Source organism: Paracoccaceae bacterium Fryx2, assembly GCA_032334235.1.
Classification (GTDB): domain Bacteria; phylum Pseudomonadota; class Alphaproteobacteria; order Rhodobacterales; family Rhodobacteraceae; genus JAVSGI01.
Window position 1 is genome coordinate 112,329 of record JAVSGI010000003.1, and the last position, 56,579, is coordinate 168,907.

The window sequence follows — 56,579 nt, forward strand, 5'->3', positions numbered from 1 at the left end:
CTGATCCAGCCGCGCCTGAAGAAGAGGAACAGCACCACGCCGACCGCTGCGGCCGCCGCCAGGCTGAGCGCCATTGCACCGGGCGAGAAGCCCGCCAGCGGCGCGAGCACGCCGAAGCCCGCCAGCATCAGGATCGAGATGGTGTTGGGAATTCTGAGCGAACGCGCGTCCGAGAGGGCGGCCCACAGCAGGGCGAAAGCGAAGACCGCGATGCCGAAAAGTGCCGGGATCGGGATCATGGTCTCTTCCTCGCATCCTGTTTTGGGCGGCGTGACGGCGGATCGGGGTTACCCGATCCGCCGGTCGGTGCGGCTGTCAGTTGCCAGCGGGAGTCAGCGAGGTGGTAATCCCGGTGAACACACTTTTCAGCTGCGGCCCCAGCAGGGTCAGCGCGCCGATCATGACCACAGACACCAGGGCGGCGATCAGGCCGTATTCGATGGCGGTGGCACCGGATTCGGAGTTCTTGAAACGAAGAATGACGGACTTCATGGGCTATTCCCTTGGTCTGATGCGGTCATGCCGGTCGGCAGAGCGCAGAAATCGGCATCAATGGTGGGTTCTCTGAGAAATTGAGTCGGCCCCGACAGTGCCGCGTTATCTTTTTGATAAAATCTGGATCAGGAATACACTAGTCCTGATGGTCAGGACCTTCGGCCAGCCAGGCCCTTCCCGGGGACACCCTGAACGGCAGTCCGACTCAACACTCCTGCGGAATGGCAATCCGGAGGGGGTTCGCGTTCTGGTCCGAGTGCCGTCCGCACGAGAGCGGAGGCGTAGAAAGGAGACTTTTCTTGGGTATGGCCAACATGTTGAAGACCTCGGGCTGCGGGAAGCCGGTGCTGATATCGGACGACAACGAATACTTCCCTGTCGCCCTGCATACCATCCTGACCGACCGGCTCGGTGCGTCCGAAGTGCTGGAAACCGCATCCTTCGAAAACGCAGTCGAATGCCTCGCGAACCATCCCGAACTGGCGCTGGCGATCTTCGCGCTCGACATGCCGGGCATGAACAACTGGATCGACCTGCGCACGGTCCGCCACCTTTTCCCGCATGTGCGCGTGGCCGTCGTGTCGGCCTCGCGTGAACGCAATGACATCCTGATGTCCCTGGAAAGCGGTGTGCATGGCTATGTTTCCAAAGCGGTTTCCGTGGACGAGCTGAGTGCCGCATTGCGCCATGTCATCAATGGCCTTGTCTACGTCCCGTCGTTTTTTCCGGACCTGCCCGTTTGCACGAAACCGGAAAAACACCTTGCTTGTGCGGCGGACGAACGGGTTGGCCCGAAGCGCCCCCGGGTCACGCCCCGGCAGAAGGAAATCATCGAGCTGCTGGTGGCGGGCAAGTCAAACAAGGCGATGGCGCGCGCGCTCGACCTCAGCGAAGGCACGATCAAGTTTCACCTGTCATCGGCCTTCCGGCTGCTCAGTGCGACGAACCGGGTCGAAGCCGCAACTGCCGGGGCGCGGCTGCTGGACGAGATTTCAGCCTAATGTGCCCCGGGATGGCGCTGCATGTCAGGTCTTTCCCCCGCCCAGCGCCTCTTTCGCTGGCACCAGCCGTTCGGCCTGCCCGTAAAGTCGGGTGGTCCGCGAAAGGTTTTGGGGCCAGTCTTGCGGAGGGCATAGCCCGGGCGGCACCAGGTCGCCGTTCTGCACGAACGGCGAACCTCTCGCTGCCGTTTCGTGACCGGAACACAGCAGATGAGGCCAAAGTTCCGCACGCCAGGCGGTGCAGGTGCGGCCACAACACACACGGCATGGTTCAGGGGCACGCCGAAAATGGTCACCCCCGATCTCCGGTCGAAGCATGAAGAAAGTCCGGCCGCCAAATAGCGAAAGACCGCCCCGCCGGGACCGTGACGCGGTTCAGGTCGGCTGGCGAGGAGCCACAAGAAGATGCTGAAATTGAACATGTTTTCCCGCCACGGGATCATCGCCTTGGCCACGCTGGCGCTGTTGCCGACCCTGGCCTGCGCCGAGGTCATCGCCGCGGCCTACCCTGAACCGCCGCGATTTGCGCAGCCCGTGGTCGCGTCGAGCCCCGGCAGTGTCTCGCTTGCCGTCGATTTCGTGATCGTGCTGCCCATCGGTGCCGACATAGGCACCATCTTGCTGGGCAATTCCGAAATCGCGGATGCTACCCTGACGGACGGCCAGATGATCGTGCTGAAAGGTGTCTCCCGGGGCCTTACCAACCTGATCGTCCTCGACACGGCGGGCAAGAGGCTGGCTGAAATTGTCGTTCAGGTCAGCGATCGCAAACCGGGCACGGTGACCGTGCGCCGGGCGATGCTCACGCAATCCTATTCCTGCGCGGTCGGAGTCTGCGACAACACAGCCTCGTCCGGTTCCGTCCTTCCGGTGGCGCCGCCCGCATCGAACTGAGCGCGTCCGCCATCCGTTCGGCGGAGCCCGCGAAGCCGCTGCGATCTCAAGATCAGGCATCGGCGCGAAACGGCCCCAGGCCACGGTCAAATGGACAGGCCGTCAAGCCAAATGGCATTCGAAACGCGCGTGTGGCTACTGGGTGGCGGGAAGGTCGCATCCGGCGCCGTCAACATCAGCGCAGCGCGGGCATCGCATGTCACGCCACGTTGCCCCGGAATGTTCGAGCAAAGGGGGGACTCATGGTCAGGTTCGCAACTGCACGCCGTCTTGCAAGCGACTCGCGGGGGGGCGGTGTCGATCGTCGGCGCGCTGATCCTGCCGCTCTTGCTCGGCATGTCCGGTCTGGCCCTCGAGTATGGCAGCGCATTGCTGACCAAGGTCGAGACGCAGCGGGTGGCGGATCTTGCCGCCGTCGCCGGTGCATCGGCTTACGGCCGAAACCAGAGCCTGTCCGATGCAACCAGGGCCGCCGAAAGCGTCGCCGTCCTGAACGGTGTGGCGCGGACCAGGCTCGTGGTGACGCTGGAGCCCTTGCCAGCCGCGCCGGGTGACAAGGCGGCGCGTGCAACGATCACCACGCAGCAGACCCTGCTGCTTGCCCGGGTGCTGAACGCGCAGCAGTATCTGGATGTGACCGTCGCTGCACTGGCCGGCACGATGGCGGGCAAGCCTGCCTGCATTCAGGCCCTTGATCGCGCCGGGAGCGGCGTGACGCTCAGCGGCGGAACCTCGGTGTCGACCGTTGACTGCATCGTGGCATCCAGTGCGAGGGTAACGGCACCCTGCGGAACCATGATCACAACCCCGACGGTGAACTACGACTCGGCGTCCGCACCGGCGCAGTGCAGCAACAACCTGCGCGCACCGGATGGCGGTGCAGCAAACCTTGTGAAGGGGCCGACACCTGACCCGCTGGCAGGGACCGAGTCCGTCGCGCTCGCGGCAGCCCGGATCGCCTCGGCGGCCGCACTGTCGGCGCCAATTGTTCCCGTTGGCGGCGACATGTCTTTCGGTTGGGACCAGGTTGCGACGAAAGCGCAGGCGACGGCGGTCGGATGCAGTGCATCCTTCTCGGGCAGCACCTGGGCGTTCACCTGCCCCGGCAAGACCACGGTCAATCTCGGCAGCATCACCCTCGGCGGTGGCCTGACGCTCGGGTTCGGATACGGGGGGGCAGCCACGACCGTCTACAATGTTTCCGGCCGCATCGAGAACGGCGGTTCCGCCATGCGGTTCGCCCCCGGCGTCTACAACATCGCCAAGGGCATCATCGTGCCGGGCGGCACCAGGACCGAGTTCGGCGGCGGGAGCTTCCGGGTCGGGCCCGCCGCCGGGGGCAATGCCGTCACGGTCAGCGGCGGCGCGACCCTGATCCTCGGGGACCCGCTGGCCGCCGGAGGAACCTTCGAGATCGCCGGAAACGTCGTCACCGAGGGTGGCAGTTGCCTGACATTCGGCGCGGCCCCGAATCACGGCATAATGGGCTTCATCCGGGGGGCCGGGGGCATCGTGTTCGGGGCGGGCGTCTATGAGATCGATGGCTATCTGCATCTCGGGGCGGCCAGCGGCGGCTCTGTCTTCTGCAACGGCGCGACGGTCAGCTTCCGGGCAAGCGACGCGACCATCATCCTGTCAGGGCGGGGCGTGCCTGCCAGCGGCGATTGTGCCGGCCAGGCCTTCTGCGCCACCGCCGGTTACAGCGACATCAGGCTTCAGGCGCCCGGCAGCGGTCCGTTCGCGAAACTGGCGTTGATCGGCCCGACGAATCCCGCTGTCCGCAGCGGGGCATCCTTCCAGTCCGGCGCGTCGGGCGGCCGGATTTCCGGCACCTTCTACTTCCCGAATGGCCTGCTCAACCTGAGTGGCGGTGCCAGCGTCAGTGGTGGAACCGGCACCTGCCTGCAACTGATCGGCGCGTCGGTGAACCTTGCCGGGGGGGCGACCGCCGCCACGATGTGCATCGGACCGGGCGCCGTAGCCGCCGGTGGCGTGCGGTTGCTGGAATGACACAGCTTGCCCGTCTGTGCCCTCGGCCGTTCCGCCGGTTCGCGACCCGCGTGGCCGCGGTGTGGACCGACGAGTCGGGCAGCCCGGTCGTCGAGTTTGCGCTGCTCGCCCCCTTCTTCCTGCTGATCGTGACAGCCGCGTTCGATATCGGCCTGGTCATCCATGCAAGGTTCAATCTGGCCGCTCAGGTTTCGGCGGCCGCCAGCTACAGCCAGATGAAGGGTCTTTCGATCGCGGACGACGATGCTGCCGCTTTTGCGGGCGGGGTCGCAGCCGTCCTGTCGGCCGGCAGCACAAGCATGGAAGGGACGGTCATGCTCAACAACGCATCCCGCGCCACCGTGAAGAACGGAGTCGTGGCAACTGCGGATTCTGGCGGTGACATGGCGCAGTGCTACTGCCCGACACGCGTCGACGGCCGGATTCAGTGGGGCGGGGCGCGGACCTGCCGCGTGCCTTGCAGCGACGGCAGCGCCGCCGGCAGGTTCATCGAAGTGTCTGCAAGCACGCAATACATTTCGCTCTTTGGCGGTTACGGCATGACCGAAGATGGCTCGATCACGGCAAATGCCGTCGTTCGCCTTGAATGACCGCTAGCCGCGCGATAGCCCGAATCTGGCACTGCCGAAGCGGCACTGCGGCAATCGAGTTTGCCTTTGTCATCGGCCCCCTGATGCTGTTGATGTTTGGTGCCATCGAAGTGGCCCGCCTCGTCTGGGTGCGCAAAGCCATTGATGAAAGCGCGATTTCGGGCGCGCGCTGCATGGGGATCAAGGCTGCAGCCTGCGCCACGGCCGATCATGTCGACCCCGTCGCAACCAAGGCGCATATCCGCAAGCAGGCAGGTTCGTGGGGGCTTTCGCTTGCGTCATCGATGATCGAACTGGACGAGGCCGCAGGTTGTGGCGAACCGACCGGCGGGTTTTCCAGCGTGATCATCAGCTACCAGTTCAACAGTGTCCTGACCCTGTTGACCGGCCCCCGGCTGTCGTTCGAAGCTTGCTTCCCCAATCAGGACTGACGACCGGTCGGGCCGGGCAATCACGCTGATCCGCAAAACATCCGGGCCCTTCTCCGCATGGGGGGGGGCAGAACGCGTCGGCCACCGCAAGGCGGCGCGACCGTGCGGGGCGACCGGCGATCCAGTCGATCACGGTTGCCGTTGGCGAAAACCTTGCCTTGCCCGGCCGGCGAAATTGCCCCATCGTCGATGCCCGGGGAAGTTCGGCCTTGTGAGGCCCGGGGCTAGATGTATATTGAATGCATCATGTACTGACGCCAAAAAGGGCCTGACGAGTCTGACATCCCTTTCGGGCATTCCTCTCGCGGCTTGGCTGCTGTAAAGACAGCCATCATCCGCGCCTCCCAAACAGCCAATTCCGGCAAAGCCGGATGTTGGCCTAATGCGCCTTGTAACGAAGGCTGAAACGGAACCTCCTCCTACGTCGTCGCAGATCGACCCCATGTGCGGAACTCCGCGCGTCCCCGCCTGCCGAACACCGTCGCGGCATCCGGATGGCAAATCGGATCCCCTGGCATCGGGCCGTCACCCAGAAAAGCAGCAGAGACAATCGAACACCAAAGACCCAAATGCGGCCGTCCGGCGCGAATTGCATGTCGAGGCACCCGGCACCCGAGCGACCTGCATCCGTCCGGCGAAGCGGCCGCCTTCGTCCGCTCATGTCGGCACGCGAGGTTCGACCCATGATTGCCGACGATGGCGCAGTGCGCGCGGGCCGCGCCTTTCCGACTCCGCTCTCGGGGGAATTGCGGGCGCGGACGGCATCGCTTCACGATCAGGCCGAAGTCCTGCTCGGGTTGCCCGACAGCATCGGCGGCAGGGGCGAGTATGCCGATTGGCTCGGGCATTTCTTGGCCTTCTACCAACCTCTGGAACGCAACCTGGGCGCGTTCGACGAATGGCGCGTTCTGGCCCCCTTCCCCCCCGACTCCGAGCATTCCCGACGGCTGATCCGCGACCTTGAAGCACTGGGCTTCGACAGCCGGGCCATGGCCCGCCTTCCCGATGCCCCATGTCCGACGCTAAAGACCTTCGCGCAGGCCCTGGGCGCGCGCTATGTCCTGGAGGGGGCGACCCTTGGGGGAAAGGTGATCCTGCGGGAACTGCAGGCGCGGATGGGCCCCGAAATTGCCGGAGCCACGGCCTTTTTCGGGGGCGGCGAGCCTGCCAAGTCATCGACCTGGCGCGTGTTCAGGTTGGCCGTCGATCGCTATGGCGCACAGCGCACGGAGTGCCGGGAGGATGTGCTGGCGGGGGCCGAGACGACGTTTCGCGCCTTGCTGGAGTGGTTTGAACCCTTCGTCACGGACAAGAGCCCCCTGCGGCGGAAACAGCCCGAACACGGAAAGGCCGGATCGACCGACGCATCCGGCCCCGAAGGAGCCTTGAAATGATCATTGCAATGCCTCCGGGCAACCCGACGAACCTGGACCGTTGCGAGCGGGAGCCGATTGCTACCCCCGGCGCTATCCAGCCGCACGGGGCTTTGCTCACGGCGGTGTGGGACAGCGGGCTGATCGCCCATGCCAGCGCCAACCTTGACAGGATTCTCGGCGCGTCGCCGGCTTCCGTCCTTGGTCAGCCGATCGACAGGGTGATCGACGGTCTGAACGATCTCCGGCAGCGCGGGATGCTGCCCGGATCGCAGGCCCTGCCATCAACGGGCCATCTCCGCGATCCGCAAGGCAGGCCCTTGCAGATGCACGCCTTCCGGTCGGGCCGCTATCTGTGCGTCGACATCGAAGTGATCCAGGCGACCGCGCAAAGAATGCAGGTCGGCCTTGCGCAGACGATCATCGAGAGCTTCGCCACCGCGCAGACGCAGACCGACCTCTGCGCACTGGCCGTGCGTGGGCTGAAGGCGGTGACGGGTTACCATCGGATCATGGCCTACCGCTTCGGCGCGGACGGTCATGGCGAGGTGATTGCCGAAGCGTGCAATCCCGGAATGGTGCCCTACCTCGGCCTGCGCTACCCGGCCTCGGACATTCCGCAGGTCGCGCGGGCGCTGTACCTGCGCCAGCGCGTCGGCGCGATCGCGGATTCCTCCTACCTGCCCGTTCCCCTGCTCGGGCATCCCGACCTGGACGACGGGGTGCCGCTGGACCTGACGCACAGCGGCCTGCGCAGCGTGTCGCCGGTCCATCTGGAATACATGCGCAACATGCAGACCGCCGCGAGTCTGACCGTCGGGCTTGCCGATGGGGGCAAGCTGTGGGGAATGCTGGTCTGCCACCACATGACCCCCAGGGTGCCCGACCCGGAACAGAGATCCGTGGCAGGCATGATCGGCCAGGTGGTTTCGCTGATGCTGGGCAGCCTGGGCGAGACGGAAACCGCCCTGCAGAAGCTTGGCCGGCAAGCCATCCTCACCGCGCTGGTGGAAAAGCTCGGGGCGCCGGGCACGCTGCCGGAGGCATTCGCAGGTGCGCAGGCCGATCTGCTGGGGCTTGTCGATGCGGCCGGCGCGCTGGTCCGCCTGTCCGGGACCACCCTGCGCCTTGGCGTTCTGCCCCCGCCCTGCGTGGTCGAAAGGGTGCTTCCGACGCCCCTGCCGGGGCCGGCGGCGGACCCTCTCGCCCTGGATGACCTCGGGCTGCGCCATCCCGACCTGGCACCGTCCGTGGCCGACGGGGCGGGTGTGATGGTTCTACCGCTGGCATCCGGCGGCAGCGACCTGATCGCCTGGTTCAGACCGGAACAGCGGCGCACCATCACCTGGGGCGGGAACCCGGCCAACCACGCAAAATGGGATCCGGACCTTGGCCGGATGACCCCCCGCGCCTCCTTCGCCGCGTGGAAGGAAACCGTTTCCGGCCGGTCCAATCCCTGGACGATGGCCGATCTTGCCCAGGCACAGGCCCTTCGGCAAGCGGTTGCAACCGAGATGGCACAGCGCGACAGCGCCGAACTGGCGAAATTGCGTCATTACGATCCGCTGACCGGCCTTGCCAACCGAAGCCTGCTGCAGGAAAGGCTGACCGCCTTGCTGGCGGAATCCGGGGCGGGCGCGGCGCTGCTGTTTCTCGATCTCGATCGCTTCAAGGCCGTCAACGATTCCATGGGGCATGGCGTGGGCGATGCGTTGCTGGTCGAGGTCGCGCAGCGGCTTTCGGCCGCCGTGCGCCCGGATGATCTGGTGGCCCGGCTTGGCGGCGACGAGTTCGTCGTGCTCTGCTCGGGGCTGGACCACGGCGATGTCACCCGGCTTGGCGAGCGCCTGCGGCACATGATCGACCAGCCGTTCGAGATCGCGGGCCGCTGGTGTCATGTGTCCGCCAGCATCGGCGTCGCCAACACGGCCGACCTGGGAAACCTTGATCTGGTGCAGGCGGCCGACATCGCCATGTATGCCGCCAAGCAGGTCGGCGGCAACCGCAGCCAGGTGTTCGAGCCGGAGCTTCATGAAGTGGCAGCGCGGCAGGTGACGTTCGACCGCGATCTGCGCGATGCGACCGGGCGCGACCAGTTCAAGCTGGAATATCAGCCGATCTTCGCCCTGGCCGCGAAGGGAAAGAGGCTGAAGGGGTTCGAGGCGCTCTTGCGCTGGGAACATCCGCAACAGGGCACGCTGCTGCCTGACCAGTTCATTCCTATGGCCGAAAAACTGGGCCACATCCATCCGATCGGAGACTGGGTGATGGCGACGGCGGTCCGGCAGGCGCTGGCCTTGCGCACGGCCTGCCCCGGCCTCGATCTCAAGATCTACGTCAACGTCTCGCCGTTGCAACTCGCCCACCCCGGGTTTCTTTCCGGGCTGCTGGATCTGCTGCAAAGCGTTCCGGCCTTTCCGCCGCAGGCGCTTTGCATCGAGGTCACCGAAAGCGTCGTGGGCGACACGAACGTGGGAGACATTCTCCGCCAGATCTGCGCGATGGGGGTGCGCGTCGCAATCGACGATTTCGGCACCGGCTTTTCCTCGCTTTCGCGCATTCGCTGCCTGCCGGCCCATGAGGTCAAACTCGACCGAAGCTTCCTGAACCAGCTGTCCATGGACGACAAGTCGGGCAAGTTCCTCGGCATCCTGAACGCCCTGATCCACTCCGCGGACATGAGCGTCGTCCAGGAGGGCATCGAGACAGAGGCCCAGCTTGACTTCGTGCGTGCCGCGGGCGCCGATCTGGTTCAGGGCTACTTCCTGTCCCTTCCCCTGTCCATCGACGAGGCGACGCAGCTAGCCCGCCAGCATGGTCAGCAATCGATGGCCGAACGGAAAGCTGCGACCTGACCTCCTGGGCTTGTCGCTGGCGCGGGATTGGCACGGGCCTTCGCTGGAATGCCCTCCGGATGTGAAGGTTTGGCGGCCGAGACCAACCCATCGCAACCGCCGCGGCACCGGTGGCGCCGAGGTCAGGAAGGCGCTGACGTGCCGCACCGGCCCGCTCGTGCTTCACGCCGGCAACGGCAACCCGATGAAGGCGGTGAAGGCGGCGCAAAGTCATTTCCACCGCTCAACCGAAAGTAGCAATATCAATGTGGAGTGCGTCCAGCTAGAACTGGATGACGGGGATCCGCGCTGGACCCGACATTTCAAGCCACTTGCGACAAGCGATTCAATCCAATCTCCCAATTGGAAACCGCCATGCCGACCTGTGACAATCCGCTGACGCGAAAGCTCTCTGCCTTTGTCGCCCTGTCGGGCGAGGAACTGGAGGCTCTTGCGCGCCTTCGACGTTACCCCCGAACCTTTCGGGCCCGGCGCGAGATGATCCATGAAGGGCAGAAACCCCATTCCGCCTTCATTCTGGAATCGGGCTGGGCCTGTTCGTTCAGGGTGCTTCCCGGTGGAGAACGGCAGATCATAGATTTCCATGTTCCCGGCGACATTCTGGGGCTGCGCAGCATCCTGTTCCGCACACTGGACCACAGCGGCGAAGCTGTCACACGCATCAAGGCATCAGAGGTGCTCCTTTCCGATATTCTCGCCAGCTTTTCTCAGACGCCACGCCTTGCAACCGCCGTCTTGTGGGCTGCGGCGCGCGAAGAGGCAATACTGGTCGAACATCTCGTCAATCTTGGTCGCCGCTCGGCGGATGTGCGCGTTGCCCACTTCCTGCTTGAACTGGGCGCACGGCTGGAACTGGTGGGGATCGGTGACGAGAGGGGCTTCGACTGCCCCCTGACACAATACTATCTTGCCGATGCCCTTGGGCTGAGCCCTGTGCATGTGAACCGCACCTTGCGACGCCTGCGCGAAATGGGTCTGGTGACGTTCCAGAAGTCGCGCGTAAGGTTCGACAATCTCGTCGCGCTTCAGGATTTCGCCGGCTTCTCGCCGGATTATCTCGATCATGACCGGCCCCTTCTGCAGAACGCAGCCCCACCCGGCGAGCTCGCGGCCGAAGCAGCCCTGATCGCCGCGCGCGGATCAGGTGCAAGTCGTGGCGGGGGGTTTGCCGAGCATTGACGCACAGGCGGACCGGCGGGCGCTGCCGATGGCAAACCGGCCACGGGCCGAACGCGGGCGCCTGCGCATCCCCGCAATGGCGCGGGTCCGGCAGGCGCCCGATACCATCCGGCCTGCCACCCCCGACGACCGCACAGGCGGCGACGGTCTTTGCGCCCGGATGCCGGGCTTGAGGGGAATCGCCGCAAGCCCCGTCAGGGCAGGGTTCAACATGGCCGCACAGCCGGTCCCCGATCGGGGCTGGACGAGGCGCGCCATTGCGCGTTACTGTTCCAACCGGAGATTCCCGGCGCGATTGCACACCGGAGGTTCGCCACTACCATGTGACTGAAAATTTCGAAGGATACCCAGCGATGGCCAAAGGCACCGTGAAATGGTTCAACAGCACAAAGGGCTTCGGCTTCATTGCCCCGGAAGGCGGCAAGAATGACGTGTTCGTCCACATCTCCGCCCTTGAGCGGTCAGGGATCAGGGAACTCGCAGATGGGCAGGCCATCACGTTCGACATCGAAGCGGGCCGCGATGGCCGTGAATCGGCGGTCAACCTGAAACTGGCCTGATGAGACTGCGGGCGATGATGTCTGTGACTTGTCCTTGTCGCCTGCGATTCTTCCCCGACGCATGAGGCACGGGTCGTCCTGACCAAAGGAAGCGGGCCCGGCCTTGCGTTCACAACTGTGGAACGGATGGGCGGCCCTGCCGCCTGGCCCGCGCGCGGGGGGTGACAGATGGCCGGGTCGGCAGTCACCGATCCGCCGACACGCGCCTGCGCCGGGGAGAGTCGGCGCAGGTACCCTTAGCGGGGCGCGCTGCGTCGGCGCTGCTTGTGACGGTCGTGTCGCCCGCTTCGAACCGGCCCGCACGGCCCTGGCAGGAATGCGATTGCGGCCCGGATGATGAAAGACGGCATTGCGGGCGGTTTCGGACCGGGCAAGCGCCGGGCAGCCTGCATTTTGCGTTGCCACCAGGCGCGCTCGCGTAAAGTCAGATCTCCGCCACGGCCTTTGCCAGAAGGTCTCGCACCTAGGCTGCGACAAGCTGCAGGTCCGGATTGTCGATCGCCTGCATCGAGGCCGCGGGGTCGATTGCGCTGACCTCGATGCCGCCGTCAACCTCGCGCAGGATCACGTTGCAGGGCAGCATGGCGCCGACCCGCGGTTCGATCCCGATCGCCTGGTGGGCCATCCTGGGGTTGCACGCCCCGAGAATGCGATAGGATGGCATATCGACATCCAGCTTTGCCTTCATCGTTGCCTTGACATCGATTTCGGTCAGGATGCCGAAGCCGTTGGCGGCAAGGGCCTTGCGCGTGCGGGCATCGGTGTCTTCAAAGCTTGCTCCGGCGAACAGCCGGTTGATCGTGTAGCCCATGGTCGTCTTTCCCTTTCGTTTGATTGGCTCGGGTTCATGATCGTGGCGAAAGGGATACGGGCGAAAGCCGACATGTTCCGGCGTCAGCCTTCCCTGTTCCGAGCCGCCGCACAAAGCTCCAGGCGTCCACAGGACCAACGCCGGAACCGCCGGGGCGGTTCCGGCGGTCAGGCTCGCCGCTCCGTCACTCCAGCGCATCATGTCCGATCTCCGGGCAGTCGGACAGGTCCGATCCACCGGTTCCGGCCACCCCTTTGGCCAGATCACGCAGGGCGCTGCGCAGGCCTTCTTCCAGCACCGGATGGTAGAACGGCATGGCAAGCATGTCGGCCACCGTCATCTGCCGTTCCACCGCAAGTGCCAAAAGGTGGGCGAGATGTTCGGCCGAAGGCACGCACATCTCGGCTGCCAGAAGCCGGCCGGTCGTGCGCTCGGCATGGATGCGCAGCAGCCCGCCGGCGGTCCGGGCCATGCGCGCCCGCGCCTGCGTCGAGAAATCCGCGCTGCCCGACACAACGTCGCGGTCGCCAAGGCGTGACAGCGGCAATCCCACCCGCGCCACCTGCGGCGATGAAAACACGATCGACAAGGGCGTGCGCCGACAGAACCCGTTCCCTGCCGCATCGGGCGCGGCCATGCGGCCCGCGATATGCCCCTCGTCGGCGGCCTCGTGCAGCAGCGGGCGAAACCCGTTGGCGTCACCGGCAAGAAACACGTTCAGGCCGCCGATCCGCAGCGTTGCCGGGTCGACCTCGGGCATCCCCTTGTCGTCGAGCGGCACGCCCAGCGTCTCCAGCCCCAGACCGTCGGTGTTGGGGCGTCGTCCGATGGCCACCAGAACGGCATCGGCGTCAAAAGTGCCGCCCGCGCCCACGACGCGGATGGCATCGCCCGATGGCTCCAGTTCGGCGGGGGCACCCAGATGAAGTGCCATCTCGGCCCCGATCAGCGGCAGGAAAGCCGCGAGGATCTGTGGGTCGTCGATGCCGGCCACCCCCACGGCCGCGTCGAAACCTGCAATTTCCAGCCCCAGTCGCGCAAGGGCCTGCGCAATCTCGACGCCGATCGCGCCCATGCCGATCACGGCGATGCGGCGCGGCAGATCCGCCTGTTCGAACAGGCTGTCGGTTGTCAGGATGCGGCCGCCGAAACGCGCCCAGGGTCCGGGCACCACGGGGCGGCTGCCGGGGGCAAGGATGATCGCGCGCGCCTCGATCTCTTCCCCGTTCACCGCCAGCCGCCCGGGCCCCAGCAGGCGGGCGCGGCCTGACCGGGCGCGCGCGCCGAGCTTGCCCGGCACGCCCTCCGGCCCCTTCACGAAGCCGTCGCGCATGGCGCGAACCCGCGCGAGGACAGCGGGGATGTCGGGCCGCACCGCATCCGCGCCGCGAATGCCGAATTCGTCGAAGGCAAGCCGCCGGTGAAAGGCATTTGCCGCCTCGATCAGCGCCTTTGAGGGCATACAGCCCACCGCGGCGCAGGTCGTGCCCCAATGCCCGTCATTGACCAGCAGGAAATCATCGGTATGCCGACGCACCTCGCGCAGGGCCGAGAGGCCTGCCGTGCCCGCGCCGACAATGACGGTATCGACCTTCATGGCTTGCGCCTCCTTGTCCGGGCGTGGGTGGTTTCATGTTCGGTGCCGGGCCGAGGGTCGGGTCGGCGGTCAGGCACCGGCTTCCGGCCCCGGTCCCTGACTCCTTGCGGACCCGCGCGAGGGGCAATGACCGGCAGTTCGACCTTTCGCCATGGTAGGCCCTCCCGCCGGGGTTGTCACGCCGCCCGAACAAAGGAACGCCGGACGGGGCGCCAGTTTTCGTCTGTCGAAACCCGTGCCGCGGGGTGAACCTGCGGGTCAGGTCCGCGCGGCCCGGATCGCTTCGTCCAGCACATCCTGCGTCAAGGCCCCGGAGTAAAGTGTCTGGCCGATGATGTAGGCGGGCGTGCCTGCCAGCCCGAAACTGTCGGCCTGGCGCATGTTGCGGGCGAGATAGGCGTTCCACTTGTCGGCGGATCCGGCGAAGGCAGCCGTTGCCGCGGCGATGTCGATCCCTGCGCCGATCAGCGCCTCGTCGACCTGCGCCGCGCTCAGGCGCGCCTTGGTGGCCATCAACGCGGCGTTGGCGGCCTCGAACCGGCCCATTTCGGCTGCCCCCAGCGTCAGCCGGGTCGCGCGCAGGGACTCGCCGCCGAAGATCGGCCAGTCCTTCATCACGAGCCGGATGTTGCCATCGCGGGCGACAGCTTCCATCAGCATCGGATGCCCCGACTTGCAGCAGGGGCATTGATAGTCGAAATATTCGACCAGGGTGACATCGCCTTCCGGATTGCCGAGCACCGGCCCGTCGGGATCGAACAGCACATCTTCCACGGTAAGCTCCGCCTCTTGCGCGAAGGCGGGCAGCGGCATCAGGGCGGCGGCGCTGCCTGTCAGGATCAGGGTTCTGCGGGTTACGTTCATCGGATCGGCTTTCCTTTGGTTGGGGTCATGGCGTTGGCGGCGGACAATGTGGCCGGTGGCGGCGTGGTGCCCTGCCCGGCCTGCATCTCGTCGAGCACGACCACGCGGGTGTTGGGCGGCACGCGTTCGTAAAGATCGAGGATGTCCTGGTTGAACAGCCGGATGCAGCCCGCCGAGGTGGCCTGCCCGATCGACGACGCATCATTGGTGCCGTGGATGCGGTACATCGTGTCCTTGCCGCCCTTGAACAGGTAAAGCGCCCGCGCGCCCAGCGGGTTGTCGATGCCCCCTTCCAGACCGGCGGCATATTTTCCGTACATCTCCGGCTGGGTTTCCAGCATGTTCCGGGTCGGCGTCCAGCCCGGCCATTCGCGCTTGAAGGGCACGTTGCCGGTGCCTGCAAAGGCCAGCCCGGCCTTGCCCACCGCCACGCCGTAGCGCAGCGCGCGGTTGTCTTCGAGGATGAAGTACAGGAACCTCTCATGGGGATCGACCACGATGGTTCCGGGTTCTTCTTCGGTCCAGTAGGCCACCTCCTGCCTCTTGTTGCGCTCTGACAGATACTGCGCCGGCACTGCGGGAATGGCGTTCTCGCCGTCCTGGATCGGCGCATACATCGCCTGAAGCGCGGGATCGACCTGAGGCCCGGATGCAGGCAATACGTCGGGTGGTGCGGCGCAGGCGGCCAGCCCGGTCAGTGCAAGCAGCAGCAGCGCCTTGGAAAGCCGCAGGGGCGGCAGTTTGGGGTGGTCCGGCATGTCAGGGTTGTCCTTTCAGACGCGCAATTCCAGCGTTCAGCTGGCTGCGGGAAATCTTGCCCAGATGGGCGTCTTGCAGGCGGCCATCGGCGCCGATGAACAGGGTGGCGGGCAACCCGAGCGCGCCGTAGTGGCGGTAGAGGTCCTGCCCGCTGTCGATGACGACGGTGCCCGGTGCCAGCCCCTCGCGGGCGAGGAACCGCTCGACGATCACCGGGCCCTCGCCCTGATTGGCAAACACCATGTCCACATCGGTCAGCCCCGCCGCGACTTCCGCCATCATCGGCAATTCGCGGCGGCAGGGCGGGCACCAGGTGGCCCAGAGGTTGACGACCAGCGGTCTGCCGCCCCGGTCCGACAGGATCACCGGATCGCCCGCCAGTGTCGCAAAGGCTGTCGGCGGCAGCGCCGTGGCGGCAGCATCACCGCTGATCTGGAAGGCGACATTCGCCAGTGCCATGGCTGACGCGAGGGCCAGCCCCGCCATGGCTGCATCCTGCGGCCTGCGCCACAGGTGAAACAGGCTGATGCCCGCCACCCCGACCCCGGCGGCAACCAGCGAAAAGCCGCCCTGCCAGAGGTAAAGGACGCTGGCCGGATCGGCCAGAAAATCCGGCCAGTGCAGCGCCACGAAGCCCAGACGGGCGGCAAGGATACCGCCGATGACGACCTGCCCCGACCACCTTCGGAACGCGGGCCCGCGCGCGCGCGCCATGATCTCGGTCACGACCAGGAATACGATGATGCCGGTGATGGCCGCAAAGCGCGGGCCGGAAAACACCAGCGGGCCGATCTCCACCCCCTGCATCAGTTCACCATCCGGGCGGAGCGGGACAGCGTGTCGATGGTCACGTCGCCCACCAGCCGCGTGCCGACCACCTCGGTGCGTTGCGCATCCAGAAAGACGACCGTCGGCGGGCCGACCGCGCCCAGCTTTTCCAGCAGGGCGCGCCCCTCGGGGCCGGTATCGGTGACATCCGCCTTGATCAGCGTCAGCCCGGCAAGGCTGGCCTGCAACCCCGCATCCGGCAAAACACGGCGCTCGATGGTGCGGCAGGTCACGCACCAGTCGGCGGTGACGTAGACCATCGCGGGGCCGGTGGCGTCGCGCAACGCGGCGGTCAGGGCGGCAGGACTGTGGGCGCTTGTGAAGGCAAGATCCGGGGTCGCCAAGGCGCCGCCCTGGCGAAGCCCGGCCAGCGGGCGCAGCGGATCGTCAGACCCCATCGCCGCGCCGACGGCAAGGATCACCCCGCCCAGCATCGCCACCAGCCCGGCGGTCTTGCCCGCGCGCCGGACCGGACCGGCTGTCGCGGCAAGACTGTCGAATGCCCCCAGAAACACGCCCGTGCCGATCAGGAACACCGCCCAGAGCGCCAGTTCCAACGGCCCCGGCACCAGCCGCGCGCCCAGCCAGATCGCCATGCCCAGAAACACAAAGCCGAACACGCGCCGCGCGCCTTCCATCCATGCCCCGGCGCGGGGCAGCACCCGTGCGCCGAACGTGCCCGCAATGAACAGCGGAATGCCCTGCCCCAGCCCCAGCGCGAACAGGGCGCCCGCGCCAAGCGCCACATCCCCGGTCTGCGCGATGTAGAGCAGGCCGCCCGCCAGCGGTGCCGTGACGCAAGGCCCCACGATCAGCGCCGAGGTAAAGCCCAGCACCGCCGCGCCGCCGACCGATCCGCGCCGCCCGCCTCCGATGCGCGAAAGCCGGGTCGTCATCGCGGCGGGCAGGCGCAGCTCGAACAGGCCGAACATCGACAGGGCCAGCAGCGCGAAGATGCCCGCCACGAGGCCCAGTGCCAGCGGCGATTGCAGCGCCAGTTGCAGGTTCTGCCCCGACCATGCCGCGGCCATGCCCAGAACGCCGAAGGCCGAGGCCATCGCCAGAACGTAAGACCCCGACAGCAGCGCCCCGCGCGACGCGGTCAGTGTTTCGCCCTGCCGCGCGAGCATTCCCGCCAGAATGGGAAACATCGGAAAGACGCAAGGCGTGAAGGCCAGCAGCAGCCCGAAGCCCAGAAAGCCGGCCAGCACCAGCAGCGGCCCGCCGCGCGTGGCAAGGCCCGCCACCATGCCATCGCCGCCGCCGGTCAGGGTCAGACCGTCGGTGTCGGGCGCTGCGGTCCCGGCAACAGGGGCAACCGCAGCCTCGGCCAGGATATTGCCAGCTGGCGTGACGGCACGAGTGATCGGCGGATAGCACAATCCGTCTTCCTGGCAGCCCTGCCAGGTAATGCTCACCGTGCTCCCGGTCGCGGCAAGCCGTGCCGTCACACTGTCATGGTATATTTCCGATGGGCCGAAGGTCGGGTCGTCCTTGCTGATCCCGGTCGGGGTTTCCAGCGCCAGCGCAGCGCCGTCCGGTGTGGCGGCGGCAAGGAAATCGCGGTAGAGGTAGTAACCCTCCGCGATCCGCCAGTGCAGCACAAGGCCGCCCGCGGGCGACGGCGTGGCCGACAACGCGAAGGCTTCTTCCGCGCGCAGCGGGGCCTCCACCGTGCTTTGCCCGCCGAGCCTGTCGCGCAACGACTGGGCCTGCGCCGGGGCAAGCGCCACCACCCCCCACAGCAGCAGCGATAGCGCAAGGCCGACAAGCAGCTTAAGACGGTCGGGGCGGGGGGAGGATGCGTTTGTCATGGTGGCCTCGTCCCGTGACCGCCTTAAGCCAGCCTTAAGGCGGACCGGCCAGACCACCACGACCGATCACGGGTCAGAGAGGACCATGATGCGCCTATTGATCGTTGAGGATGACGAGATGCTGCGCGACGGGCTGTCGGTCGGCCTTCGGCTGGCCGGCTTCACCACCGATGCCGTTGCGACCTGCGCCGACGCCGATGCGGCTCTGGAAAGCGGCGGCTTCGACGGCATGGTGCTGGACCTGATGCTGCCCGACGGGTCGGGGCTGGATGTGCTGGGGCGGCTGCGGGCGCGCGGGTCGCGCCTGCCGGTGCTGCTGCTGACCGCGCGCGACCGCAGCCCCGACCGGGTCACGGGGCTGGACGCCGGGGCGGACGACTATCTGGGCAAGCCGTTCGACCTGCCCGAACTTGCCGCGCGGTTGCGGGCCATCCTGCGGCGCGGCGAAGGACGGGCGGCGGGGCTGATGGAATGGAACGGGCTGTCGCTTGACCTCTCCCGGATGGAGGGGCGTATCGCGGGGCGCGAGCTTCGGTTTTCCCGGCGGGAGTTCACCATCCTGCAGGCGCTGATGGAACGGCCGGGAACCATTCTTGGCAAGCCCGCGCTGGAGGAACGGCTTTACGGCTGGCAGGAGGATGTGGAAAGCAACACCGTGGAGGTGCACGTCCACAACCTGCGGGCCAAGCTGGGGGCTTCGTTCATCGAAACCGTGCGCGGCGTCGGCTACCGTCTGGCGGGTGCGCCATGATCTCGATGCGCGCTCGGCTGTTCCTGATCCTGCTGGTGGCGACCGGTGCGCTCTGGCTGTCGGCGATCCTGTGGATTCAGCATTCAACGCGGGCCGAGGTGGAACGCGTGCTCGACGCCCGGCTGTCCGAGGCGGGGCGCATGGTTTCGTCGCTGATCTCGGATCACCGGGTGGATGTGGCGCAGGCGGCGGTGATGGTGCAGCCGGAGCCCTTCACCGAACCGGCAGACTATGTGCATCAACTGTCGTGCCAGATCTGGGCGCTGGATGGCACCCTGGTCGGCCAGTCGGGCAGCGCACCGGAGCAACCGCTGACGCAGGGCGATGCCGGTTTCAGCCAGAGCATCGTCGATGGGGTGGAATGGCGGGTCTATTCCGTGGTGAACGAAGACCTTGGCGTGCGCGTGATGATCGGGGACAGCATGCGGGTGCGCGACCGGCTGGTGAACGACGTGACCGCGGGGCTGCTGCTGCCCGCGGCCCTGATCATTCCGCTGCTGGCCGGGCTGATCTGGATCGGGGTCGGGCGCGGTCTGGTGCCCCTTGACCGCATGGCGCAAGCACTGGCGGCACGCCCCGCGACCGACCTCAGCCCGTTGCCCGACGCGCCGGTGCCACGGGAAATCCGGCCGATGACGGCGGCGTTGAACGGCCTCTTCCGCCGCGTGTCGGCCGCGCGCGAACATGAGCGCAGCTTTACCGCCTTTGCCGCGCACGAGCTGAAGACCCCGCTGGCGGGCCTGAAGACCCAGGCGCAGATTGCGGCGATGGCCCCGGACGAGGCGACGCGCCGCACCGCCCTCGCCCGGCTGGAACGCGGCGTGAACCGCACCGACCGGATGGTGCGGCAACTGCTGGACATGGCGACGGTCGAAGCCGAGGCGGAAAGCCGCGAACATCCCCCTGTTTCCCTTGCCGGGGTGATCGCAGAGGTGGCGGACGATCTGGCCCCGCTGGCGCAGGGCCGCGCGCAGCACATCGTGCAGGATGCGGGGGCGGGCTGCCCCCTTCTGACCGGGAACCGCTTTCTGGTGTCCGCCGCCCTGCGGAACCTGATCGAGAATGCGCTTCAAGCCTCGCCCGACGGGCAGGAGGTGCGCGTCAGCCTGCGCCACGAGGGCGCGGCCTGGGTCTGCGCCGTGCAGGACCGCGGGCCGGGAATCGCGGCCGCCGACCGCGCCCGGGTGACGGACCGCTTCTATCGCGGCGCGGGCACGCAGGCCGACGGCAGCGGGCTCGGGCTTGCCATTGTCGCCGCCGCGATGGAACGGATCGGCGGCACCCTGCGGCTTGCCCCGCGCGAGGGTGGCGGAGAAATGGCAGAACTGGTGCTGCCCGATACGGCGTTCCGGGCCGCCTAGACGATCCGCAACCGGCCAAGGCCGGGTTCAACCCTGTTCTCCGGATCGGCGAACCACGCCTGCAAGGCCGCGATGGCGCTGACCTCCAGATCGCGCCGATGGGTGCCCATGGCGGCGGGCACGCCCTGCGACGTGATGAAGGCCACGGGGTAGACCGCCCCGGGGTCGATCCGGCCGCCTTGGGTGAACACCTGCTCGACCCGGTGGCCCTTCGGGTTCTCCAGCTTCGCCTTGACAGTCAACCCGCGGAACCGCTTCACATAGCCGCCACGCTGGCCGAAGGGGTCGGCGCTGAAGGTGGTTTCCAGATTGGCCTCCAGCATCTCGACGATCTCGGCGCCGGTCATGTCCACGACCGAAACCGGCGGGTTGGTCGGGACGATGTTCCACAGGTCGTTCAGCGTGACGGGCCCGGGCGGAATCGGTGCGCCATAGCGCCAGCCATTGGAGAACGCGATGCCGGTTCCCGCGGCAAGGGCAATGGCCGCCAGAAGCACATCGTCCATCGGTGCGTCCAGCGACGTGGCGCGGTGCAGGGCATTTTCGGTCTGCCCCACGACCTGCGCCTGAAGCGGGCGGCTGCCGGCCATGGCACTTTCGACCAGGGCCTGCATCGCAGGATCGGGGGGGATGCTGTCATCCACCGGAATCAGGCGGTGGCGAAATCCGGTGATCCTGCCGCCTTCAACCTCCAGATCCAGCCGCCCGACGAAAGACCCGTGGCACCCCGACTGGATCACCAGGGCACCGTTGACCTTCGCGGGGGCCTCCACCCGGTTGTGGGTATGCCCGCTGAGGATCACGTCAAGCCCGTCAACAGTGCCGGCCAGCGCCAGATCCTGCGGGTAGCCCAAATGCGACAGCACCAGCACCAGATCCGCCCCTTCGGCCCGCAGACGTGCAGCCTCGGCGCGGGTTTCCTCGATGCCATCCGTGAAGCGGAGCCCCGCGGCAAAGCCTTGCGGCATGGTCTTGTCGAGAATGGTTGCGGCAATGCCGATCACGCCAACGGTCAGCTTGCCCGCACGGCACATCAGGGTGGCAGGAAACGGGCGGCTGCCGTCGGACAGGCGCCAGCAATTCGCGGCCAGCAGCGGGTGGTGCAACCGGCCTGCCAGGTGCGCCATGTGCTGTGGCCCCCAGGCGAAATCCCAATGCGCGGTCATGGCCGTCAGGCCGAGCGCGTTCACCGCGGGCACCAGCCCCTCCCCCCTGGTAGAGACGGCGGCATAGGTGCCGTGGAAAGTATCGCCATTGTCGAAGGCCAGCACCGCCTCCGCCTCGGCGCGGGCGATGTCGAACAGCGCCCTGATCCGGGCAAATCCGCCGAGCAGGGGAAAGCGGGCACCATCCTCGGTCCACACCAGTTCCGGGTGCGGTTCCAGATATCCGTGGGTGTCGTTAACCTGCATCAGGGTCAAACGCCGGATCCCGGGGTAGTGCATCATGGTGCCGGCGTCCTGCATCGTGCCCTCCTCCTGCATGACGGGGCGCTATCGCGCATGAACCGCCATTGCCATGGAGAATGCCTGCCCGCCCTAACTGAAAGCAGCCTTAAGGCCCGCAGTTCGGTCAGCGGCTCCGGAGCGTGAAAGCGAGAATGACCTTAAGCCCCCCTTAAGGTCGTCGGCAGACAGGGCAGGCTGGGCCAGCCCTGGTCATGACCACCCCGGCGCGTTGCCATTCGTGGAAGTGCCGCAACATTGTCCGTTTTCGATTGGAATACCCGCGATGCCTGTTACCCTTGGCCTGTTGCTGACTCTCAGCTTTGTCGTCTCGCTGCTGGCGCTGAGCTTTCTGATCTGGGCGATCGCCAACCGGCAGATCACCATGGACCGCGACGCCGCCACGACCATCTTCGAGCCCGGCGAAGAGGGTCATGTCGACAATGACGGAACCGAGGCAGGTGGCGACCACCGGCATCTGTTCGATCCGGGGCGAACTGGCATCGATGCGGTATCGGCGGGGCCGGTGCTGTGGCTGCTGGGGGCCGCGATCTTCTGGCTGCTGCTGGGCTCGGCCTTCGGGGTCATAGCCTCGCTGAAGCTGCACCTGCCCGACTGGCTGAACGGCCATGCCGAGCTGACCTTCGGGCGGATGCGGACGCTGCATCTGAACATGGTAAGCTATGGCTGGGTGTCGCAAGCGGGGCTCGCCTGCGTGTTCTGGATCATCCCGCGCATCTTCCACACCAAATTGCGCAAGCCGAAGCTGACATACATCGGGCTGGTGCTGTGGAACGTCGCCCTTGCGGGCGGCGCGCTGGCGATTGCAACGGGCTGGACCGACGGCGAGGAATGGCTGGAGATTCCGTGGCAGTTCGACATCGGTCTGGCCATCGCGGGCGTGTTCTTCGCCGCCCCGCTGGTGCTGACCACCCGCGCGCGTGAGGTGCACCACATCTACGTATCGGGCTGGTACTTTCTGGCGGCCCTTCTGTGGTTTCCGGTGATCTTCATCGTCGCCAACCTGCCCTACGTCCATTCGGGGGTCGAGGAGGCGACTGTCAACTGGTGGTTTGCCCATAACGTGCTGGGGCTGTGGATCACGCCGCTGGCCGTGGGAACCGCCTATTACTTCATCCCCAAGATCATCGGGCGACCGATCTATTCCTACAGCGTTTCGCTGCTGGGGTTCTGGGGGCTGGCACTGTTCTACAGCCAGGTCGGCATCCACCACCTGATCGGCGGGCCGGTGCCGACATGGGTGGCGACGCTATCCATTGTGCATTCGGTGATGATGTTCATTCCGGTGATCGCGGTCGCGGTGAACCATCACATCACGGTCGCGCGAAATCTGTGGGCACTGAAGGAATCGGTGCCGCTGCGGTTCGTGTGGTTCGGCGCGCTGATGTACACGGCCGCATCCTTTCAGGGGTCGACGGAAGCCCTGCGGTCGGTCAACAGCGTCACCCATTTCACGCATTACACGGTGGGTCACGCGCATCTTGGCGTCTATGCTTTTGCCTCGGTCGTGTTCTTCGGCGCGGCCTACCATCTGTTGCCCCATGCAACCGGGCGGGCCTTCGCCTGGCCGGGCCTGATCAAGGCCCATTTCTGGTCGGTGGTGATCGGCTTTGCGATCTATTTCTTCGCCCTGTCGATCGGGGGCGTGTTGCAGGGGCTGGCGATGCTGGATGCCACGCGGCCCTTTGCCGACAGCGTGACCCTGATGAAACCCTATCTGGAACTGCGCACCGTCGGCGGGTCACTGATGACGCTGGGGCACATCCTGTTCGCGGTCAATTTCGTCAGCATCCTGCTGCCACGCCGGGCAGATGCCGGAAAAAGGGTGACCGCAGCATGAACCGGTATCTTCCCCTCTCGATCCTTGCGCTTGGCATTCTTGCCTTCGCGACGCTGATGCTGGTCATCGCGCCGGGCATCCAGATGAGCCAGCGCAGCGTGCCGCCGGAATTGCAGCCCTACACCGAAGCCGAGCAGCGCGGGCGCGACCAGTATGTGTCGCTGGGCTGCGTCTATTGCCACAGCCAGCAACCGCGCTCGCCCGATCAGGCGCCGGATGGCGACCGGGGCTGGGGGCGGCCTTCCGTGTCATCGGACTATGTCTTTGACTCGCCGCATCAGCTTGGCACGATGCGTACCGGGCCGGACCTGCTGAACATCGGCGCAAGGCTGCCCTCCGCGGCGTGGCAGCTGACCCACCTTTACCAGCCGCGCGCGATCTTCGACTGGTCGATCATGCCCGGCTACCCCTTCCTGTTCGAGGTGAAATCCGCAGCCGCGCCGGGCGATACCGTCGTGGCGGTGCCGGCCGACTTTGCGCCCCCGGGTGGCGTGGTGGTGGCACGGCCCGAGGCGCTGGATCTTGTGGCCTACCTGCTGTCGCTGGATCGCACCTATCCCGCGCCGATCGACGGCCTGCGCGATGACGGCTATGCCGCCCGCGGGGAGGCACCCTGATGTTCCGCAAGACCACGGGCACCCCCCGCCCCGAGATTCAACGCCCCGACGAGAACTTCGAGCCTTACGAGGAACACAGCGGCATTCCGATGCCGGTGCTGTGGATCGCCATTGCCCTGGGGCTTTGGGGCGGGCTGGTGCTGCTGGACACCCGCGAAGCAACCAGCGTGGCGCAAGAGGAACGCGTCGATCAGGTCGTCGACGAGCAGGTGACGGCCCATGATGACGGACGGGCGGTCTTCGCCGCCAAATGCGCCACCTGCCACCAGCCCGACGGTCTGGGCGTGCGCGGCGCGGTGCCGCCGCTGGTCGGCTCTGCCTTCGTGGCGCATGGCCCGCAGATCGTCGCGCAGATCCTGCTGCGCGGCATCGACGGCCCCATCGCGGTGGCGGGGCAGACCTACGACGGCCACATGCCCAGCTTTGCCAGCGCCCTGTCGGACATGGAAATCGCGCAGGTCGCAAGCTTCGTGACCCGGAAATGGGGCGGAGCGGAGGGCGCCCTGCCGGAGGCCGAGGTGACCCCCTTGCGCGAGGCCGCCGCGGGACGCCAGAGCTGGCAGGGCGGGGCAGAGCTTGCCACGATCATCGCCGGCCTGCCGGCGCAGCCCGCGGCGGGGTCGCGGACAGTCGGGCAGGTGCCGCAGGCTGTCTCGGAACTGGTCTTCGCCGGTCGCGGCGAAGTCTGGGCCTGCGCCAGTTGCCACGGCGATCTGGGGCAAGGGGCGGAAACGACCCCGCGGCTCGCCGGTTTGCCCGCCGCCTACATCGTGAAGCAGTTGCAGGATTTCCGCCAGGGCCACCGCATCAGCGAAAGCATGGCGATCGTCGCAGCGGGCCTTGCGCCCGAAGAAATGGCAGGGCTCGGGGCATACTATGCGGCGCTTCGCGTGCCATCGACAGCGACGGCAACGCTGGGGGCCGATCTGGCGCGGGGCGAGGCGCTGGCCCTTCAGGGCGACTGGTCGCTGAAGGTTCCCGCCTGCTTTTCCTGCCACGGGCCATCCGGTTTCGGCCTCGCCCCCGTGTTTCCCGCCCTTGCGGCCCAGCACGCCGCCTATACGGCCTCGCAGTTGAATGCCTGGGCGGGGGGGCAGCGCAAGAACGCCACACTGGACCTGATGACCCACATCTCGACCGCCCTCAGCCCGCAGGACCGGCGCGCCGTGGCGGATTACATGGCATTGCTTCCGCCGGTTCCCGCCCGAACCGACCCGCAGGCGGCCCGCAACATGGAGCAAGACAATGGCACCCAACCCTGAAGACCGCGCCCCGGTGGAACCGGCCAAACCACGCACCGGACATCGCGCCCGCCGGGTGATCTTCACGCTGGGCGGTGGCCTTGCGCTGGCCGCGGCCGGCACGCTGGCCTTTGATTCCGCCCTGTTGCCCGGCTGGATCACGGGCAGCGAGCAGACGGCATCGCTGGAGGCTGACGCGGAAAGCCCGTTCTTCCAGCCCCCGCCCGAGGCGCTTATTCCCGACGACGATTTCGGCGCTGCGGTCAGGCGCGGCCGCGCCATCTTCACCAACACCAGCACCAATGCCGGGCAGCATGTCGGCAACGGCCTGTCCTGTTCCAACTGCCATCTGGATGCCGGGCGCGAGCCGAATTCGGCGCCGATGTGGGCGGCATGGGTTGCCTATCCGAAATACCGGTCGAAGAACAAGCAGATCAACACGATGGAAGACCGCGTGATGGGCTGTTTCAGCTATTCGATGAACGCGCAGGATTCGGTCTCGGGTGGCCCGCCGCCGCATGGCGACGATATCTACCGTGATCTGGAAAGCTATTTCTACTGGATGGCCAGCGGCGCGCCGACCAACACGGCGATGGCGGGCGGCGGCTTCGGCAAGATCGACAAGCCCGCCCTGCCTTACGACCCCGCTCGCGGCGAAGCGGTGTTCACCGCCAACTGCGCGGTCTGCCACGGGGCCGACGGGCTGGGACGCAAGGACCTGAACGCTCGTTATCTCTATCCGCCGCTGTGGGGCGCCGATTCCTACAACTGGGGCGCGGGGATGCACCAGATCAACAATGCCGCGGCCTTCATCAAGCACAACATGCCCTACTCGAAGCCCGGAACGCTGAGCGATCAGGACGCATGGGATGTCGCGGCCTACGTCAACAGCCATGAACGCCCGAAAGACCCGCGCCAGACCGGAACGCTGGAAGAGGCCCGCCTGAAATACCATGACGGGGATCAGAGCTATTACGGCGTGGAACTGGATGGCGTGATGATCGGCACCGGAACGCCCCGGCCCGCCGCGCCGGTCGGCAACTGACGCGATGCGCCGGCTGTTCGGCGTCCAGGGACTGGCCTGCGCGGGATGTGCCCGCGGGCTTGAGGGGCGCCTGCGCGGCCTGCCCGGCCTGCGCTCGGCCGGTGTGCATTTCCTGACGGCGTCGGTGCTGCTGGACTGGGACGAAAGCCGGATTACGGTGGATGACCTGTCGGCGGCGGTGGCGCGTTTCGGCTACGGCCTGATCGACCGCCACCGCCCGGCCGAGATCGAGGCGCTGCTGACGGCAGAGATGACCAGGCTCGGCATCCGGCTTGCCGTGGCGGTGGTGGCCGGCATGTGGTCGATGGCGCTGGCGGTCGCGCTTTATGTGGTGGACCTGACGCCCGATGTCGCATGGTGGGTGGCACTGTCCTCGGGGCTGTTTGCCCTGCCGGTGGTGTTCTGGGCCGGCGCGCGGTTTCACTGGATGGCATGGCAGTCCTTGCGCCTGCGAACGCCGGGGATGGACCTGCTGATCAGCCTCGGCTCCCTTGGAGCAATGGCCATTTCGGCGGTGGCGCTGGTGCAGGGAAAATCCGAAGTCTGGTTCGATACCGCGACGATGCTGGTCACGCTGCTGCTGCTGGGGCGGCTGGTGGATGCCGCGACCCGGCGCAGCACGGTTGCCGCGCTGACCGCGATGGAGGCCGCCGCACCGGAAATGGCCACCGTGATGCAGGACGGTGCCACCCGCACCCTGCCCTGCGCCGATCTGTTCGCGGGGGCAGAGATCATGGTGGATGCAGGCGCCGCAATCAGCATGGACGGCATCATCCTGCAGGGCGAGACGCTGGTCGATCGCGCGGTGCTGACCGGCGAAAGCGCGCCCGTGCCGCGCCGCCCCGGCGAGCGGGTCGAGGCGGGCACGGTCAACCTTGGCCGCCGCATCGTTATCCGGGTCGATCGCACTCTGGGTGATCGCGACATCGACCGCATGGGCGGCGTGGTGGCGCTGGAAACGGCGCGGCGGGGGACCGGCACGCCGCTTGTCGACCGGATCGGTGCCGCCCTTGCAGTCGCGATCCCTGCCCTGTCGCTGCTGGCCAGCCTTGGCCTGATGCTGATGGGCGCGGGCATTCAGGAGTCGCTGATCCGTGGCCTGACGGTGCTGGCCGCGGCCTGCCCCTGTGCGCTGGCGCTGGCGATGCCGCTGGCCCATGCCCGCGCGGCACAGGCCGCCGCAGCCATGGGTCTGCGCATCCGCAACCCCGACGCCTTCGAGGCGCTGGCAACCCTGCGCACGGCGATCTTCGACAAGACCGGCACGCTGACCATGGGGCGGCCCCGGCTGACGGCGACCGACCCTGCCCCCGGAATTGCCGCAGCCGACCTGCTTGCCCTCGCCGCGCGCGCCGAGACCGGCATCGCCCATCCGCTGGCCCGCGCGATCATCGCGGCCCATGGGCGCGAGTCCGGCGCGGGTGGACTGCGCGCCGCGCGCGGTGCAACCGCGGCCGATGACGGTGGCAGGGTGGTCAGCGTCACCACGTCCGGCACGGCCACAGGCGACATGACATGGCTGGATGTGCATCGGGATGGCAATCTGCTCGGCAGCCTCGGGTTTCAGGACAGCCCGAAGCCGCTGGCCCGCCAAATGCTTGACAGCCTGCGCAGCCGTGGGGTGGCGACCCTGATGGCCACGGGTGACAGCGGCGGTCCTGCCGCTGCGCTGGGCCGGTCCCTCGGCTTTGCGCCGGATGCGGTCCACTCCGGCCAGACGCCGCAGGACAAGGTGCGCCTTGTCAGGACCAGCCCCGGCCCGGTGCTGTTCGTCGGCGACGGCGTGAACGACGGGCCTGCGCTTGCGGCGTCCGACTGCGGGGTTTCCGTTGCCGCTGCACATGCCGCCGCGGCGCAGACCGCGGATCTGGTCGTGATGCGGGGCGGGCTGGAGATGATCCTGGCCGCCCGCACCCTCGCGCGCCGCACCGTGGCGATCGGCCGCCAGAACATCGCGCTGGCGCTGGTCTACAACGCCCTGGCCGTTCCGGCGGCGATTGCGGGCGTCCTGACCCCGACAGGGGCAGCGATTGCGATGTTCCTCAGCTCGGCCTCGGTCAGTGCCAATGCCCTGCGCCTGAGGAAATCAGGCGCGCGGCCTTCAGGAACCGCAACACAACAGGCAGCCAACGCCCCTCATGACCCCGAAAGCCCCGGTGCCGGTTTTTCCAATGCTTCATGCTGAGACCGGAACCGAGATGCCCCCCGATCCCTGGACATATCTTGGGCCAGGCCGCTGCCTGCACCTGCCGGCCGGTTTCGATGCTGATGAGGCAGACCGCGACGGGCGGGTGACCGCCATGGGCGGCCTGGGGTCGCGGGGGGTTGCAGAAGGCGATCCGGCGCCCGACGCCTGCCCGGGCCTGCTGCCCGGCCGACGCGTCCGTGCCGCCACCTCGTGCCCCGGATGGTCGATGATCCAGCGGGCGATGGCGTCGGTATCACGCGCCACAGGTGGGTGGACATCCCCTCCCGTCACGATGGCAGATGCCTTGCCGACCTGTCAGACCCTGGCCGGGTTATGGGTTCGGCCCGCAAGCCACTGACGCAACGCCACCGCCCCCAGTATGGCCGCACCGATCGCGGTGGAGACAACCTCGGGTGCAATCATCAGAAGCGCCGAAATCGGCAGCACGACCCTTTCGATCAGCCGCAACGGGCGGAACAGATAGTTGGTGATCGCCGCCGACAGCGCGATGATGCCCAGCACCGCCCCGGAAAACGCCAGCGCGAACGACCCCCAGGTGAAATCTGCCGTCACCAGCAAGAGCGAGGGCGAGAATACGAACATGAACGGCACCAGCGCCTTGCCCATTGAAAGACGGAACGCCGTGTTGCCCGCCTTGAACGCATTGGCCCCGGCAATTCCCGAGGCTGAATAGGCCGCCATCGCCACCGGGGGCGTCACATCCGCCAGCACGCCGTAGTAGAACACGAAGAAATGCGCGACCAGCGGCTCGACGTTCATCATCGCCAGCACGGGTGCGGCCACCGCCACCATGATGATGTAGTTCGCTGTCGTGGGGATCCCGCAACCCATCACGATGCAGACCACCGCCGTCATCATCAGCGTGTAGAGGAGCGCCAGCGACGGCAGGGTGAACAGCTCGATCGGCAGGAAGGCGAGGAAGGCATGGGTGCTTGCGGCCCAGCCCTGCGCCACGCTCGTCAGCATGAAGGCGATCTTGAACCCGATGCCGGTCAGCGTCACCACCCCGATGACCACCCCGACCAGCGCCGCCGCCGCCGTGACCGCAAGCGAGCTTTTCGCCCCCGACACGAAGCCGTCATAGATGCCGACGACAAACTCGCGGGCCCCATCGACAAGACCCGCCGCCATGATCCGCTGGATGGCATAGATCACGATGCAGGCGGTGATCGCCCAGAACGCCGCCAGAAACGGCGTGCGACCCGACATCAGCATCCACACCAGAAGGATCAGCGGCAGGATCGACAGCCAGCCCTCGCGCAGCACCTCCCATGCATTCGGCAACTCCTCCTTGCGCAGACCCCGGATGCCCAGCCGCTTGGCCTCCAGATGCACCTGCACCAGCACGCCGAAAAAGTGCATGAAGGCGGGCACGATGGCCGCGATCAGGATCGTGCGCAGCGGGATGCCCAGATATTCGACCATCAGGAACGCCACCGCGCCCATCACCGGCGGGGTGATCTGGCCGCCCGTCGAGGACGCCGCCTCGACCGCCGCCGCGAAGTGGCGCTGAAAGCCGATCTTGATCATGGTGGGGATGGTCAGCGCGCCAGTGGTCACCGTGTTGGCGATGGACGACCCCGAGATAGAACCGAGCAGCGCCGAGGACACCACCGACACCTTGGCAGGCCCGCCCGAGTATCGCCCCGTCAGCGCGGTCGCAAGGTCGATGAACAACTGCCCCAGCCCGATCCGCTGCGCCATCACCCCGAACAGCACGAAGTGGAACACATAGGTCGCGATGACTCCCAGGGCCGTGCCGTAGACGCCCTGCGACGACAGATAGAGATGGTTGACGATCCCCGACCAGTCGGCCCCCGGATGCACGAAGATCCCCGGCATCGACCGCCCGAAATAGGCGTATCCGACGAACAGCAGCGCGATCACCGGCAAGGGCCAGCCCATCGACCGGCGCACCGCCTCGAACAGGGTGACCAGCAGGATCGTCCCCATCACCACGTCGATCTGCAACGGATTGCCGATGCGGAACGCCAGTTGGTCATAGATCCAGGGCACATAGAGGGCGCTGACCAGCGCCGAGAGCCCCAGGAGCCAGTCCAGCACAGGCAGGCCCAGGATGACGAAACCGGTCGTCTTGTGCCGCTGCCCCGACAGCGCGGCAAAGCTGAGGAAGATCAGAAGCAGCGACACCCCCATATGGATGCCGCGATGGTTGGTGGCGCGCGGGATGCCGTAGCCCGCCGTGTAGTAATGATAGCAGGCCAAGGCGAACAGGATCGCCCCCGACAGCAGGGCCACCGGCCGCGTGACCGTGCGAAACCGCGCCTCGGGGTCGAATTCTTCTTCGATTGCCGCAAGTTCCGCCGGTGTCATCGCGCGTTGGCCGTCGGTCATCGGGGGTATCCTCGCAAGCTGGGGTGGTGAAAAGGGACGCGAACCGTCTTGCGGTCGCGTCCCCCGGTCAGGTCAGGACTGCCCGATCACTTGATCGCGCCGACTTCCTTGTAGAACTTCTCGGCACCCGGATGGAACGGGATGCCCGCGCCCTGGACAGCGTTTTCCAGGGTGATGAACTTGCCCTTGGCGTGGCCGTTGGCGAACAGCTTCTGCGTCGTCTCGTTGAACATCGCCTTGGTGATGCCGTAAACCAGATCATCCGAAAGATCGGCCGAGGTCACCATCTGCGCGCCGACCGACAGGGTCGGCACTTCGGCGTCCTGGCCCTTGTAGGTTCCCGTCGGGAACGAGTCGTTGGCAAAGAACGTGTATTCGGTGCGCAGCGCGTCGATTTCCGGCCCGGTGATCGGCACGATCACCACCTCGGCCTGGCTCGACAGTTCCGCAATCGCGCCTGCGGGATAGCCGCCCACGAAGAAGAACGCATCCATCGCCCCGTCGCGCATCCGGTCGGATGCCTGATCGGGCTTGAGGTATTCCGGCGTGATGTCGGCTTCGGTCAGACCGAACGCGCCGAGGATGATCTTGGCATCGACCAGTGTGCCCGAACCGGGTTCGTCCAGCGACACCCGCTTGCCCTTCAGATCCGCGACCGACGCGATGCCCGAGGCCTTGCTTGCGACCAGATGGATGCTTTCAGGATACAGGTTCGCGATCAGCCGCAGTTTTTCGACCGGCGGCTGGCCCTCCCAGATTCCCGTGCCGGTCTGCGCCCAGAACGCAACGTCGGACTGGCTGAACCCCGCCTCAAGGGTGCCGCCGTTGATCGAGTTCACGTTGCCGACCGACCCGTTCGACGCCACCGCCGTCGCAATCAGTCCCGGCACGCCGCACGATCCGCCATCCTCGCAGGCGCGCGAGCCGGGCGGATTGGAAATCGCGTTCGCGATCAGGCCCCCGATCGGGTAGTAGGTGCCCGCAGTGCCGCCGGTTCCGATCCGGAAGAACTGCATGTCTTGCGCCGCAGCCCCATGAGCCATCATGCCAACCGCAAGTGCGGCTCCCGCAAGGGATTTAAAAGAAACGAGTTTCATGCGTTGCTCCTCCAGGATGCCAGTTGGGTGGTTGCCGCCACAAGCAGCGGGACCGGCCTAACCGTAAGTGATGATCCGCAGGAGGTCCACCTGCAATGGGCGCGCCGGTCGCCGCCCCCCGCCCGCCGATACCGGGTCGCGGGCGATGGGCCCCGGGCCGGGGACAGTGAAGCCTGCAAGGTGGAAATCCGTGATGGCGGGGCGGTGGAGCGCAGCCAGACCACCATGACGAGCAGCGTCCTTTTGGCCGCCCGGCAGACATCCGGTCGGGGCGCGCCACCGGGGCCCGGCAGCAGCCCTGCGATCCGCATCTTTGCGCGCCCCACGCTGATCGGGCGGGGTGCCCCGCGATTTGTCCCCATTTGCCGACCACATGGGCTAAAGCCGATACCCGTCTCTTGCCAGCCCTCCGGCAAGAAGCGGCGCCAGATCATGTGCTTCGCTTTCATCCAGACGGTGCGAGGTCACAAGTTCGGCCAGAAAGGCCGAATCCGACCGGCGGCTGACATCGTGCCGGGCCGGGATCGAACAGAGCGCGCGGGTGTCGTCGTTGAACCCGACCGTGTTCATGAAACCGGCCGTTTCGGTCGCCATCTCGCGGAAGCGGCGGATGCCCTCGAAGCTGTCGTTGAACCACCACGGCGGGCCAAGCCGCAGCGACGGGTAGGCCCCGGCCAGCGGCGCCAGTTCGCGCGCATAGGTCGTCTCGTCCAGCGTGAACAGGATCAGGCGCAGGCGGGGGTCCATCCCGACCGCATCGAGCAGCGGTTTCAGCGCAGCGGTAAAGCTGACCGGAACCGGAATGTCGAAACCCCGGTCACGCCCGTATTTCGCCAGAACCCCGGGGCTGTGGGCCCGGTAGGAGCCGGGATGCAGTTGCATGACCAGCCCGTCGTCCACCGACATGCGGGCCATTTCAGTCAGCATCTGCGCGCGGAACAGCTCGGCATCCGCGCCCGCGGCCCTGCCCGACCGGATACGGTCAAACAGCCGCACGGCATCGGGCCCGGCAAGGTTCGCGGTCTGCGGCGTGGGGTGGCCATGGTCGGTCGCGGTCGCCCCCATCTGGCGGAAGTAGGTGCGTCGCGCGCGGTGGGCATCAAGATACCCCTGCCAGCCGCCGGTGTCGCAGCCGGTGATCTCGCCCAGCCGGTCCAGATTGGCGGCAAAGCCTTCCGTCTCGGGGTCGATCACCGTGTCGGGCCGGTAGGTCGGCACGACACGGCCCCGCCACCCACTTTCGCGCGCCATGCGGTGCCACGCAAGATCGTCGAGCGCCCCGTCCGTCGTGGCGATCACCTCGATGCCGAAGCGTTCGTAAAGGGCGCGCGGCCGGTAGGCGGGGTCCGCCAGACAGCCCGCGATCACGTCATACTGGGCATCGGCATTGGCCGCCGACAGCCGTTCGGTCAGGCCGAAAACCCCGGACAGCGCATGGTCAAGCCACAGCCGCGACGGGGTTCCGCGGAACAGGGGATAATGCGCGGCGAACGTCCGCCAGATCGCGCGCGGGTCGCTGACGGCCCCCGCTCCGATCCCCAGCGCCTCGTAGGGCACGCCCTGGCTGACCAGCATCCGCACAACGTAGTGGTCGGGAATGACCAGCAGCTCGGCCGGATTGGCGAAGGCCGCGTTTTCGCCCCACCAGCGCGGATCGGTATGGCCATGCGGCGAGATGATGGGCTGATCCGCCACCGTGCGGAACAGGTCTCGCGCGATGGCGCGCGTTGCCGGGTCTGCCGGGAACAGCCGGTCGAGGTGCAAGAGCATGTCAGCTTCCCATCATCAGGTTCGGCAGGAAAAGCACGACTTCGGGAAACACGATCATGATCACCACCACGGCCAGAACGGCGATCGCCAGCGGGATCATTTCTTTCGTATAGTCCTGGTAGGAGCAGTTCAGGATCGAGCAGACGGTGAACATCGAGACACCCACCGGCGGCGTCATGCCGCCAAAGGTGACAAGCGTCATCATGATCAGGCCGAAATGCACCGGGTCCACGCCCGCAGCCGTGATGACAGGCACGAGGATCGGGGTCAGCAGCATCACGATCACCGTGGCCTCAACCAGCATACCGAACACCAGCAGGAAGGCCGCGATGGTGAACAGCAGCGCGACCTTGGAGGAGAACAGGCCCAGCGTCAGCTCGGCCAGCGTCTGGGGCACCCGTTCAAAGGTGATGACATAGCCGAATGCGCCCGACAGCAGGATGATGAACATGATCATGCCGATGTCGCGCACCGAAAACAGCAGCGCATCGACGATCGCCTTGAACGACAGCTCGCGGTAGATCACCACGCCGACGATCAGGGCATAGGCCACCGCGAAGGCGCCGGCCTCGGACGGGGTGAAGATGCCGAAGCGGATGCCGACGATCAGCCACACCGGGAACAGGATCGCCCAGAAGCTGGTCTTCACCGCAGCACCGACCTCGCGCAGGGTGGGCGGGCGGTCGTTGACCGGCTTGTAGTCGCGCTTTCTGGCGATCCAGGCGGTGGCGATCATCAGGGCGATGGTCAGGAAGACCCCCGGCATGATGCCAGCGATGAACAGCCGGCCGATCGAGACCTCGCCGAGAAATCCGTAAAGGATCAGCCCGAGGCTCGGCGGGATGGTTGCGGTGATCAGGCCACCGACCGAAAGCAGGGCTGCGGTGAAGCCCCTTGAATAGCCTTCCTTGATCATCGGGCCGCCAAGGATGCGCGACTGCATCGCGGCATCGGCCACGGCAGAGCCCGAAATGCCGCCCATCAGCGCCGACAGCAGCAGGCTGATCTGGGCCAGCCCGCCCCGCATCCAGCCCGCCACGGTTGACGCAAGCACCATCATCCGCGGCGTGATGCCCGATCCGTTCATCAGGTGGCCGACGAGGATGAACAGCGGCACCGCCAGCAGCGGGAAGGACTGGCTGGCCGCGACGATGCGCTGCACGGCCGTGGAATCGGGCATGAAGGTCGAGGGCAGCAGGAAATAGACGATGCTCGCCACGCCGATGGCGAAAGCGACCGGCATCCCGATGGCCATGAAGCCGAACGCCAGGCACAGAAGCAGGAAAGAGATCACAGCAGTTGCTCCCGGCCGCGGGCTTCGGGCTCGATCGCGAACAGCAGGCCATGGCCGATGATGCGGCGGACCAGCGAGATGACCATCAGCGCACAGCCGACCGGGAAGGCCAGCGTGACCCAGCCGTAGGACAGCCCCGACGCGCCCATCTCGCGTGCCCAGTTCGACATGGCCAGTTGCCAGCCAAGCCAGCCGCAATAGCCAAGAAAGCCCAGGATGCACAGCACGCAGACCAGATGCAGCACACGGCGCAGTTTGGGCGGCAGCGCATCGGGCAAGGCCGAGATGCGGATATGCTCGCCGCGCTTCATCACCAGATCCGCACCGATCATGCAGGTCCAGATCAGCAGAAGCTGCGCGATCTCGGGGCCAATGGCGACAGGATGCCCGACAGACCGGCCTATGGCACCTGCAAGAACCGCCGTCACGGTTCCGACCAGAAACACCACCGCCGCCACCTCTTCAAGGCGGTCAAACAGTCTCCACATGGCATCCTCCCCAACCCCGGCGTTCTGGAAAAAGGGCGCGGCAAGTGTGCCGCGCCCGTTCGAGATCAGTTCCTGGCTGCGTCGATGAATGGCTGCAGCGCGGCCCGCGCCTCTTCAAGACCCAGTTCGGCATAGACGCCGGCCGTCAGGGCCATGAAGTCGGCGGGGTTCACTTCGTTCACCACCATCCCGCCGGCCTTCATTTCGGCCAGCACTTCCTCGCCCTTGGCGACGGTTGCCGCCGAGGCGTCGTCGCCGGCCTTGGCAAGCTCCTCGGTGACGATGGCCTGCTGCTCGGGCGTCAGGGTCTTGAACCATGTCTCCGAGGTGGTCAGCCCGGTCACCAGCTGCACATGGTTGGTGAAGGCAAGGTTGCCGGTCACTTCATGCAGCTTGATGCCGTAGGCGCCGGTCAGCTGGGCTTCGGCCCCGTCGATGGCACCCAGTTGCAAGGCGGAATAGACCTCGGACCACGGCATCGGCACGGCCGAGGCGCCCATGGCGTTCACGGTCGCCATCCAGCCGGGCGCGTCGATGGTGCGCACGCGAACGCCGCCAAGGTCTGCGGGGCTCGAAACCGGGGTCTTGGTGAACATCTGCCGGGTGCCCTGGAACCAGTTGTAGTTCAGCAGGCGCAGCCCCGAGGTGGCAGCCAGATCCTCGACCCAGGCCTTGTAGGGCTCGGATGCGGTGATGGCGGCATACTGGGTCCAGTCTTCCACCAGATAGGGGGCCGACAGGATGCCAAGTTCCTTCTTGAAGGGCGCAAGGCGGCCGGCATCGACCAGCACCGCGATGGCAGCGCCGTTGCGGATCTGTTCCAGAACGTCATTGTCCGACCCGAGCTGCGACGACGGATAGACCGTCACGTCAATCTCGCCGTTGGTGCGTTCCTCGATCCGGGTCGCGGCCTCTTCCATGGCGATGGCCAGCGGATCGGTCGCGTTCTGCGAGGTGGACAGGGCGAACTTGACCTCGGCCAGCGCACCCGTGGCGGTCGAGGCAAGCAGGGCACCGGCAAGGCCGATCATCTTGAGTTTCAACATGGTTCTCCTCCTATTGAGTCTTCTGGGGCCGGGGGATGCCCGGCCATAGTCCGGCACGCGCGCCTTCCGTCAGCGCGAGCGCAAGGTGGTAAAGCAATCGGGTCAGGGCCTCGGACCAGAGGCTGACCCCGTTCTTGTCCAGCCGGTTCACGAAGGCGGGGCGCCCCGCGAACCAGCTTTCGAACATCAGGCAAAGCAGCGCGCGCGCCCTGCCCCCGGCGGTCGCATCGCCCGCTGTGTGACGGACGGCGAAAGCCTTGATGGCCTCGGTCTGGGGCCACAGAAGGAAGCTTTCCTCCATCACCCCGCCCGATGCCGCCACCGCATCATATGCCGCGCCCTGCAGCGGGCCTGCGGGAGCGAAACCATGCGTGTCGGCAAAGCGCGCCAGCCGTGCGGCCACGCTGCGCAGCGCCGGGTCGCCACCAAGGTCGGCTTCGCGCCACAGAAGCCAGGCCCATTCGCATTGGTGGCCGGGTTCGCGCCGCAGCCCGGCCGTGCCCGGCAAGGGACGCAAGTCGGGCGCAAGGAACTCGGCGATGCTGCCGGTTTCCGCGTCGAGGAAATGCCGCAAGGCGAGCGCGCGCAGCCCTGCGGCGCGTTCCAGCCATCTGGCTTCGCCTGACATCTCATGGGCCTGAAGGCAGGCTTCATAAAGGTGCATGTGCGGGTTCTGCGCGCGGGGCGGCGCGCCGGGCCCCGCGGGATCGGCAATGCCGTCATCCTCCAGCAGCAAGCCGGTCGCAGGATCGGTCAGCGTGGTGCAGAGGGTGGCCCAGCAGGCCTCGATCTCGGCCTGCGTGTCGGCAGAGGGCGCCAGGCGACCCCATGTCGCCAGCGCCAGAAGCACAAAGCTGTGGTCATAGCTGCGCGAAACGTCGTCGGCCACAAGGCCGGTGGGGCTGCCATCGCGGTGGACCGCGCGGCAGTAAAGGCCGGGGGCCTTGCGGAAACGCGGAAGGAACGCGGCCTGCCGCTGCGCTGCGGCCGTCAGCGTCGGGTCGCCCGACAGAAGCGCAAGGTGCGAAAGGATGAAAAGTGTGCGGCTTTGGGTCAGCAGCGTCTTGTCTGCCGTGGCGGCCGGTCGGCCCGCGTGATCGAGCGCGTCGAACACGCCGCCTTCGGCATCCTGCACCTGCGCAAGCCAGTCCGGCAGGAAATCCGTCCAGAACCACACCGCCCAGCCTTCCGCACCGGATGCAGAGCCGTGATCCCGAGCCGCCGTCACGCCCGGTCCCCGATCGCTGTCGACCGCTCGAAGCAATGCGGCTGCGCTTTCACGATGCCGGGCAGATCTATCAGGATCTCGCGCAGATGCAGGCGGATCGCCGCGTCTGCCCGGTCCGGGTCATGCGCGCGGATCGCTTCCACCACTTCGGAATGCTGGTCGATCAACCGCCCGCGCGAGACCTGCCGGGCGCTGATGTGACGCACGCGGTTCATGTGGATCTTCAGCTGCTCCAGATGGTCGGCAACGGCCGCCTGACCGGCCAGTTCGGCAAGCAGGCGGTGAAAGTCCTCGTCCAGCTTCATGAAATCCTCGCCGGTTGCGCTGATGCCCAGCGACCTCTGCTGAGCCAGGCTTTCGTCGAGGGCGGCGATGGCAGGGGCACCCGCAGTCTCTGCAACCCGGCGGGCAATGTCTGCCTCGACCGCCTCGCGGATGAAACGCGCGGTCAGCACGGCAGGCACCGAGATGAGGCTGACGAAGGTGCCCCGCTGCGGGCGAACCTCGACCAACCCCTCCTCCGCAAGCTTGATGAAGGCCTCGCGCACGGGTTGGCGCGAAACGGAATAGGCGCCTGCAATCTCGGTCTCCGAAATGCGGGCGCCGGGGGCGATGTGGCCGTGAATGATCCTGTCACGCAGCAGACGGTGCAGTTGCGGCCCCACGGCCGTGCGCTGCTCCAGAAGCTGAACCTGAGCCAGATTTTCGATCATTGCCGTCCTCCCTGCCAAATCCTTACAGTCAAACTTCCATACTAGTCAACAATTATGAGTCGTGCTAAACGGGGATGAGATGAAAGTGGAGGAGACGGCCCATGCGGCAGACTTGGCGTTGGTTCGGGCCGAAGGATCTGTGTTCCGTCGATGACATGCGGCAGGCGGGGGTGGAGGGCGTGGTCTCTGCCCTGCATCACGTGCCGATGGGCACGGTCTGGACGCCGGAAGAAATCGCCCGCCGTCAGGCCGAAATCGGCCGGATGAAGGATGGCACGCCGTCGCGGCTGGCCTGGGAGGTGGTGGAAAGCCTGCCGGTGTCGGAGGACATCAAGAAGCAGAAGGGCGACTGGCGCGCGCATCTCGAGAACTGGAAAGTCTCGATGCGCCACCTGCGCGAAGCCGGGATCGAGGTGATCTGCTACAACTTCATGCCCGTGCTGGACTGGACGCGCACCGATCTGGCCTGGCGGCTGCCGACCGGCGGGACGTGCATGAGGTTTGACCTGATCGACTTCGCGGCCTTCGACATCCACATCCTCGCCCGCCCCGGCGCGGCCGGGGATTTCACGCCCGAAGTGGTCGCAGAAGCAGCCCGCCGCCACACCGAGATGCCCGAGGCGCGGAAGGAGGCACTTGCCAGGAACGTGGTCTTCGGCCTGCCCGGTGCCGCAGAGAGCTTCAGCCTTGAGGACGTGCGCCGCCATCTGGCCGAATACGCAGGCACGACCGCAGAACAGTTGCGCCGCCATCTGGTCGATTTTCTGGCCGAGGTCGCGCCGCTGGCGCAGGAACTGGGGATGCGGCTGTGCTGCCACCCGGACGATCCGCCGTTTTCGCTGCTGGGCCTGCCCCGCGTGATGTCGACCGAGGCCGATTACCGGGCCGTGATGCAGGCCGTGGACATTCCGGCGAACGGGATCACGCTTTGCTCCGGCTCGCTGGGCGCCCGCCCCGACAACGATCTGCCCGGCATGATGGACCGGCTGGGCGACCGCGTGCACTTCCTGCATCTGCGCAACGTGCGGCGCGAAAGCGCCGGGGTCAAAGGCAGCTTCCACGAGGCCGAGCATCTGGGCGGCGGCACCGACATGGTCGCGCTGATCGCGGCGGCCCTGCGCGAGGAACGCCGCCGCAAGGCATCCGGCCGCACCGATGTCTCGATTCCGTTCCGTCCCGACCATGGGCAGGACATCCTTGACGACCTCGGGCGGCAGGCGCAGCCGGGTTATCCCTCGATCGGACGGCTCAAGGGGCTGGCCGAACTGCGCGGCATCTTGACGGCGCTGGATCATCCGGTGGAGGGGCTGCGATGACCAGGCTTTCCTCGCTTGAGGCGATCACCGGCCCGGCGGTGCGGCCCGGATACGATCCGGCGGCGCATGGCCGGGGGATCGTCCATCTCGGAATCGGGACCTTCCACCGCGCCCATCAGGCCGCCATCACCGATGCCGCGCTGGCAGCGGCGGGCGGCGACTGGCGCATCACCGGGGTCAGCCTTCGCTCCACCGATGTCGCCGAGGCGATGAACCCGCAGAACGGGCTCTACACGCTGATCGAGCGCGGGGCCGAGGGCACGTCGGCCCGGGTCATCGCCGCGATCCGCGACGTGATTGCAGCCGACCCTGCCGCGACGCTGGCCGCCATGGCCGATCCATCGGTGCGGATCGTCACCCTGACCGTGACCGAGAAGGGCTACGGCATCGACCGGGCCACCCGCGTGCCGGACCAGTCGCATCCGGCCGTCGCGGCCGACCTTGCCGCGCCCGAGGCGCCGGGCGGCGTGCTGGGCCTGATCGTTGCCGCGCTGCGGCTGCGGCGTGCGGCCGGGGTCGCTCCCTTCACGGTGCTGTCTTGCGACAACCTGCCGGAAAACGGTGCCCTGCTGCGCGATGGCGTCAGGGGTTTCGCACGTCTGGTCGATCCCGCACTGGCCGACTGGATCGCGGCCGAGGTGGCGTTTCCCTCGTCGATGGTGGACAGGATCACGCCCGCCGCCACCGCCGAGACGCTGGCAGAGGCCGAACGCCAGACCGGCTGCACCGACCTTGCCGCGGTCGAGACCGAACCCTACTGCCAGTGGGTGATCGAGGATCACTTCCCGCAGGGCCGCCCGGCATGGGAAGCGGGCGGCGCGATCTTCGTGACCGACGTGGCCCCCTATGAGCGGCTGAAGCTCACCATGCTCAACGGTAGCCATTCGATGCTGGCCTATGCGGGCTTTCTGTCGGGCCACCGCCATGTCCGGGACGTGATGGCGGACCCGGTGTTGCCCATTCTGGTTGCGCGCCACCTTCGCGCGGCGGCTGCGGTGATGCCCCCCCTCGCCGGAATTGACCCAGCCGCCTATGCCGACGCGCTGGAACAGCGCTTCCGCAATCCCGCCATCGCGCACGAGACCTACCAGATCGCGATGGACGGCACGCAAAAGCTGCCGCAGCGGATTTTCCAGCCCGCCTCTGCCGCGCTGCGACAGGGCCTGTCCCTGCAGCCCTTCGCCTTCGCCACCGCCGCCTGGATGCGCTACACCCTGGGCGAAACCGACGATGGCCAGACCCATGCCCTGCGCGACCCGCGCGAGGACGAAATCCGCATGGCCCTCGCCCCGGTGCCGCGGGATGCGGGGAAGATCGTCGATGCTCTCTCCGGTCTGCCCGGGCTGATACCCGATGACCTTCGCGATGCCGCCGCTTGGCGCGTGGCCGTGGTCGCCAGTCTGGACCGGATGCTGGTGCTGGGCGTGGCCGCCGCGCTGCTGCAGGAGGCGCAGGGATAGGCGTATCCACACCGGCGGCCACGGGGTCGGGCAAGGATGGGCCAAGGCTGCGACATGCCCTGGCCAGAAGACCTGCACCACCGCCTGACGGTCATCGGCCTGCGTCGGCATTCCTGCCGCAACCGGGCGAGAAGCCGATGGTGGCGGCGCGATCGGAAATCTGTCCGGTTTGCACGGGTGGATCTCTGCATTCACCGCACCTATATTCCCCTCAGACGGTCATTCGGCGCCTTTAGGTGGTGTCGCGGGAGTGGTTGTAGCGCGTCAACCAGCATGTCCGTGACCGTCAACCACGTTGGCCGGTTTTAGGCCGCTGGGTTGGCGTATCTGGAATTGTTTTTCGCTCAGCCTTCTCCTTTGTCCTTGTTGTCGGCGATGGTTGTCGTTGGCGGTCTGCTCAGCGCCTCTTTGTTGGAGGCGGCCGCGCGCTGGCGGAAGCTTTCGGCATTCATCTCCAGGATCGCTGCGTGATGAACCAGCCGGTCGATGGCGGCGACGGTCATCGCCTTGTCCGGGAAGATCTGGTCCCAGCCGCTGAAGGGCTGGTTGGCGGCGATGGCGATGCTGCGGTATTCGTAGCGCCGGGCGATCAGCTCGAAGAGCACGCCTGTCTCGGCCTGATCCTTGTGGGCGTAGGTGATGTCGTCGAGGATGATCAGGTCGAACTTGTCGAGCTTGGCGAGCGCGGCTTCGAGCACCAGATCGCGGCGGGCGGCCTGAAGTCGCTGCACCAGATCGCTGGTGCGGGTATAGAACACGCGGTGTCCCCGCTCGATCAGGGCATGGCCTATCGCGCAGAGAATGTGCGTTTTGCCCGTGCCGGAATTGCCGATGGCGATCAGGTTGCCGCCACCCTCCAGCCAGTCGCCGGCCGCCAAGGCCTCGATCCGGGCGCGCGGCAGGGTTGGCAGCGCCTTGAAGTCGAAGGTCGCCAGCGTCTTGCCAGCCGGTAGCTGTGCCTCGTTCATGTGGCGCTGAATGCGGCGCATGTCGCGCTCGGCCAGTTCGTATTCCGCGAGGACAGCCAGAAAGCGGGCAGCGGGCCAGCCTTCGGTGTCGGCACGGGTGGCGATGTCGGCCCAAAGCTTGTGGAAGCTGGGCAGGCGCAGCGCGGTCAGCATGCCTGGCAGCGTGTGGATGTCGATCTCGCGGGAGGTCATGCGCAGGCTCCCAGAAGGGCATCGAAGCTGTCGAGCGAGGGATGGGCGACGGCAACATCTCTCGGCAGCGCCGTTTGCCGCGGGTTCAGGCAGGATGCCAGAGGTCCGGGATCGGGCACCCGGCCCGCGTCCAATTCTGCTGCCAGCAGATGCGCCAGCTCCGCCTCGCAGGCCTGGTCGTGGGCGATGAACAGCAGGTCGACCATGCGGCGGCAGGCGTCGCGGCGGGGCAGATCGCGCTGCAGCACCTGCCAGGCTGCAGCGTATTCGGTCCGCGGGAACAGGCTGTCGCGGTAGATCGAACTCCACAGGGCTTGCGGTTTGCGCCGCAGGGCATGGATGACGTGATGGTAGTTGATGACATGCACGCGATGGCCGTCGCCGCGACCACGCGCCCTTGTATGGCTGACGACCAGGGTGCTGCCGAGAAAGGCCTCAAGGCGATCGTCGTAAAGGTGGACCCGCAAGCGCTGCCCGATCAGCTGCGACGGGGCGCTGTAGAAGATGCTCTTGACCAGAAAGCCGCTGGTGCGGGTGACGGGCACCACGATCTCGGTGAAGTCGGTGGTGCGCCGGCGCGGCAGGGGCTTCAGATGCGCCCGTTCCACCTGCGTGGCCGCCGCCCGCTGCCGGTTGCGCCGTGCCACCAGAATGTCGATGAAGCGGCGGTAGTCCTCGATGCTGGCGAAGTCGCGGCTGCCGCGCAGGATCAGCGCCTGTTCGATGGCCTTCTTCAGGTGCCGGTTCTGGGATTCCACCGCGCCGTTCTCATGAGCTTCCCCGCGGTTGTTGCGACTGGCCTCCATGCCGTAATGGCCGACGAAGGCATTGTAGCGCGTGGTGATATCCTGGCGCTGGTCAGCCGTCAGGTTGCGGAAAGCGGCCGAGAGGCTGTCGGTGCGATGCTCCTGTGGTGCCCCGCCGAGCGACCAGAGCGCCTGCTGCAGGTTCTCGGCCAGGGCCGTGAAGCTCTCCCCGCCCAGGACCACCCCGACATGCTCCCACCGGCTGTAGACCATGACGAAGTGGTAGAGCAGATGCGGGAATAGCTGGCCCGCGATCGTCACCTCCAGCTCCTCGGCATGAGTGAAGTCGGACTGGGCCATGCGGCCCGGCTCCGGCGTCTGGCGGAAGATGATGTCGCGCTCGGGTCCGTTCAGCGCCCGCCACTGCCGCACCCGCCGTTCCAGGGTGCGCCGGATGCGGTCATCGGGGAAGGCCAGCGGATGCAGGCCCTGAAGGTGGCGCAGCAGGGTGACGGCCTGCAAGGCGCTGTCCCTCTCCAGCAAGGGAAGGATGTCGCCCTCCCAAAAGCCTTCGAGGGGATCGGCCACCGTGCGCCCGTGAACGATCTTGCGGTTCGAGGGCAGCGTCGGGTTGGCATCGAACCGTCGGGCCGTGCGCTCGCTGAACCCGGCGCGGGCGGCCGACGTGCGCTGACTGTGATATCGGAGGTCGGACATGTATAATCTCAATTGCTGGTCGTTGATGGGTTTGTAGGCCAACCCGGATCCTCCGTTTGACGGCAGAGGAACCCGGCTTACCAACCCGCAGCGACCAGCACCTTCCCCGAAATCAATCAGGCCGGTGGGGCTGCCCTCCAGACGGGCATGCCCGTCTTCCGTTCAGCCCCACCGGCCAAGGTGGTTGTCGGCACCGGCCAAGATGGTTGTCGCTGAACAAGTGGTGGAAATTTGAAGGCGGCGTAATCTCCGGGTGAACTGAAACCCACCCAGTCGGCGGCGCCAACCGCCAGGGAGATCACGCCATGAACGACATTTCCGACAGCTCGGCCTTTTCGCTACTGCCCGACACGACCGGGTATGACCCGATCGAGGAGCGCCTGCGGGCAAGCGTCCGCGCGACCATCGAGACCATGTTTGAAGAGGAACTGGCCGAGTTTCTCGGCCGCATGCGCTACGGTCGCGGCGACGAGAAGGCGAAGGGCTATCGCCACGGGCACCGCGAGCGGCAGCTGACCGGCACCTTCGGCACCGAAACGGTGCGCGTGCCCCGCGCCCGGGTCGAGGACGAGGACGGCAAGGCTAAGGAATGGCGCTCGAAGGCGCTGCCGCGCTACCAGCGGCTGACGAAGAAGGCCGAGGCGCTGATCGCGGCGGTCTATCTTGCCGGGACCAACACCCGGCGCGTCAAGCGGGCGCTGTTCGGGCTGTTCGAGGGCGCCGTCAGCAAGGATGTGGTCAGCCGTGCCTGGCGCAAGGTGAAGGTGGATTGGGATGCCTGGTCGGCCCGCAGCCTGGCCGACGAGGACATCGTCCGGCTGATCCTCGACGGCACCGTGATCCGGACCCGGCTGGACCGCAAGGCCACCAACATCTCGGTGCTGGCGGCGATCGGCATCCGCCGCGACGGGCAGAAGGTATTGTTATCCATCAAGAACATGGGCGGAGAGAGCACATCTGCCTGGCGCCAGTTCCTCGACGACCTTGATGCCCGCGGTCTGAAGCGGCCCGAATTCGTCATCGTCGATGGCGCTCCCGGGCTTGAAGCCGCTCTGGTCGCGCTCTGGGGCGAGGCTCTGCCGATCCGGCGCTGCACGGTCCACAAGCACCGAAACCTGCTGGCGCACGCGCCCAGGCACCTGCACGACGAGCTGACCGAGGACTACCGCGACATGATCTGCGCCGACACCGCCGCCGGGATCGAGACCCGCCGCAAGGCATTCCTGCGCAAGTGCAAGGCCGTTACCGACAGCCTTGAAGAAGCAGGGGACCGGCTCTTCAGCTTCACCCGCCTCGATCCCTCGCAATGGAAGTCGGCCCGGACCACCAACGCCATCGAACGGCTGAACGAGGAGTTCCGTCGCCGGATCAAGACCCAGACCGTGCAGCCCTGCGCCGAGACCGTGCCGATGCTGCTCTGGGCGCTGCTGGCTTCCGGCCAGATCCAGATGCGCAAGGTCGACGGCTGGGAGACGCTTTCCCAGCCCCTCGACCCGATACCTCTTGACGCAGCCGCCTGAGAAACCGAACCTTCACATGCCCGGACCACACCGCCAGGGAATTTCCACAGCATTCGCGACACGACCCATTTCATCTGGCAATAAGGGTTTCTCAGAGAAAAAGGCCAAATTCGCGGAGCACACCGGGCTGTTTCTGAACAAGTGGTTTTCTGAACGACCCCAGTGGACCGAATTGGAAATCCTCGAGCGCGGCGAACGGCTCGCAGACTTGGCTGTTGCCCGCTGGGCTGGCCTAGAGGCCATCTAACGCGGGTTCGGAGCCTTTGACGTAGTGAAAGCACCCTTAGGACGGAATCTCCGCTCCGGGCATTGGGCTGCTACCCAAATGATACCCACAGCACCATTCACGCAGCGAGACCTGTCGCACTGACACAAAAAAAATCTTGTAGCTTCAAGGATTTAAGTGGTGCCCAGAGACGGAATTGAACCGCCGACACGCGGATTTTCAATCCGCTGCTCTACCAACTGAGCTATCTGGGCACTCTGACGAACGGCGCTGCCGGTCGGGTGTGGCGGTATTAAGCGAGGGCGCGGGGGCTGTCCAGTGGGTTCCGGCAAAAAAATGCGGGACGGGGCGGGTTACTGTTGCGGGGGGGCGTCGGGGGCGGGGGGCGGGTCGTCGGGGTCTTCGGCCGGGATCACGTAGCGCCCGGTCAGCCAGCGCCCGAGGTCCACGTCGGCACAGCGGCGCGAGCAGAAGGGGCGGTACTTCGGGTCGGAGGTGCGGGCGCAGATCGGGCAGCTCATGGCGATGTCAGCGCCTCGGTCAGGGCCATGCGGTCTCGCTTGCGCACCAGTTCATAAAGCCCGAGCGGCGTCCAGCCCGCCAGACTGGTTTCCGCCGATTCGCCGCGGAAGGCGGCGCGCAACACCTGTTCCAGCGTGGCGCGGTCTTTCTTCGGCATCGGCGCGAAATCGACCACCACCTGGCCGCCGAGGCCCCGAAGCCGCAACTGGCGCGGCAGGTCGCGGGCGGCGGCGACATTGGCCTTCATGCCGGCCGCGGGCGAGGTGTCGGGGCCGGTGTTCACATCCACCGCGACCAGCGCGCGGGTCGGCTCGATCATCATGTGGCCGCCGCCGGGCAGCGGCACCTGCGGCGTCAGCAGCAGGTCCACCATCTCGGCCACGCCCTGCGCGGCGAAGGCCCCTGCCCCGTCGGCCACCTCGTCGGGCGCCGGGTCGGACCAGTCGCGCCAGGCGATTTCCTGTGCGCCGGGGCCATCGACCAGCAGTTCCGGCCCGCCGTCGAGGTCGGCCAGCACCGCCTCGGCCAGATCGCGCATGGCGCGGATGTCGTCGGCAATCTCCTCCGCATCGGCAAGCGCACAGGCCGACCGCAGGATCAGCCCCAGATCCTCGGCCGCGCCCGCCATGCCCTCGGCCGCCAGCGCGTCAAGCTCGTCGCGCAGATCCTCGTCATGGATGCGGCGCGAGATGTTGCGGCCGGGCGCGCCGGGCGTGATGATGGCGAGGCGGCTCTTGAACAGCAGGCGGGTGGTCACCGGCACGGCCTTGCCGGGTTCGGGCGTGCCCGTCACCTGCACCAGCACGCGCTGGCCGGGGGCAAGGCCCGAGGCCTGGCGCAGGAAGCCGCTGCCTTCGGGCAGCTTGACGAACACACCGCCCTGGCCCTTCATCTGCCGGTCGATCACCACGCGGTAGATCGCCCCCGGCACCGGCGCATCGCCATCGGGGTCGATCAGGAAATCCTCAAGCTGGCCATCGACGATCAGCGCGGCGGCGGGGCGGCCCTTCATTGTATCGAGTGCAACGACGCGGCCCTTCATGCGGCCCTCCGGTAAAGCGGGTATCCGGCGGATGCCAGAAGGGTGGCGGTTTCGGCGACGGGCAGGCCCACGACGCCGGTGAAAGAGCCGGAAATCCACGGGATGAAAGCCCCGGCCAGGCCTTGGATGGCATATCCTCCGGCCTTGCCCTGCCATTCGCCGCTTTGCAGATAGGCGTTCAGCTCGATGTCGGACAGGCGCTTCATCTTGACCGTGGTCACGACCTCGCGCGTCCAGACCTTCTCGCCCCGCCGCACGGCCACAGCCGTGATCACGTCATGCCGCCGCCCGCCCAGTGCCACCAGAAAGGCCGCGGCCTGCCCGGCATCGGCGGGCTTGCCGAGGATGCGACGACCCAGCGCCACCGTGGTGTCGGCACAGAGCACGATGTCGTCAGGCCCGGCCTCCACCGCCAGCACCTTTTCGCGGGCGATGCGCGCGCAATAGGGGCGCGGCAGTTCGGCGCGGCGCGGGTCTTCGTCAATATGGGGGGGAAGCACGGCGTCGGGCACCACGCCCAACTGCGCCAGCAAGTCCAGCCTGCGTGGGCTGGCGGAACCGAGGATCAGCCGCATGGCAGCGACCGGCGCAAACCGGCCCGGGATGACCGCGATGCGATCACTTGAAGCGATAGTTGATGCGGCCTTTCGACAGGTCGTAGGGGGTCATTTCCACCTGCACCTTGTCGCCTGCCAGAACGCGGATGCGGTTCTTGCGCATCTTGCCTGCCATCGTCGCGATCAGTTCATGGCCATTGTCCAGCTCGACCTTGAATGTCGCGTTCGGCAGGAGTTCCTTCACGACACCGGGGAATTCGAGCGTATCTTCCTTGGCCATGGTCTCTCCAATAAGGTATGGCCCGCGTCCAGCGCAGGCACGGGGCGTAGATGCGCCCGGTTTCGCCGTTTTTCAAGCGAAAAATGCAGGCCCCGCCCGGGTCACGTCGAATGCCCGCCCGTCGTCCTGCTCCGGCCAGTGCGCGAGGTTCAGAACCCCGCCGTCGGCGCGCACCTCGGCAATTGCCGTGCGGCTGATCTCGGCCAGCACCCAGCCCGGGGCGTTGATCGCGCCTTCCGCCAGAATTCCGGTATCGGCCCAGCCCCGGTCGGGCGGGCCGTAGATCGAGGCCGCGCCGACATTGCCATCCACCGGCGGGCAGAAGGCGCAGTCACCGACCGTGGGCGCATGGACAACGACGCACTGGTTCTCCAGCGCCCGCGCCATGCAGCCGACCCGGACGCGGCTGAACCCGGCCATCCCGTCGGTGCAGGAAGGCGCCAACAGAATCTCGGCCCCCGCCTCGGCCAGACGGCGCGCCAGCAGCGGAAACTCGCTGTCATAGCAGATCACCACGCCGATCCGGCCCAGCGCGGTGTCGAACAGGGTCAGCCCCTGCCCCGGCACCACATCCCAGGTTTCGCGCTCGAACCGGGTCATGATCAGCTTGTCCTGATGCCCGACGATGCCGCCGGGGGCAAAGAGCGTGGCACGGTTCACCGGCCGCGCGCCCGTGAACACCGGACCCGAGGCGCCAAGGATATGCACGCCATGCGCCCGCGCCAGCGCCAGATGCAGCGCATCCGACGCCGGGCGGTGCGAGGCCACCTCGCGCAGCGCCGGTTCCAGATCGGCAGCCACGGCGGCGCCGCCAAGGCTTGCCAGTTCCATCGCGCCGTATTCGGGGAACACCAGCAGGTCGGCCCCCTGCCCCGCCGCATCGGCGACCCAGGCGGAAAGCTTGGCCTCGTATCCGGCCCAGTCGTCGAACCAGTCCAGCGGATAGGCGGCGGCGGCAATCTTCATCGCAGGCTCCTTACAGGCTGCGCATCCAGAATTGCAGCGGCTTGCGGCTGTCGCACGTATCGCCCACGTCGCGCCAGCCGAAATCGGCCACCACGCCGGGCAGCGGCCGGTATCCGCGCTTGCGCCAGAAGGCCTCGTGGCTGCGCGCACCCGCCGGGCGCGCCGGATGATCGTCGGGCCGGATCACCGAACAGAAGGCGGCATGGGGCCGCCCCAGCGACCGGGCATGGGCCTCGCGCGCGTCGAAGAAGCGGTGCCCGAGCCCCTGTCCGCGATAGGCCGGAAGCAGCACCGATTCGGCGCAATAGAAGATGTCGCTCAGCGCCAGGCCGGTATGGGCAAAGGCGGCGGCGAAGTCGTTCGCGTGGTCTTCCATCGGGGTGCCGGTCGCGGCCCCCACCAGCGTGTCACCGTCGAAAGCCCCCACCAGCAGCGCGCCGGGGCTGGCGCGATACCACCCAAGGTAGCTGCGCTCATACTCCATCGAGCCTTCGTAGAGGTAGGGCCAGTCGCGGAATATCGTGATGCGCAGCCGCGCCACATCGTCCAGCGCCGCATCCAGATCGGCCCCGGACAGGCTGCGCAGCGTGATCACGAAATCTGCCGCAGCCAGTCGGCCAGGTTGTAGAAGGTCGTCACCCGCGAAATCCGGCCGTCGCGCAGGTCGAAGAACGCCCCCGCTGGCAGGATGTAACTCTGGCCCCGCGCCTCCGGCAGCCCCGGGTCGGTTTGCAGATAGGCGCCATGCACCACGAATTCCGCCGCCCCGCGCGTGGCGTCGTCGTTCACGAACACCACCAGATCGTGCAGCTGCTCGCGGTAACTGACGCCCATGTGGCCGCAGAATTCGGCAAACAGCGCGTTGCCGCGCCGGATGCCGCCTTCGTTGACCCGGTGTTCCACATCGTCGGTCACGCAGGCCAGCATGGCCGCGCCATCGCCTGCGTTGAACGCCGCATAATAGCGCTCGATCACGTCACGTCCCATGCTGTTCTCCTTGCAGCGGCGGGCCGAAGCGCGCCAGCATCCTGTCCCGTATCTGGTCGCGCGCCTTGCGATAGGCGGCCAGCTTGGCCTCGCGCCCCTCGCCGATGGCGGTGGGGTCGAGGATCGGCCAGTATTCCACGTCGAGATGAAACAGCCGTGTCAGATCCAGCGCCTGACGCTGGCTGGCGGGCGACAGCGCAATGATCAGGTCGTAGCCCGTCAGGTCGTCGCCAAGTTCCTGCATCTCGTCGAAGCTGCGCGACTGGTGGCGCGACAGCTCGATTCCCAGCTCCTTGCAGACGGCGATGGAAAAGCCGTCGATCTCCATGCCGTTGGTCACGCCCGCCGACTGGACATAGACCTTCTGGCCGTAGAGCCGCTTCATCAGGCCCTCGGCCATGGGGGAACGCACCGCGTTGTGGTCGCAGCAGAACAGCACCGACTGGGGCAAACGGTCCGTCACCCCTACCCCCAGTGCAGCACGCAGATCAGCGTGAACAGCCGCCGTGCCGTGTCGATGTCGACATCGGCCTTGCCGTCCAGCCGTTCCTGCAACACGCGCGCGCCCTCGTTGTGGATGCCGCGCCGCGCCATGTCGATCGCCTCGATCTGGCTGGGCGGCAGGCGCTTGACCGCCTCGAAGTAGCTTTCGCAGATCTGGTAGTAGTCTTTCACAACCTGCCGGAAGGGGCCGAGCGACAGGTGGAACTCGCCCACCTTTTCCGTGCCCTCCGTCGCGATGTCGAACACCAGCCGCCCCTCGCGGATCGCCAGCCCCAGCCGGTAGGGGCCGGGCGGGATGGCGCGGTCGTCGCGCAGCGGCATGGCGAAGCTGTTTTCCTCCAGCAGGTCGAAGATCGCGACCTTGCGTTCCTGCTCGATCTCGGGCGTGGGCGCGGCCAGACCGCGCTCGTCGATCTCGATGTGGCAGATGCGGTTGCTCATCCCTGCCCCCCGTTCAGCCGGTCAAGCCGGGCGCGCACCGAAAGCCCGTGCGCCTGCAACCCTTCCGAAACCGCCAGCCGTTCCGCCGCAGGCCCGATGGCGGCCAGCGCCGCCGGGGTCATGCGCGCGATCGTGGTTCGCTTGAGAAAATCCATCACCGACAACCCGCTTGAAAACCGCGCCGACCGCGCCGTTGGCAGCACATGGTTCGGCCCGCCCACATAATCGCCAATCGCCTCCGGCGTCCATGCCCCCAGAAAGATCGCCCCGGCATGGGTGATCTTTTCCGCCAGCGCCTCGGGGTCGGCAACGCAAAGCTCCAGATGTTCGGGGGCGACGCGGTTCGACAGCGCCGCCGCCTCGTCCAGATCGCGCACCACGATCACCGCGCCGAAGTCGCGCCACGAGGCCGCGGCAATCGCCCGCCGCTCCAGCGTTTGCAGCCGCAGGTCCACCGCCGCGGCCACCGCCTGCCCGAAGGCGGCATCGTCGGTGACCAGGATCGACTGGGCGCTTTCGTCATGCTCGGCCTGGCTCAGCAGGTCGAGCGCGATCCAGTCCGGGTCGTTGTCGCGGTCGGCGATCACCAGAATCTCGGAGGGCCCGGCAATCATGTCGATGCCCACCTTGCCGAACACCCGCCGCTTGGCGGCCGCGACATAGGCATTGCCCGGCCCGGTGATCTTGTCGACCGCCGTGATGGTTTCGGTGCCATAGGCCAGCGCCGCAATCGCCTGCGCCCCGCCGATGCGATAGACCGTGTCGACCCCGGAAATCTGCGCGGCCAGCAGCACCAGCGGGTTGACCGCGCCGCCCGGCGTCGGGCAGGCGATCACCAGCCGTTCCACCCCCGCCACCCGTGCCGGAATGGCGTTCATCAGGACCGACGACGGATAGGAGGCGAGCCCCCCCGGCACATAGAGCCCCGCCGCCGAGACCGGCCCCCAGCGCCAGCCGAGCGAGGCGCCCGCCGCATCCTCCCACCGCTGGTCTTCCGGCATCTGGCGCGCGTGATAGGCGCGGATGCGCTCGGCCGCCAGTTCCAGCGCCGCGCGGTCCTCGGGCGACACCTTTGCCACCTCGGCCGCGATTTCGGCAGCCGAGAAGGCGAGGGTCGCGGGCGTCAGGGTCAGCCGGTCGAAGCGCGCGGTCAGCTCGATGACGGCCTGATCGCCGCGCGCCCGCACGTCGGCAATGATCGCGGCCACCGCGTCATCGACATCGGGCGCATCCTCGCGCTTCATGCCCAGCAGGGCGGCAAAGGCGGCCGGGAAGCCGACGTCGGCGCTGTTCAGAAATCGGGGCATGGCGGATACTCCTTTGCGCCTCCCATAGCGCGCCCGGGCCCGCGCCTCAAGCGCCGCACCGCCGCAAGGGCGCGCACCGGTCCGGCGCCGGATGGCCGCCCGCTTTTCCCGCACCCGCAGCCATCGCCCCGATTTTTCTACGAAAAATCCCGCGTTCAGCCGTCATGCCCGGGCGCGCGGTGCGAGGGCGCAAGGTAGGGCCGCGTCACGTCCTTCAGCGTCACGTCCAGCGCCTCGACCTCCAGCGCGAGGGCGCCGTCGCCTGCCAGTACCAGCACCACCCGCCCGGCCCCCTCTGCCCCCGGCTCGAACCGGATCGCCAGCAGCGACAGCACAAGGTCGCGCTCCCCGCGCGAGATGCACTGGGTGCGCACCGCCAGCACGGCTTCAAAGGCCAGCACCGCCTGCACCCGTTCATAGCCGCGCCCGGCCCGGTCGGCCGCCGCTCGGTCTTCCCAGCGGAAACGGTTGACCAGCAGCGCAAAGCGCCGCCGATTGCGGTCAAAGCGCATCTCGGTGACGGGAAACACCGCGTCCTGCACCAGCGTCGAGATCACCTCCAGGTCGGCGGCATCCATCGCCCCCAGATAGAGCGGCTTTTCGGCGCCGTCCTCAAACCTTGCGTCCGCCATCAGACCGTCACCCGCTCGATGTGCGCGCCGCAGGCGCGCAGCTTTTCCTCGACCCGCTCATACCCCCGGTCCAGATGATAGACCCGGCTGACCACGGTTTCGCCCTCGGCGGCCAGGCCCGCAAGGATCAGCGACACGCTGGCCCGCAGGTCGGTCGCCATCACCGGCGCGCCGCGCAGCTTGTCCACCCCGGTCACCGTCGCGGTGCCGCCATGCACGTCGATCTTCGCCCCCATGCGGATCAGTTCCGGCGCGTGCATGAAGCGGTTCTCGAAGATCCGTTCTTCCAGCACCGAAACCCCGTCGGCGGTGCACAGAAGCGCCATCATCTGCGCCTGCAGGTCGGTCGGGAAGCCGGGGAAGGGTTCGGTCACCACATCCACCGCCCGGATGCGGCCGTTCTTGCGGCTGACCTTCAGCCCGCGGTCTGTTTCCGTCACCGACACGCCCGCGGCATCCAGCTTTTCGCAGAACGCCCCGACCAGTTCGATCCGCCCGCCCAGACACTCGACCTCGCCGCCGCAGATCACCGGGGCCAGCATGTAGGTGCCAAGCTCGATCCGGTCGGTCACCACCGGATGGGTGGCGCCGTTCAGCCGGTCCACCCCCTGGATGGTGATGGTCGAGGTGCCCTCGCCTTCCACCTGCGCGCCCATCCGGCGCAGGCAGCGCGCCAGATCGACGATCTCGGGTTCGCGCGCCGCGTTCTGCAGCACGGTCGTGCCCTTGGCCAGCGTGGCCGCCAGCAGCGCGTTCTCTGTCGCCCCGACCGAGACGAAGGGAAACGCCACCACCGCGCCGCGCAGCCGCCCGCCGGGGGCGCGGGCATGGATGTAGCCCTCGCGCAGATCGAGTTCCGCCCCCATCGCCTCCAGCGCCTTCAGGTGCAGGTCCACCGGCCGCGCCCCGATGGCACAGCCGCCGGGCAGCGAGACGATGGCATGTCCGTCACGCGCCAGCATCGGACCCAGCACCAGAATCGACGCCCGCATCTTGCGCACTATGTCGTAGTCGGCCGTGTGGTTGGTGATGGCATGGCTCGACATGGCCAGCACCTGACCGCCCTGCAGGCTGGCGACCTCGGCGCCCAGCGACTGCAGAAGCTGCGTCATCGTGCGGATGTCCGACAGCCGGGGCGCGTTCGTCAGCGTCAGCGGCTCCTCGCTCAGCAGCGTGGCGGGCATCAGTGTCAGGCAGGCATTCTTTGCCCCGGCGATCGGAATCACCCCATTCAGCGCGCCACCGCCCCGCACTACGATCGAATCCATCTGCGCCTCAGTCTTTCTTGTTGCCGTCGGACCCGGTTTCGCCTGCGGCCCGCGCCTTCGCCTGTGCCTTGCGCCGGGCCATGTTGACCTTCAGCGCCGCCTTCAGCCGATCCGCGCGCGCCCGCCCCCCGGCCGCCTTGCCGGGCGCCGGCCCGTCGTCGTGCGCGTCGGGGAGGGAGGACGGGTCTTCGGGAGTTTCACTCATGCCCCCTCTGTAGCGCAGCCGCGAAAAAGCGTCCAGATTGCGCTTGCACGCCGCAGAGATTGCGTCTAATCAGCCGCCACGCCCGGTGAAACCCACCGCAAGGGCATCGGCGCTGTGGTAGCTCAGTGGTAGAGCACACCCTTGGTAAGGGTGAGGTCGAGAGTTCAATCCTCTCTCACAGCACCATAAACATCAATAAAGACAGACAGCTGGGCAGACGGGTCGAGAAGCAGGCGCGGTTGCCCCGGGCGCGACTTCGCCGCAACCTGTGTTGCACGAAGCGGTGCGGATTATGACCGCGACTGGCGCATTTTCGGGGCACCCTGCCCGCTCGGGCCGCCAGCACTGCCGAACACCGGCCCGCCCGTGAGGGCCGGGCGGCGGTGCGCTGGCAAGGGATCAGCCGCCGACGGCGTCCTGCTGTGCAGCCAAAGCGATGTGGTCGCGTGCCACCGACATGGCTTTGAGGATGGCATGGACCGCGTCACCGGGGGCAAGGTTCATCTCTGCCGCCGCGCGGCGGGTGATGCGGGCGATGATCTCGGTTTCGCCCATCGCCAGATGCACCATGACGGCGGGGCCGTCGCCCTGCTGAAGCGCCGTCACGCGCGCGGGCAGGATGTTCTGCGCCGAAAGCCCGACGGGCCGGTCGCGCGACAGGATGACCTCATGCGCCATGATCCGCACCCGCAGCCGGGTGCCGGGGGGGCCCTGCACGCCGGGCAGGAAGATCGGGCCGGCGGCGGTGTCGAGCCGGGTCAGGCCGTCGTCCTCGGGCCCCGCGATCACGGCGGGCAGCAGGGCCGCCACCTCGCGGATGCCCATGGCGCGCAGGGCCTCGGGGTCGGCCATCACCTGCGCCGTGGTGCCTTCCCGCAGGCTGTGGCCCCGGTCGATCACCAGCATCCGGTCGGCCAGCAGCTGCGCCTCGTTCATGTCATGGGTGACCAGCACCACCGGCATGGCCAGGTGCGACCGAAGGCCGATGACCTCGGCATGGAGCTTTTCGCGGGTGGCACGGTCCACCGCCGAAAAGGGCTCGTCCAGCAGCAGCACGTCGGGCTTGCGGGCCAGCGCGCGGGCCAGCGCCACGCGCTGCTGCTGCCCGCCCGACAGCTGCGCAGGCTTGCGATCTGCCAGCCCGTGCAGATTGACCAGATCGAGGATGCGCGCCGCCTCGGCCCGGTCGGGGGCGGCCATCGCAGCCAGCACGTTCTGCGCCGCCGTCATGTGCGGGAACAGCGCATAACTCTGGAACACGATGCCGACATGGCGGCGGTGCGGTGCGATATCCAGCCCCTTGGCGGTGTCGAGCCACGACTGCCCCCCGACCGACACGCGTGCGCAAGCGGGCGTCCAGAGCCCCGCAATCGTGCGCAGCAGCGTCGATTTGCCGGACCCGGAATGACCGACCAGCGCCAGCAGTTCCCCCGGCTCCACCCGGAATGACACGTTCAGCGGAATGGGCGCCTCGGCCCGTGCCATCACCTCCAGCGCCATCAGGACAGCCTTCGCCCGACGCGGGCCGACAGCCAGAAGGTCAGCGTGATGGTGACCAGAGAAATCGCCAGCAGCGTGGCCGACATCAGCGCCGCCCCGGCCATGTCGAAGCCCTGCACCTTGTCATAGATCGAGATCGCGATGGTCTTGGTCTGGCCGGGAATCGACCCGCCCACCATCAGCACGATGCCGAACTCGCCCAGCGTATGCGCAAAGGTCAGCACCATCGCCGTCATCAGGCCCGGCCAGGCCAGCGGCAGTTCCACCTTCCACAGCGACCGCAGGGGCGACATGCCGCAGCAGGCCGCCGCCTCGCGCACCTGCACCGGGATCGCCTCGAATCCCCGCTGCGCGGGCTGGATGGCAAAGGGCAGGTTGAAGATCACCGAAGCAACCAGCAGCCCCTCGAAGGTAAAGACCAGCTGGTGCCCGAACATCGACTGCCATGCCTGCCCGATGGGCGAACGCGCGCCAAAGCTGACCAGCAGGTAAAAGCCGAACACCGTGGGCGGCAGCACGAGCGGCAGCATCACCAGCGCCTCGACAAACCCCTTCCCGGCAAAGCTGCGATAGGCCAGGAAGCGGCCGGCAAGGACCGCGACCGGCAGCAGGATCAGAACGGTCCAGCCTGCCAGGCGCAG

54 protein-coding genes and 2 tRNA genes (2 of these 56 cut by a window edge) are annotated in these 56,579 nt (G+C 67.1%); 21 read left to right on the forward strand and 35 right to left on the reverse strand.

The features are described 5' to 3' along the window. Window positions 1-239 carry the beginning of a prepilin peptidase gene (locus RNZ50_01440; GenBank protein ID MDT8853715.1) on the reverse strand. 271 nt of this gene lie to the left of the window's left edge, so only the first 239 of its 510 coding nucleotides appear in the window; the start codon lies at window positions 237-239; its stop codon lies off the left edge, out of view. A 76-nt stretch (window positions 240-315) separates the two neighbouring features. After that, on the reverse strand, window positions 316-492 hold the full coding sequence (locus RNZ50_01445; GenBank protein MDT8853716.1) for a Flp family type IVb pilin: 177 nt from the start codon (window positions 490-492) through the stop codon (window positions 316-318). A gap of 320 nt (window positions 493-812) precedes the next feature. On the opposite strand from RNZ50_01445, the gene RNZ50_01450 reads away from it, so the two are divergent. From RNZ50_01450 to RNZ50_01490, 9 genes are all read left to right on the forward strand, one after another. After that, entirely contained in the window at window positions 813-1,496 is a 684-nt protein-coding gene (locus RNZ50_01450) for a response regulator transcription factor (protein ID MDT8853717.1), read from the forward strand. Between the two features lie 447 nt (window positions 1,497-1,943). Next, on the forward strand, window positions 1,944-2,390 hold the full coding sequence (locus RNZ50_01455) for a pilus assembly protein N-terminal domain-containing protein (protein MDT8853718.1): 447 nt from the start codon (window positions 1,944-1,946) through the stop codon (window positions 2,388-2,390). 294 nt (window positions 2,391-2,684) lie between these two features. Then, the gene (locus RNZ50_01460) at window positions 2,685-4,400 is read left to right on the forward strand and encodes a pilus assembly protein TadG-related protein (GenBank protein ID MDT8853719.1); all 1,716 of its coding nucleotides are present in this window, start codon (window positions 2,685-2,687) and stop codon (window positions 4,398-4,400) included. Further along, complete coding sequence (locus tag RNZ50_01465; protein ID MDT8853720.1) at window positions 4,397-4,990, forward strand: pilus assembly protein; 594 nt, start codon at window positions 4,397-4,399, stop codon at window positions 4,988-4,990. The genes RNZ50_01460 and RNZ50_01465 overlap by 4 nt, the downstream gene beginning before the upstream one ends. Further along, the gene (locus RNZ50_01470) at window positions 4,987-5,421 is read left to right on the forward strand and encodes a pilus assembly protein (protein MDT8853721.1); all 435 of its coding nucleotides are present in this window, start codon (window positions 4,987-4,989) and stop codon (window positions 5,419-5,421) included. Before RNZ50_01465 ends, RNZ50_01470 begins: the two co-directional genes overlap by 4 nt. 683 nt (window positions 5,422-6,104) lie before the next feature. Continuing rightward, on the forward strand, window positions 6,105-6,815 hold the full coding sequence (locus RNZ50_01475) for a biliverdin-producing heme oxygenase (protein ID MDT8853722.1): 711 nt from the start codon (window positions 6,105-6,107) through the stop codon (window positions 6,813-6,815). Continuing rightward, window positions 6,812-9,649, forward strand: a complete 2,838-nt coding sequence (locus RNZ50_01480) for an EAL domain-containing protein (GenBank protein ID MDT8853723.1) — start codon at window positions 6,812-6,814, stop codon at window positions 9,647-9,649. Before RNZ50_01475 ends, RNZ50_01480 begins: the two co-directional genes overlap by 4 nt. A 354-nt stretch (window positions 9,650-10,003) precedes the next feature. After that, on the forward strand, window positions 10,004-10,828 hold the full coding sequence (locus RNZ50_01485; GenBank protein MDT8853724.1) for a Crp/Fnr family transcriptional regulator: 825 nt from the start codon (window positions 10,004-10,006) through the stop codon (window positions 10,826-10,828). A 353-nt stretch (window positions 10,829-11,181) separates the two neighbouring features. Next, window positions 11,182-11,388: a cold-shock protein gene (locus RNZ50_01490; protein MDT8853725.1), complete on the forward strand. Its 207-nt coding sequence runs from the start codon at window positions 11,182-11,184 to the stop codon at window positions 11,386-11,388. Between the two features lie 463 nt (window positions 11,389-11,851). Here RNZ50_01490 and RNZ50_01495 read toward each other — a convergent pair whose 3' ends face one another. From RNZ50_01495 to dsbD, 6 genes are all read right to left on the reverse strand, one after another. Then, window positions 11,852-12,199 carry a DUF302 domain-containing protein gene (locus RNZ50_01495; GenBank protein MDT8853726.1) on the reverse strand — a complete coding sequence of 116 codons (348 nt, stop codon included), beginning with the start codon at window positions 12,197-12,199 and terminating at the stop codon, window positions 11,852-11,854. A gap of 184 nt (window positions 12,200-12,383) precedes the next feature. Next, window positions 12,384-13,796: a dihydrolipoyl dehydrogenase gene (locus tag RNZ50_01500; GenBank protein MDT8853727.1), complete on the reverse strand. Its 1,413-nt coding sequence runs from the start codon at window positions 13,794-13,796 to the stop codon at window positions 12,384-12,386. Between the two features lie 258 nt (window positions 13,797-14,054). Further along, on the reverse strand, window positions 14,055-14,660 hold the full coding sequence (locus RNZ50_01505; GenBank protein MDT8853728.1) for a DsbA family protein: 606 nt from the start codon (window positions 14,658-14,660) through the stop codon (window positions 14,055-14,057). Beyond that, window positions 14,657-15,418 (reverse strand): L,D-transpeptidase, encoded by a 762-nt coding sequence (locus RNZ50_01510; protein ID MDT8853729.1) that lies wholly within the window; start codon window positions 15,416-15,418, stop codon window positions 14,657-14,659. The genes RNZ50_01505 and RNZ50_01510 overlap by 4 nt, the downstream gene beginning before the upstream one ends. A 1-nt stretch (window position 15,419) precedes the next feature. Next, complete coding sequence (locus RNZ50_01515) at window positions 15,420-16,226, reverse strand: TlpA disulfide reductase family protein (protein MDT8853730.1); 807 nt, start codon at window positions 16,224-16,226, stop codon at window positions 15,420-15,422. Next, on the reverse strand, window positions 16,226-18,061 hold the full coding sequence (dsbD, locus tag RNZ50_01520; GenBank protein MDT8853731.1) for a protein-disulfide reductase DsbD: 1,836 nt from the start codon (window positions 18,059-18,061) through the stop codon (window positions 16,226-16,228). Before dsbD ends, RNZ50_01515 begins: the two co-directional genes overlap by 1 nt. 88 nt (window positions 18,062-18,149) lie before the next feature. On the opposite strand from dsbD, the gene RNZ50_01525 reads away from it, so the two are divergent. After that, the gene (locus RNZ50_01525; GenBank protein ID MDT8853732.1) at window positions 18,150-18,812 is read left to right on the forward strand and encodes a response regulator; all 663 of its coding nucleotides are present in this window, start codon (window positions 18,150-18,152) and stop codon (window positions 18,810-18,812) included. Then, on the forward strand, window positions 18,809-20,173 hold the full coding sequence (locus tag RNZ50_01530; protein MDT8853733.1) for an ATP-binding protein: 1,365 nt from the start codon (window positions 18,809-18,811) through the stop codon (window positions 20,171-20,173). Before RNZ50_01525 ends, RNZ50_01530 begins: the two co-directional genes overlap by 4 nt. Here the strand turns inward: RNZ50_01530 and RNZ50_01535 are convergent. After that, entirely contained in the window at window positions 20,170-21,639 is a 1,470-nt protein-coding gene (locus RNZ50_01535) for a bifunctional metallophosphatase/5'-nucleotidase (protein ID MDT8853734.1), read from the reverse strand. The genes RNZ50_01530 and RNZ50_01535 overlap by 4 nt on opposite strands. A 265-nt stretch (window positions 21,640-21,904) precedes the next feature. On the opposite strand from RNZ50_01535, the gene RNZ50_01540 reads away from it, so the two are divergent. Genes RNZ50_01540 through RNZ50_01560 form a run of 5 tightly spaced genes read left to right on the forward strand, consistent with a single transcriptional unit; the run spans window position 21,905 to window position 28,567 of the window. Next, window positions 21,905-23,479 carry a cbb3-type cytochrome c oxidase subunit I gene (locus RNZ50_01540; protein ID MDT8853735.1) on the forward strand — a complete coding sequence of 525 codons (1,575 nt, stop codon included), beginning with the start codon at window positions 21,905-21,907 and terminating at the stop codon, window positions 23,477-23,479. Beyond that, a complete protein-coding gene (locus tag RNZ50_01545; GenBank protein MDT8853736.1) occupies window positions 23,476-24,096 on the forward strand; it encodes a cbb3-type cytochrome c oxidase subunit II in 621 nt (206 codons plus the stop codon). Before RNZ50_01540 ends, RNZ50_01545 begins: the two co-directional genes overlap by 4 nt. After that, window positions 24,096-25,358: a c-type cytochrome gene (locus RNZ50_01550; protein MDT8853737.1), complete on the forward strand. Its 1,263-nt coding sequence runs from the start codon at window positions 24,096-24,098 to the stop codon at window positions 25,356-25,358. Before RNZ50_01545 ends, RNZ50_01550 begins: the two co-directional genes overlap by 1 nt. Beyond that, the gene (locus RNZ50_01555) at window positions 25,342-26,382 is read left to right on the forward strand and encodes a c-type cytochrome (protein MDT8853738.1); all 1,041 of its coding nucleotides are present in this window, start codon (window positions 25,342-25,344) and stop codon (window positions 26,380-26,382) included. Before RNZ50_01550 ends, RNZ50_01555 begins: the two co-directional genes overlap by 17 nt. Window positions 26,383-26,386: 4 nt before the next feature. Continuing rightward, window positions 26,387-28,567 (forward strand): heavy metal translocating P-type ATPase, encoded by a 2,181-nt coding sequence (locus tag RNZ50_01560; GenBank protein ID MDT8853739.1) that lies wholly within the window; start codon window positions 26,387-26,389, stop codon window positions 28,565-28,567. A gap of 318 nt (window positions 28,568-28,885) precedes the next feature. On the opposite strand, the gene RNZ50_01565 is transcribed toward RNZ50_01560, so the two are convergent. The 8 genes from RNZ50_01565 to RNZ50_01600 form a co-directional block, all read right to left on the reverse strand. Continuing rightward, window positions 28,886-30,946 carry a TRAP transporter permease gene (locus tag RNZ50_01565; protein MDT8853740.1) on the reverse strand — a complete coding sequence of 687 codons (2,061 nt, stop codon included), beginning with the start codon at window positions 30,944-30,946 and terminating at the stop codon, window positions 28,886-28,888. A gap of 86 nt (window positions 30,947-31,032) precedes the next feature. Next, on the reverse strand, window positions 31,033-32,043 hold the full coding sequence (locus RNZ50_01570) for a TAXI family TRAP transporter solute-binding subunit (protein ID MDT8853741.1): 1,011 nt from the start codon (window positions 32,041-32,043) through the stop codon (window positions 31,033-31,035). Window positions 32,044-32,421: 378 nt separating this feature from the next. Beyond that, window positions 32,422-33,813, reverse strand: a complete 1,392-nt coding sequence (gene uxaC, locus RNZ50_01575; GenBank protein ID MDT8853742.1) for a glucuronate isomerase — start codon at window positions 33,811-33,813, stop codon at window positions 32,422-32,424. 1 nt (window position 33,814) lies between these two features. Beyond that, window positions 33,815-35,107, reverse strand: coding sequence for a TRAP transporter large permease (locus tag RNZ50_01580; protein ID MDT8853743.1), 1,293 nt, complete (start codon window positions 35,105-35,107; stop codon window positions 33,815-33,817). After that, complete coding sequence (locus tag RNZ50_01585; protein ID MDT8853744.1) at window positions 35,104-35,595, reverse strand: TRAP transporter small permease; 492 nt, start codon at window positions 35,593-35,595, stop codon at window positions 35,104-35,106. Before RNZ50_01585 ends, RNZ50_01580 begins: the two co-directional genes overlap by 4 nt. A gap of 65 nt (window positions 35,596-35,660) precedes the next feature. After that, complete coding sequence (locus tag RNZ50_01590; protein ID MDT8853745.1) at window positions 35,661-36,641, reverse strand: C4-dicarboxylate TRAP transporter substrate-binding protein; 981 nt, start codon at window positions 36,639-36,641, stop codon at window positions 35,661-35,663. Window positions 36,642-36,651: 10 nt separating this feature from the next. After that, window positions 36,652-37,869, reverse strand: a complete 1,218-nt coding sequence (locus tag RNZ50_01595; GenBank protein MDT8853746.1) for an AGE family epimerase/isomerase — start codon at window positions 37,867-37,869, stop codon at window positions 36,652-36,654. Continuing rightward, window positions 37,866-38,582: a GntR family transcriptional regulator gene (locus RNZ50_01600; GenBank protein ID MDT8853747.1), complete on the reverse strand. Its 717-nt coding sequence runs from the start codon at window positions 38,580-38,582 to the stop codon at window positions 37,866-37,868. Before RNZ50_01600 ends, RNZ50_01595 begins: the two co-directional genes overlap by 4 nt. Window positions 38,583-38,683: 101 nt before the next feature. Here RNZ50_01600 and uxuA point away from each other — a divergent pair, with 101 nt between their 5' ends. Both uxuA and RNZ50_01610 read left to right on the forward strand, forming a co-directional pair. Further along, a complete protein-coding gene (gene uxuA / locus RNZ50_01605; protein ID MDT8853748.1) occupies window positions 38,684-39,898 on the forward strand; it encodes a mannonate dehydratase in 1,215 nt (404 codons plus the stop codon). Further along, window positions 39,895-41,358 carry a mannitol dehydrogenase family protein gene (locus RNZ50_01610; GenBank protein MDT8853749.1) on the forward strand — a complete coding sequence of 488 codons (1,464 nt, stop codon included), beginning with the start codon at window positions 39,895-39,897 and terminating at the stop codon, window positions 41,356-41,358. Before uxuA ends, RNZ50_01610 begins: the two co-directional genes overlap by 4 nt. 344 nt (window positions 41,359-41,702) lie before the next feature. Here the strand turns inward: RNZ50_01610 and istB are convergent, their stop codons facing one another. Together istB and istA are read right to left on the reverse strand one after the other, a co-directional pair. Further along, on the reverse strand, window positions 41,703-42,518 hold the full coding sequence (gene istB, locus RNZ50_01615; protein ID MDT8853750.1) for an IS21-like element helper ATPase IstB: 816 nt from the start codon (window positions 42,516-42,518) through the stop codon (window positions 41,703-41,705). Then, on the reverse strand, window positions 42,515-44,023 hold the full coding sequence (gene istA / locus RNZ50_01620; protein MDT8853751.1) for an IS21 family transposase: 1,509 nt from the start codon (window positions 44,021-44,023) through the stop codon (window positions 42,515-42,517). Before istA ends, istB begins: the two co-directional genes overlap by 4 nt. 263 nt (window positions 44,024-44,286) lie before the next feature. On the opposite strand from istA, the gene RNZ50_01625 reads away from it, so the two are divergent. Together RNZ50_01625 and RNZ50_01630 are read left to right on the forward strand one after the other, a co-directional pair. After that, window positions 44,287-45,501 carry an IS256 family transposase gene (locus RNZ50_01625; GenBank protein MDT8853752.1) on the forward strand — a complete coding sequence of 405 codons (1,215 nt, stop codon included), beginning with the start codon at window positions 44,287-44,289 and terminating at the stop codon, window positions 45,499-45,501. A 16-nt stretch (window positions 45,502-45,517) separates the two neighbouring features. Further along, window positions 45,518-45,748 (forward strand): DUF1524 domain-containing protein, encoded by a 231-nt coding sequence (locus RNZ50_01630; protein ID MDT8853753.1) that lies wholly within the window; start codon window positions 45,518-45,520, stop codon window positions 45,746-45,748. Between the two features lie 157 nt (window positions 45,749-45,905). Here RNZ50_01630 and RNZ50_01635 read toward each other — a convergent pair. From RNZ50_01635 to RNZ50_01700, 14 genes are all read right to left on the reverse strand, one after another. Continuing rightward, window positions 45,906-45,981: transfer RNA gene (locus RNZ50_01635), tRNA-Phe, on the reverse strand. 99 nt (window positions 45,982-46,080) lie between these two features. Next, on the reverse strand, window positions 46,081-46,248 hold the full coding sequence (yacG, locus tag RNZ50_01640; GenBank protein ID MDT8853754.1) for a DNA gyrase inhibitor YacG: 168 nt from the start codon (window positions 46,246-46,248) through the stop codon (window positions 46,081-46,083). Further along, complete coding sequence (locus tag RNZ50_01645; GenBank protein MDT8853755.1) at window positions 46,245-47,291, reverse strand: ribonuclease E/G; 1,047 nt, start codon at window positions 47,289-47,291, stop codon at window positions 46,245-46,247. The genes yacG and RNZ50_01645 overlap by 4 nt, the downstream gene beginning before the upstream one ends. Next, window positions 47,288-47,866, reverse strand: coding sequence for a Maf family protein (locus RNZ50_01650; protein ID MDT8853756.1), 579 nt, complete (start codon window positions 47,864-47,866; stop codon window positions 47,288-47,290). Before RNZ50_01650 ends, RNZ50_01645 begins: the two co-directional genes overlap by 4 nt. Before the next feature lie 43 nt (window positions 47,867-47,909). Next, the gene (gene infA / locus RNZ50_01655) at window positions 47,910-48,128 is read right to left on the reverse strand and encodes a translation initiation factor IF-1 (GenBank protein ID MDT8853757.1); all 219 of its coding nucleotides are present in this window, start codon (window positions 48,126-48,128) and stop codon (window positions 47,910-47,912) included. Window positions 48,129-48,200: 72 nt separating this feature from the next. Further along, window positions 48,201-49,094 carry a carbon-nitrogen hydrolase family protein gene (locus RNZ50_01660; protein ID MDT8853758.1) on the reverse strand — a complete coding sequence of 298 codons (894 nt, stop codon included), beginning with the start codon at window positions 49,092-49,094 and terminating at the stop codon, window positions 48,201-48,203. Between the two features lie 10 nt (window positions 49,095-49,104). Next, window positions 49,105-49,686, reverse strand: a complete 582-nt coding sequence (locus RNZ50_01665) for a GNAT family N-acetyltransferase (GenBank protein ID MDT8853759.1) — start codon at window positions 49,684-49,686, stop codon at window positions 49,105-49,107. Continuing rightward, window positions 49,686-50,081: a ketosteroid isomerase-related protein gene (locus tag RNZ50_01670; GenBank protein MDT8853760.1), complete on the reverse strand. Its 396-nt coding sequence runs from the start codon at window positions 50,079-50,081 to the stop codon at window positions 49,686-49,688. The genes RNZ50_01665 and RNZ50_01670 overlap by 1 nt, the downstream gene beginning before the upstream one ends. Further along, a complete protein-coding gene (locus tag RNZ50_01675) occupies window positions 50,071-50,544 on the reverse strand; it encodes a low molecular weight phosphatase family protein (GenBank protein ID MDT8853761.1) in 474 nt (157 codons plus the stop codon). The genes RNZ50_01670 and RNZ50_01675 overlap by 11 nt, the downstream gene beginning before the upstream one ends. A 2-nt stretch (window positions 50,545-50,546) precedes the next feature. After that, on the reverse strand, window positions 50,547-51,026 hold the full coding sequence (locus RNZ50_01680; GenBank protein ID MDT8853762.1) for a UPF0262 family protein: 480 nt from the start codon (window positions 51,024-51,026) through the stop codon (window positions 50,547-50,549). Beyond that, window positions 51,023-52,333: a histidinol dehydrogenase gene (hisD, locus tag RNZ50_01685; protein MDT8853763.1), complete on the reverse strand. Its 1,311-nt coding sequence runs from the start codon at window positions 52,331-52,333 to the stop codon at window positions 51,023-51,025. The genes RNZ50_01680 and hisD overlap by 4 nt, the downstream gene beginning before the upstream one ends. 155 nt (window positions 52,334-52,488) lie before the next feature. Then, window positions 52,489-52,965 carry a DUF2948 family protein gene (locus tag RNZ50_01690; GenBank protein ID MDT8853764.1) on the reverse strand — a complete coding sequence of 159 codons (477 nt, stop codon included), beginning with the start codon at window positions 52,963-52,965 and terminating at the stop codon, window positions 52,489-52,491. Further along, window positions 52,965-54,233, reverse strand: a complete 1,269-nt coding sequence (murA, locus tag RNZ50_01695) for a UDP-N-acetylglucosamine 1-carboxyvinyltransferase (GenBank protein ID MDT8853765.1) — start codon at window positions 54,231-54,233, stop codon at window positions 52,965-52,967. The genes RNZ50_01690 and murA overlap by 1 nt, the downstream gene beginning before the upstream one ends. 7 nt (window positions 54,234-54,240) lie before the next feature. After that, on the reverse strand, window positions 54,241-54,438 hold the full coding sequence (locus RNZ50_01700) for a hypothetical protein (protein ID MDT8853766.1): 198 nt from the start codon (window positions 54,436-54,438) through the stop codon (window positions 54,241-54,243). Window positions 54,439-54,549: 111 nt separating this feature from the next. Here RNZ50_01700 and RNZ50_01705 point away from each other — a divergent pair. Then, window positions 54,550-54,624: transfer RNA gene (locus tag RNZ50_01705), tRNA-Thr, on the forward strand. Window positions 54,625-54,837: 213 nt separating this feature from the next. Here the strand turns inward: RNZ50_01705 and modC are convergent. Together modC and modB are read right to left on the reverse strand one after the other, a co-directional pair. Beyond that, complete coding sequence (modC, locus tag RNZ50_01710) at window positions 54,838-55,938, reverse strand: molybdenum ABC transporter ATP-binding protein (GenBank protein MDT8853767.1); 1,101 nt, start codon at window positions 55,936-55,938, stop codon at window positions 54,838-54,840. Next, a protein-coding gene (gene modB, locus RNZ50_01715; protein ID MDT8853768.1) for a molybdate ABC transporter permease subunit crosses the window boundary here: on the reverse strand, window positions 55,938-56,579 show its 3' portion. The gene runs 27 nt beyond the window's last position; only the last 642 of its 669 coding nucleotides appear in the window; the start codon falls outside the window, past its right edge; its stop codon occupies window positions 55,938-55,940. The genes modC and modB overlap by 1 nt, the downstream gene beginning before the upstream one ends.

Coding starts and splice junctions, on each gene's coding strand:
- uxaC (MDT8853742.1), bottom strand. CDS start 33,813: ATGCTCTTGCACCTCGACCGGCTGTTCCCGGCAGACCCGGCAACGCGC.
- RNZ50_01680 (MDT8853762.1), bottom strand. CDS start 51,026: ATGAGCAACCGCATCTGCCACATCGAGATCGACGAGCGCGGTCTGGCC.
- RNZ50_01700 (MDT8853766.1), bottom strand. CDS start 54,438: ATGAGTGAAACTCCCGAAGACCCGTCCTCCCTCCCCGACGCGCACGAC.
- RNZ50_01550 (MDT8853737.1), top strand. CDS start 24,096: ATGTTCCGCAAGACCACGGGCACCCCCCGCCCCGAGATTCAACGCCCC.
- RNZ50_01510 (MDT8853729.1), bottom strand. CDS start 15,418: ATGCCGGACCACCCCAAACTGCCGCCCCTGCGGCTTTCCAAGGCGCTG.
- RNZ50_01560 (MDT8853739.1), top strand. CDS start 26,387: ATGCGCCGGCTGTTCGGCGTCCAGGGACTGGCCTGCGCGGGATGTGCC.
- murA (MDT8853765.1), bottom strand. CDS start 54,233: ATGGATTCGATCGTAGTGCGGGGCGGTGGCGCGCTGAATGGGGTGATT.
- RNZ50_01610 (MDT8853749.1), top strand. CDS start 39,895: ATGACCAGGCTTTCCTCGCTTGAGGCGATCACCGGCCCGGCGGTGCGG.
- RNZ50_01590 (MDT8853745.1), bottom strand. CDS start 36,641: ATGTTGAAACTCAAGATGATCGGCCTTGCCGGTGCCCTGCTTGCCTCG.
- RNZ50_01475 (MDT8853722.1), top strand. CDS start 6,105: ATGATTGCCGACGATGGCGCAGTGCGCGCGGGCCGCGCCTTTCCGACT.
- uxuA (MDT8853748.1), top strand. CDS start 38,684: ATGCGGCAGACTTGGCGTTGGTTCGGGCCGAAGGATCTGTGTTCCGTC.
- RNZ50_01645 (MDT8853755.1), bottom strand. CDS start 47,291: ATGAAGGGCCGCGTCGTTGCACTCGATACAATGAAGGGCCGCCCCGCC.
- dsbD (MDT8853731.1), bottom strand. CDS start 18,061: ATGACAAACGCATCCTCCCCCCGCCCCGACCGTCTTAAGCTGCTTGTC.
- RNZ50_01530 (MDT8853733.1), top strand. CDS start 18,809: ATGATCTCGATGCGCGCTCGGCTGTTCCTGATCCTGCTGGTGGCGACC.
- RNZ50_01630 (MDT8853753.1), top strand. CDS start 45,518: ATGCCCGGACCACACCGCCAGGGAATTTCCACAGCATTCGCGACACGA.
- RNZ50_01470 (MDT8853721.1), top strand. CDS start 4,987: ATGACCGCTAGCCGCGCGATAGCCCGAATCTGGCACTGCCGAAGCGGC.
- RNZ50_01690 (MDT8853764.1), bottom strand. CDS start 52,965: ATGGCGGACGCAAGGTTTGAGGACGGCGCCGAAAAGCCGCTCTATCTG.
- RNZ50_01565 (MDT8853740.1), bottom strand. CDS start 30,946: ATGACCGACGGCCAACGCGCGATGACACCGGCGGAACTTGCGGCAATC.
- RNZ50_01480 (MDT8853723.1), top strand. CDS start 6,812: ATGATCATTGCAATGCCTCCGGGCAACCCGACGAACCTGGACCGTTGC.
- RNZ50_01670 (MDT8853760.1), bottom strand. CDS start 50,081: ATGGGACGTGACGTGATCGAGCGCTATTATGCGGCGTTCAACGCAGGC.
- RNZ50_01490 (MDT8853725.1), top strand. CDS start 11,182: ATGGCCAAAGGCACCGTGAAATGGTTCAACAGCACAAAGGGCTTCGGC.
- RNZ50_01525 (MDT8853732.1), top strand. CDS start 18,150: ATGCGCCTATTGATCGTTGAGGATGACGAGATGCTGCGCGACGGGCTG.
- RNZ50_01445 (MDT8853716.1), bottom strand. CDS start 492: ATGAAGTCCGTCATTCTTCGTTTCAAGAACTCCGAATCCGGTGCCACC.
- istB (MDT8853750.1), bottom strand. CDS start 42,518: ATGACCTCCCGCGAGATCGACATCCACACGCTGCCAGGCATGCTGACC.
- infA (MDT8853757.1), bottom strand. CDS start 48,128: ATGGCCAAGGAAGATACGCTCGAATTCCCCGGTGTCGTGAAGGAACTC.
- RNZ50_01570 (MDT8853741.1), bottom strand. CDS start 32,043: ATGAAACTCGTTTCTTTTAAATCCCTTGCGGGAGCCGCACTTGCGGTT.
- RNZ50_01545 (MDT8853736.1), top strand. CDS start 23,476: ATGAACCGGTATCTTCCCCTCTCGATCCTTGCGCTTGGCATTCTTGCC.
- yacG (MDT8853754.1), bottom strand. CDS start 46,248: ATGAGCTGCCCGATCTGCGCCCGCACCTCCGACCCGAAGTACCGCCCC.
- RNZ50_01505 (MDT8853728.1), bottom strand. CDS start 14,660: ATGAACGTAACCCGCAGAACCCTGATCCTGACAGGCAGCGCCGCCGCC.
- RNZ50_01660 (MDT8853758.1), bottom strand. CDS start 49,094: ATGAAGATTGCCGCCGCCGCCTATCCGCTGGACTGGTTCGACGACTGG.
- RNZ50_01465 (MDT8853720.1), top strand. CDS start 4,397: ATGACACAGCTTGCCCGTCTGTGCCCTCGGCCGTTCCGCCGGTTCGCG.
- RNZ50_01540 (MDT8853735.1), top strand. CDS start 21,905: ATGCCTGTTACCCTTGGCCTGTTGCTGACTCTCAGCTTTGTCGTCTCG.
- RNZ50_01600 (MDT8853747.1), bottom strand. CDS start 38,582: ATGATCGAAAATCTGGCTCAGGTTCAGCTTCTGGAGCAGCGCACGGCC.
- RNZ50_01500 (MDT8853727.1), bottom strand. CDS start 13,796: ATGAAGGTCGATACCGTCATTGTCGGCGCGGGCACGGCAGGCCTCTCG.
- RNZ50_01515 (MDT8853730.1), bottom strand. CDS start 16,226: ATGCAGGGGGTGGAGATCGGCCCGCTGGTGTTTTCCGGCCCGCGCTTT.
- RNZ50_01625 (MDT8853752.1), top strand. CDS start 44,287: ATGAACGACATTTCCGACAGCTCGGCCTTTTCGCTACTGCCCGACACG.
- hisD (MDT8853763.1), bottom strand. CDS start 52,333: ATGCCCCGATTTCTGAACAGCGCCGACGTCGGCTTCCCGGCCGCCTTT.
- RNZ50_01535 (MDT8853734.1), bottom strand. CDS start 21,639: ATGCAGGACGCCGGCACCATGATGCACTACCCCGGGATCCGGCGTTTG.
- modC (MDT8853767.1), bottom strand. CDS start 55,938: ATGGCGCTGGAGGTGATGGCACGGGCCGAGGCGCCCATTCCGCTGAAC.
- RNZ50_01555 (MDT8853738.1), top strand. CDS start 25,342: ATGGCACCCAACCCTGAAGACCGCGCCCCGGTGGAACCGGCCAAACCA.
- RNZ50_01585 (MDT8853744.1), bottom strand. CDS start 35,595: ATGTGGAGACTGTTTGACCGCCTTGAAGAGGTGGCGGCGGTGGTGTTT.
- RNZ50_01650 (MDT8853756.1), bottom strand. CDS start 47,866: ATGCGGCTGATCCTCGGTTCCGCCAGCCCACGCAGGCTGGACTTGCTG.
- RNZ50_01495 (MDT8853726.1), bottom strand. CDS start 12,199: ATGGGCTACACGATCAACCGGCTGTTCGCCGGAGCAAGCTTTGAAGAC.
- RNZ50_01485 (MDT8853724.1), top strand. CDS start 10,004: ATGCCGACCTGTGACAATCCGCTGACGCGAAAGCTCTCTGCCTTTGTC.